Annotated in this window: 34 protein-coding genes and 9 pseudogenes (2 of these 43 cut by a window edge); 5 read left to right on the forward strand and 38 right to left on the reverse strand. The window is 32.4% G+C overall.

What is annotated here, in order from left to right:
- From PCY16_RS04825 to PCY16_RS04900, 16 genes and pseudogenes are all read right to left on the reverse strand, one after another.
- Nucleotides 1–444, reverse strand: partial view of a nucleotidyl transferase AbiEii/AbiGii toxin family protein gene (locus tag PCY16_RS04825; protein ID WP_301354178.1) — the 5' portion only. 402 nt of this gene lie to the left of the window's left edge; only the first 444 of its 846 coding nucleotides appear in the window; its start codon is at nucleotides 442–444; its stop codon lies beyond the left edge, outside the window.
- Nucleotides 441–1,031, reverse strand: coding sequence for a type IV toxin-antitoxin system AbiEi family antitoxin domain-containing protein (locus PCY16_RS04830; RefSeq protein WP_073951075.1), 591 nt, complete (start codon nucleotides 1,029–1,031; stop codon nucleotides 441–443). Before PCY16_RS04830 ends, PCY16_RS04825 begins: the two co-directional genes overlap by 4 nt.
- A gap of 303 nt (nucleotides 1,032–1,334) precedes the next feature.
- Complete coding sequence (gene xerS / locus PCY16_RS04835; RefSeq protein WP_073945549.1) at nucleotides 1,335–2,408, reverse strand: tyrosine recombinase XerS; 1,074 nt, start codon at nucleotides 2,406–2,408, stop codon at nucleotides 1,335–1,337.
- 188 nt (nucleotides 2,409–2,596) lie between these two features.
- A complete protein-coding gene (locus tag PCY16_RS04840; RefSeq protein ID WP_301354185.1) occupies nucleotides 2,597–4,903 on the reverse strand; it encodes a DUF2971 domain-containing protein in 2,307 nt (768 codons plus the stop codon).
- 262 nt (nucleotides 4,904–5,165) lie between these two features.
- Nucleotides 5,166–5,369, reverse strand: a complete 204-nt coding sequence (locus PCY16_RS04845; protein ID WP_301354188.1) for a hypothetical protein — start codon at nucleotides 5,367–5,369, stop codon at nucleotides 5,166–5,168.
- 29 nt (nucleotides 5,370–5,398) lie between these two features.
- A complete protein-coding gene (locus tag PCY16_RS04850; RefSeq protein ID WP_301354190.1) occupies nucleotides 5,399–6,274 on the reverse strand; it encodes a hypothetical protein in 876 nt (291 codons plus the stop codon).
- 100 nt (nucleotides 6,275–6,374) lie between these two features.
- Nucleotides 6,375–7,805, reverse strand: coding sequence for a hypothetical protein (locus PCY16_RS04855; protein ID WP_301354192.1), 1,431 nt, complete (start codon nucleotides 7,803–7,805; stop codon nucleotides 6,375–6,377).
- Between the two features lie 166 nt (nucleotides 7,806–7,971).
- Nucleotides 7,972–8,388, reverse strand: a pseudogene (locus PCY16_RS11240) (IS30 family transposase); the annotation flags it as partial.
- A 609-nt stretch (nucleotides 8,389–8,997) separates the two neighbouring features.
- Nucleotides 8,998–9,471: pseudogene (tnpA, locus tag PCY16_RS04865) on the reverse strand (IS200/IS605 family transposase).
- A 432-nt stretch (nucleotides 9,472–9,903) separates the two neighbouring features.
- Nucleotides 9,904–11,153, reverse strand: a pseudogene (locus PCY16_RS04870) (ISL3 family transposase).
- Between the two features lie 154 nt (nucleotides 11,154–11,307).
- Complete coding sequence (locus PCY16_RS04875) at nucleotides 11,308–11,964, reverse strand: 4'-phosphopantetheinyl transferase superfamily protein (protein ID WP_301354195.1); 657 nt, start codon at nucleotides 11,962–11,964, stop codon at nucleotides 11,308–11,310.
- A complete protein-coding gene (locus PCY16_RS04880) occupies nucleotides 11,964–13,646 on the reverse strand; it encodes an ABC transporter ATP-binding protein (RefSeq protein WP_301354197.1) in 1,683 nt (560 codons plus the stop codon). The genes PCY16_RS04875 and PCY16_RS04880 overlap by 1 nt, the downstream gene beginning before the upstream one ends.
- 12 nt (nucleotides 13,647–13,658) lie before the next feature.
- The gene (locus PCY16_RS04885) at nucleotides 13,659–14,387 is read right to left on the reverse strand and encodes an ABC transporter ATP-binding protein (RefSeq protein WP_024783517.1); all 729 of its coding nucleotides are present in this window, start codon (nucleotides 14,385–14,387) and stop codon (nucleotides 13,659–13,661) included.
- A complete protein-coding gene (locus tag PCY16_RS04890; RefSeq protein ID WP_301354223.1) occupies nucleotides 14,371–29,235 on the reverse strand; it encodes a non-ribosomal peptide synthetase in 14,865 nt (4,954 codons plus the stop codon). The genes PCY16_RS04885 and PCY16_RS04890 overlap by 17 nt, the downstream gene beginning before the upstream one ends.
- A gap of 34 nt (nucleotides 29,236–29,269) precedes the next feature.
- The gene (locus tag PCY16_RS04895) at nucleotides 29,270–30,010 is read right to left on the reverse strand and encodes an ABC transporter permease (RefSeq protein ID WP_301354225.1); all 741 of its coding nucleotides are present in this window, start codon (nucleotides 30,008–30,010) and stop codon (nucleotides 29,270–29,272) included.
- Nucleotides 30,011–30,313: 303 nt separating this feature from the next.
- Nucleotides 30,314–30,949 carry a TetR/AcrR family transcriptional regulator gene (locus PCY16_RS04900; protein ID WP_301354228.1) on the reverse strand — a complete coding sequence of 212 codons (636 nt, stop codon included), beginning with the start codon at nucleotides 30,947–30,949 and terminating at the stop codon, nucleotides 30,314–30,316.
- Nucleotides 30,950–31,513: 564 nt separating this feature from the next.
- Here PCY16_RS04900 and PCY16_RS04905 point away from each other — a divergent pair.
- Complete coding sequence (locus tag PCY16_RS04905) at nucleotides 31,514–32,767, forward strand: hypothetical protein (RefSeq protein WP_301354231.1); 1,254 nt, start codon at nucleotides 31,514–31,516, stop codon at nucleotides 32,765–32,767.
- A 43-nt stretch (nucleotides 32,768–32,810) separates the two neighbouring features.
- On the opposite strand, the pseudogene PCY16_RS04910 reads toward PCY16_RS04905, so the two are convergent.
- Nucleotides 32,811–32,957 (reverse strand): annotated as a pseudogene (locus tag PCY16_RS04910) (site-specific integrase); the annotation flags it as partial.
- Between the two features lie 46 nt (nucleotides 32,958–33,003).
- Nucleotides 33,004–33,236 (reverse strand): annotated as a pseudogene (locus tag PCY16_RS04915) (peptidylprolyl isomerase); the annotation flags it as partial.
- Nucleotides 33,237–33,360: 124 nt separating this feature from the next.
- On the opposite strand from PCY16_RS04915, the gene PCY16_RS04920 reads away from it, so the two are divergent.
- Nucleotides 33,361–34,602 (forward strand): hypothetical protein, encoded by a 1,242-nt coding sequence (locus PCY16_RS04920; protein WP_301354233.1) that lies wholly within the window; start codon nucleotides 33,361–33,363, stop codon nucleotides 34,600–34,602.
- A gap of 21 nt (nucleotides 34,603–34,623) precedes the next feature.
- Here PCY16_RS04920 and PCY16_RS04925 read toward each other — a convergent pair whose 3' ends face one another.
- The 3 genes from PCY16_RS04925 to PCY16_RS04935 are packed head-to-tail and all read right to left on the reverse strand — an operon-like array spanning nucleotide 34,624 to nucleotide 36,609.
- On the reverse strand, nucleotides 34,624–35,604 hold the full coding sequence (locus PCY16_RS04925) for a caspase family protein (RefSeq protein ID WP_301354235.1): 981 nt from the start codon (nucleotides 35,602–35,604) through the stop codon (nucleotides 34,624–34,626).
- 10 nt (nucleotides 35,605–35,614) lie between these two features.
- Nucleotides 35,615–35,992 (reverse strand): hypothetical protein, encoded by a 378-nt coding sequence (locus PCY16_RS04930; protein ID WP_301354237.1) that lies wholly within the window; start codon nucleotides 35,990–35,992, stop codon nucleotides 35,615–35,617.
- Nucleotides 35,993–36,045: 53 nt separating this feature from the next.
- Nucleotides 36,046–36,609 carry a hypothetical protein gene (locus PCY16_RS04935; protein WP_301354239.1) on the reverse strand — a complete coding sequence of 188 codons (564 nt, stop codon included), beginning with the start codon at nucleotides 36,607–36,609 and terminating at the stop codon, nucleotides 36,046–36,048.
- Nucleotides 36,610–36,700: 91 nt separating this feature from the next.
- Here PCY16_RS04935 and PCY16_RS04940 point away from each other — a divergent pair, with 91 nt between their 5' ends.
- Nucleotides 36,701–37,597 carry a tyrosine-type recombinase/integrase gene (locus PCY16_RS04940; protein WP_020903355.1) on the forward strand — a complete coding sequence of 299 codons (897 nt, stop codon included), beginning with the start codon at nucleotides 36,701–36,703 and terminating at the stop codon, nucleotides 37,595–37,597.
- A gap of 378 nt (nucleotides 37,598–37,975) precedes the next feature.
- Here PCY16_RS04940 and pezT read toward each other — a convergent pair whose 3' ends face one another.
- The 7 genes and pseudogenes from pezT to PCY16_RS04975 form a co-directional block, all read right to left on the reverse strand.
- Nucleotides 37,976–38,746: a type II toxin-antitoxin system toxin PezT gene (gene pezT, locus PCY16_RS04945; RefSeq protein WP_301354242.1), complete on the reverse strand. Its 771-nt coding sequence runs from the start codon at nucleotides 38,744–38,746 to the stop codon at nucleotides 37,976–37,978.
- Nucleotides 38,746–39,222: a type II toxin-antitoxin system antitoxin PezA gene (pezA, locus tag PCY16_RS04950; protein ID WP_070839266.1), complete on the reverse strand. Its 477-nt coding sequence runs from the start codon at nucleotides 39,220–39,222 to the stop codon at nucleotides 38,746–38,748. Before pezA ends, pezT begins: the two co-directional genes overlap by 1 nt.
- Nucleotides 39,223–39,291: 69 nt before the next feature.
- Nucleotides 39,292–39,564, reverse strand: coding sequence for a hypothetical protein (locus PCY16_RS04955; protein ID WP_301354245.1), 273 nt, complete (start codon nucleotides 39,562–39,564; stop codon nucleotides 39,292–39,294).
- Between the two features lie 110 nt (nucleotides 39,565–39,674).
- Nucleotides 39,675–39,995: pseudogene (locus PCY16_RS04960) on the reverse strand (hypothetical protein); the annotation flags it as partial.
- A pseudogene (locus PCY16_RS04965) lies at nucleotides 39,993–40,127 on the reverse strand (transcriptional regulator); the annotation flags it as partial. The pseudogenes PCY16_RS04960 and PCY16_RS04965, both read right to left, overlap by 3 nt.
- A 12-nt stretch (nucleotides 40,128–40,139) precedes the next feature.
- The gene (locus PCY16_RS04970) at nucleotides 40,140–40,520 is read right to left on the reverse strand and encodes a hypothetical protein (protein ID WP_301354247.1); all 381 of its coding nucleotides are present in this window, start codon (nucleotides 40,518–40,520) and stop codon (nucleotides 40,140–40,142) included.
- Nucleotides 40,513–40,800 (reverse strand): annotated as a pseudogene (locus PCY16_RS04975) (hypothetical protein); the annotation flags it as partial. The gene PCY16_RS04970 and the pseudogene PCY16_RS04975, both read right to left, overlap by 8 nt.
- A gap of 789 nt (nucleotides 40,801–41,589) precedes the next feature.
- Here PCY16_RS04975 and PCY16_RS04980 point away from each other — a divergent pair.
- A pseudogene (locus PCY16_RS04980) lies at nucleotides 41,590–42,590 on the forward strand (IS110 family transposase).
- Between the two features lie 237 nt (nucleotides 42,591–42,827).
- Here the strand turns inward: PCY16_RS04980 and PCY16_RS04985 are convergent.
- Nucleotides 42,828–43,532 (reverse strand): hypothetical protein, encoded by a 705-nt coding sequence (locus PCY16_RS04985; RefSeq protein WP_301354249.1) that lies wholly within the window; start codon nucleotides 43,530–43,532, stop codon nucleotides 42,828–42,830.
- 67 nt (nucleotides 43,533–43,599) lie between these two features.
- Nucleotides 43,600–43,788 carry a helix-turn-helix domain-containing protein gene (locus PCY16_RS04990; RefSeq protein ID WP_050989614.1) on the reverse strand — a complete coding sequence of 63 codons (189 nt, stop codon included), beginning with the start codon at nucleotides 43,786–43,788 and terminating at the stop codon, nucleotides 43,600–43,602.
- 351 nt (nucleotides 43,789–44,139) lie between these two features.
- Here PCY16_RS04990 and PCY16_RS04995 point away from each other — a divergent pair, with 351 nt between their 5' ends.
- Nucleotides 44,140–44,934 carry a LexA family transcriptional regulator gene (locus tag PCY16_RS04995; RefSeq protein ID WP_301354252.1) on the forward strand — a complete coding sequence of 265 codons (795 nt, stop codon included), beginning with the start codon at nucleotides 44,140–44,142 and terminating at the stop codon, nucleotides 44,932–44,934.
- Between the two features lie 1,644 nt (nucleotides 44,935–46,578).
- Here the strand turns inward: PCY16_RS04995 and PCY16_RS05000 are convergent.
- The 8 genes from PCY16_RS05000 to PCY16_RS05035 form a co-directional block, all read right to left on the reverse strand.
- On the reverse strand, nucleotides 46,579–47,679 hold the full coding sequence (locus PCY16_RS05000; RefSeq protein WP_301354254.1) for a hypothetical protein: 1,101 nt from the start codon (nucleotides 47,677–47,679) through the stop codon (nucleotides 46,579–46,581).
- Nucleotides 47,680–48,387 (reverse strand): AAA family ATPase, encoded by a 708-nt coding sequence (locus tag PCY16_RS05005; RefSeq protein ID WP_301354256.1) that lies wholly within the window; start codon nucleotides 48,385–48,387, stop codon nucleotides 47,680–47,682.
- The gene (locus tag PCY16_RS05010) at nucleotides 48,387–48,524 is read right to left on the reverse strand and encodes a hypothetical protein (protein WP_301354258.1); all 138 of its coding nucleotides are present in this window, start codon (nucleotides 48,522–48,524) and stop codon (nucleotides 48,387–48,389) included. The genes PCY16_RS05005 and PCY16_RS05010 overlap by 1 nt, the downstream gene beginning before the upstream one ends.
- 156 nt (nucleotides 48,525–48,680) lie before the next feature.
- The gene (locus tag PCY16_RS05015; RefSeq protein WP_301354260.1) at nucleotides 48,681–49,559 is read right to left on the reverse strand and encodes an Rgg/GadR/MutR family transcriptional regulator; all 879 of its coding nucleotides are present in this window, start codon (nucleotides 49,557–49,559) and stop codon (nucleotides 48,681–48,683) included.
- 208 nt (nucleotides 49,560–49,767) lie between these two features.
- Nucleotides 49,768–55,275: an SNF2-related protein gene (locus PCY16_RS05020; RefSeq protein ID WP_301354263.1), complete on the reverse strand. Its 5,508-nt coding sequence runs from the start codon at nucleotides 55,273–55,275 to the stop codon at nucleotides 49,768–49,770.
- A 58-nt stretch (nucleotides 55,276–55,333) separates the two neighbouring features.
- Nucleotides 55,334–56,029 (reverse strand): hypothetical protein, encoded by a 696-nt coding sequence (locus PCY16_RS05025; protein ID WP_021151476.1) that lies wholly within the window; start codon nucleotides 56,027–56,029, stop codon nucleotides 55,334–55,336.
- A gap of 10 nt (nucleotides 56,030–56,039) precedes the next feature.
- Nucleotides 56,040–56,387, reverse strand: a complete 348-nt coding sequence (locus tag PCY16_RS05030; RefSeq protein ID WP_141760023.1) for a hypothetical protein — start codon at nucleotides 56,385–56,387, stop codon at nucleotides 56,040–56,042.
- Between the two features lie 111 nt (nucleotides 56,388–56,498).
- Nucleotides 56,499–57,671: the 3' portion of a PcfJ domain-containing protein gene (locus PCY16_RS05035; protein WP_301354266.1), read on the reverse strand. It continues 375 nt past the right edge of the window; the window shows 1,173 of its 1,548 coding nt (coding positions 376–1,548); its start codon lies off the right edge, out of view; it ends in the stop codon at nucleotides 56,499–56,501.

Genomic DNA, 57,671 nt, shown 5'->3' on the forward strand with positions numbered 1-57,671 from the left:
ATAGGTTACAGGGTGAGGTGTGACACTATCACCGGTCGCAATATCTAAATGAATAATTTGTTTAATATTTTCCAGTTGACATAATATGGTTGCTCTATAACCGCCATAATTATCACTTTCTTTGATAGATGATATAGATTGAATAGAAAATTGAATATCATCTTTCGATTCGGTTAAAATTTCTTCTAGTTGCTGTTGAACATTTTCTTCAGATAAAGTCTGCTTATGAAATAAAAAGTCAATATCTACCGTACTACGAGACTCAACACCTATGACATTCGAAAGTAAAAACCCACCCTTAAAAATATAGTGATCTGCATAAGAACTTTGACTTAGTTTTTTCAAAATAATTTCGAGAAAATAATAGGTCATTACTGAATTAAAAGTTAACCCTGTTTGTTTTGAAATTTTATGACAGAGAGCTGTTAACTTTGCTTTGTTCATAGTAGCACCTCCAAGGTTCGTTTAACTTCATCCGATATATTTAATTTTTGAGCATATTCATAGAGATTTACAAGATTTTTTTTAGGGAAGCTACTATACGTTTGAAGTGTTTTAACAAAGAGCTCGGTATCAATCTTATCTCTATTACGGATAAAATCACACAAAACACGTTCAAAATCATAAATATTAACAGTATTTCCCATGGAAGTTTTTACTCTAGTGATACCAAGGTTGAAATTCTCTTTTGAAACACTGTGAATATTGATATTTAAGGGTGCATTCCTAAAACGGTATCCCTTGGGAACTGTTACTTCAAAATATTGTGGAATTTCATCTGTAAGTCCCTGTAAATAAAGGGAAGAGATGTATGAAAAGACAGTTCTAGGATAACGATATTGAAAGAAATAGTATTCATCATAGTCTCCATTAGCAGATAAATAGATCCCTTTTGCAATCCTAAAAATAACTCCCTCGTTCTCTAATCTTGATAGATATATGGTAGGAATACCAATTTTTTTACAATCCTTGTAGGTAATCATGCCATTGTTCCTATCTAGATAGTCAAGTAACAGTTCTTTTTTTGACATACCTGTCCCCCCTTTTGTTGCTTTTGTACTACAATTTTAGCAATTTAGAAGTACAAAAGCAACATTTTAAATGGTATCCAACATCATTTATTATTCTCTTACTATAAATAATGCCAAAAATCTAACATTTCATTTTCTGAATGGGAAAAGCTACCGTACTTTTTGTACGGTAGCTTCTATAACCATGATGCCGTTTCCCCATAAGAGAGTAATGCACATAGGCAATCAGACAAATAATGTACATATACCCCGCTATAATGTGTATCCGGTATCTTTAAAAATTGGTGTGATAATAGTCCTACATCACAAATCACTCAAGGCTTCCTTAGTTGTCTCTGCAGCTACGTGTGCATAAACTTCTACCATTGCAGTTCCTTTGTGTCCTAATTGTTGGGAGACTAAGAGACTGTCTTTTGTTTGCTCATATAGACGTGTCGCAAGTGTGTGTCGCAATTTGTGAGGAGTAGTAGGTTTACCATAAGCGGTAGATAACTTCTTCACCAATAGCTCGACAGAACGTGTTCCAAGCCTTGCAGGCACTTTATTTTGAGTCGTTAAGAAGAATGCTTTATCTGAATCGCTTGCTGCGTAGCGTCCCTTCCTAATTTCTAAATAACGCTCAATATAAGGGATACCAAATGGAGCGATATTTACAACGTCCTTTTTCCCACCTTTTCGGATAACTGTAATCGTCCTTGTGGCCAGATTGACATCTTGCATATCTAGGTTGACTAATTCAGATAAACGGACTCCAGTTGAGAGTAGAAGTGCTATAACCGCAAGATCACGCTCTTTATTTTTGACAAACGATACCTGGGCACGTTTTGAGATTTTCTTTTCATGCTCATTGTCAATATAATCTAGGAAAGACTGTGTATCGTTTAGAAAGAGTTTTTCTTTCATGTTATCTGCACGACTAGCCAAGGTATCTTTGGGCTTCTTGATCTTCACCTTAACCATGACATTTCGATAGAAATAAGGTTCACCCTCATCATCCTCAGTTTCTTGGGTAAGATACTTAAACAAACTAGAGAGGGCATCTTTAGTTCGAATAATGCTGACTTCAGAGATTGAACGACGCTCAGTATTTTCCCGAAGGTAAACAAAGTAGCCTTCGATAACAGACTTTGGTAAATGGGCCAGCTCATTAATATGAACATCAGCAATCGTATTATAGTCTGCATAACGTACAGTTTTACCTAATTCCTCATGATCACTAATCAACCATTCAAAAAATCGTCTATATTCCTTTAAGTACTCATACAGCGTCTTGTAGCTATATGGAATAACGAGCTTTGCTTGATAATATTCCTTAACATACCAAGGCATAATCTCGAGCAACTCGTTTATATTTTTCATAAGTGTTTCTTGTTTCATATTAGCCTCAAATCTAACAATTTTCTTGTTAGTAGTAGTTTATCATAACTAATATGTGTGTTCAACAAATACTTATTTTCCGAACACATATTTTGTTCCTTAAATTTTTTCCAAAGTGATAAAAAGGATAACATCTTCTAAAAAAATGTTATCCTTTTAGTGAAAATTAATTACTTTTGTGGCTCATTCTATTTAAATTTTCTATCAGATCGTTTAAAATTAATATCTTTATCAAGAAGTTGGAGCAATGGAGTCACATGCTCTGGATTGGAAAATTTAGGTCCGAAAATAACTTGTTTTAATTGAACGGGCATATCACGTTCTAAATAAAGCTTCGCAACAGGACCACTATTATCAATTTTTATCTCCTTATTATCTGGAGTTAAGTCAGCATATCTTAAAATACGTAGCTCGGATTCATAGCTGTAGTCTGATACTTTAAAAAGATAACGTATTTCCTCGAGGCATTCCTCTACAGCACTGTACAGTAGTGTATTTTCCTTTATATCTCTCACAAGGGACTTAATAATTTTTAGGCAATAATTTATAATTTTTATTTCTGCTCCATTTAACATCTTATTATTATCTTTTTTTACCGCTTTTAATCTACCGTTGTTTAATGATTTTTCATCAAGGTAACAAATTCGATAAAGTAAGTCTTTTTTTGTAGAATCTATATCATTTTTTAATTCTTGAATATCTTTTTTCTCTTTCATCCACTCTGCTTCAGCCATTGACTTAACAACTTTAAAACTATCTGGTTTAAACACCAGACAGACACCTTCCGCTCTAGCACCATATTGCGACCACATTGCTAAATCATCAATTGCTGTTGTTAAACTCATCAAAAACCAAGGGCTAGGTTTTAAAGAAACTTCAAAATTATTAGATCTTCTTAATTTTAAATATCTATCTAGGACACTTCCTTCTTCTGGATCATTCATATACTTAACATTACCTAAGCGTGTCCTCCCTTTAATAGAATAAAGTTTTTGATTATCCCTACTTTTTTCGTTATCACTACTTTCTTCGTTATCACTACTTTGTTTTAAAAGTATCTGTAAAACTTCTCCTGAAGTATAGTGTCCAAAGTCTTCTTTTGAAAGATCCTTCAAAGATAATTGAAACTTAATTGTTTGTACCATACAGTATGCCTTTATGAATGGTTCAATATCATAACCTTTTTCTTCTAGACTATTTATTAGATTCATCAGTACAGAATATTTAGTTTCTCCTAAAGATACTATGTCCCCAAATTTGCTAAGCAATTTGCTCATAATTTGGGATTTATTGTTTGTAAAAGAACTAAAATTATCAGAGGAAGAAAAGATTTGGTCTATAATTGTAACAATAAGATCTGTTTTAGGTTCCGTTTTAGAATCTGTTTTAGGTTTTATTTTAACATTGGATAGTTCACTGAGTAGAATATCAAACCTATCTTCAGTCTTGTCTTTTTCTTCTTCAAGTGAACTTATAAGAAAATAGTTTATGTATTCCGAAACAAAATATGAAGATGACTCTCTGATAGATATCATGTCGTAATCATAATCTTCAGACGACTCCTCGGTAGGTATCCTTTCACAAAAACTGCGAAAAATTTCCAACACTTTCTTAACAGTCCTCTGTAGCTCTTCTAGGTTATCTTGCTTTTTAGCCAATTGCAACATAGTAAATATATATTCACCCGCTATATGCTCGAAATTTGGAAAACATTCGTAAACTTCTTCAGCTTTAGTAATGGTTTCCTCTAATTCGTTAAGAACTTCTTGTTTTTTGGCTAGCTCTCGGAGGAAAATAATATAATTGAAAGCTATAATATCATCATCTGAAAAATCTTGATAAATACTATAGGCTTTATCTGTAATTTCCCGTAATTCATCAAGATTTTTTTGTTTCACAGTAAAGTCCCATATAATTCCCAAAAAACTAAAGGCTATTCCTTTTATTTTTGAAAACTGTTGGTAAACACTCTGAGCTTCAGCAACAATATTCTGTGATTCTTCATTCAATAATAGGTACACAGAGGATATGACCTTCAGAAAGTCAACATAACTTTCTGCGATTTTTTCCGAATTTGGGAACTGTTGGTAAACACTCTGAGCTTTGGCAATAATGTCATGTGTTATTCCAATATCCATCTGGAATAAAACTAAGTTCCCCATAATGGACAAATATCTATTAGCTATAGAATAAGATTTTGGAAACTGTTGGTAGATACTATAGACTTTGTCAGTAATATCTTGTAGTACCTTAGTACAATCCTGCTGTTTAACGAATGTAATGATTCCCAAATATCCAGATAGTTTCTCTAGAATTTGAACACATTGTTCTGCTAATTCTAAATTATGATACTCCTGATAAATATCATAAACTTTAGTAGTATAAGCAATAACTTTATTTTTATCACAAAAATTCACATTATTGATTTCATGTAAGAAAACATTTATATCCCTTGGTATCACATCGGTAAGGTTATTTGTCTGCTCGTCATTCATGTTTTTTCTCCAAACTTTTTTAACAAAAATATAAAACAGCGTAAAAATGTAGCTTCAAAAAGTCGAACCAACTTATTATATCAAATTATATATCTAATAATTACCAGATTTAATTATTCAATAAAGAAACTCATAAAATATTTAAACCATATCAACTAAGAAGTAAACTCATCTAATACTAGTTTTTTTACAACTACTTTATGTTCCAAAATCATTACACTCAAAAAAGCTGATTCCTCAGCTTTTCAATCAATCATGGAGCTTAGTTACTTTTGAATCGCATCGCTTCATCGCTCTGCACAAATTCTCGTTGAGCATCTGTTAATTCCTCAAGTTCATCACAACCAATAAGTCCAAAGACTTCCATACCATCTTTTGTACTTACGATGTATGCCTCAAGTTCCCTAGCTTTGTCAACGTCTGACACTAAGTAAATGTTTTTTTTAGTCATTACTTCATCGGCCATTTTTATCTCCTTCAACCCTTTATTAGTGTTTAATCTTCCCCCAATTTATCATGTTGGGCCCTGAAGGCGTATAATGGATCAAAATCTGAATCAAGTTTATTGTTGTTGTCAGCTTGTTCAGCCATCTTAGCATTTAAACTATTTTCCATCCTCCCAATACAATCCATTACCTTCCTTATCATTGTAAGGGTTTCAGAAGTAATTTTCAAGACCTCGCTTGCATTTTCATTGTCTTTAATTGTATCTGAGCTTTTCATTCTCTTCTTTAGACGTTCTTCAATTTCGTCTAAACGTAGCTCTTTCATGCTTTGTTGAGGTTCTGCAGTGGCTGATACTGGCTCTAAAGGTTTTATGCTTTCAACCGTCAAATCTTCAATTTTTGTGACGTTCATAATGACCTTAGCACGTGATTCTTCTTTTCTATTATGACCTGGTATATAGATATAGTTGTTGCTACCAAAAAATGCTTGTTGGGTAATATCATTCTTAGCTAAACTTTCAAATAAAGGATCGTGACCCTCTACTAAACTGTTCGCAAAATAAATATTTCTCGTATCTCGGAAAAGTTGGGTGTTGAAAATAAATGGCCTGTTCTTAGGGAAATTATTGACGTGAGGAGAATGGAAAAAATGCTCTGTTGATAGATAATGTACGTAAGGGACCTTGCTGAGTAGCTGAGACAAAGTGTTCGTATCCATTTGAGCCTGCTCATCAAAGAGGAAGATATCTGTAATATGGCTTGTTGGAGACGTTACTAACTCAATACCCTTTTTTAAATAGCCAGCTAACAGAACGGCATGTTTTTTCTCATCCTCTAGGTCTGCTTGATTGTGGGTAATAGTAATCTTAGCTTTATCTTCTAAATACGATAAAGCATTCCAAGATATATGTGACTTAAACCCCATAATAGCTACTCTATGATCTTTAGATTTTGCAAAGTTAGTCAGCTTGTGAAAAAAGGGAGAGGCTTCAAAAGGAGATAGGACGTAGGGATCAATATAGATATTAAGCATCAGTATCACCTTCTTCTTGATTTAACTCTTCTAGTTCGGCATCTTTGATTAGTGGACGCTCATTAAACGCTTCATTCATTCTAAAAGGCATGTATTTGGCCACACGACCACCATCAGTTGTATTTTGACTTCTGATAACAACAAGAGACTTATCAATCCCTTCTTCTGCAGCAAGTTCTAGGTTGAGGAAAATAATGTTATTGAGGTTCTTGTAGCCACCATTTTCAATAAGCATATACTTATCTTCAATTTCTTGAATGTCGTCAAAATTATCAACGATAATCAATAGATAACGTTTGTTGCCTTCTTCATCTAAACCATCCTCGAAACGTCCAAAGTGTTTAAAGACATTGAGCAATTTATCAAGATCACTGGTATCACCTACATTGGTTATATAAGGATACACATCAAAAAGATTTTTTGTACCGTCATCTTCCTTTTTATTGAGAGCTAACTGACCGATAAAGAGATATCTAGGAACATGGACTGTATACGTACGCTCTTTCTTCTTCGCCTTTTTAGCTTGTAATTCTGATTTTCGTTTCTCCATACCAGAAAGAGGACTTGTCCCCTCACTCTTTTCTTGTGTCTTTGTCACTGTATACGTGAACTTCTCCAGTTTTGACGTAGGAACAAAATAGGCATAGTTTTGATTAAATTTGAAGTTCTGATAGGCATCTACGACCTTCCAGTATCGAATAGGAGAGTAGTTATCTTCTTCCCGAAGAATATCTTTCCATTTATAAGTGAAGTTTCTGCTGATCTTATTTGCGAGTAAGAGCAGCATTGTTCCATGACTGTAAATAGAGTAACTTGTCGCAAGAGCCCCTGGAGTGTCTTCACGTTCGAACTCCCACTCTTGAATTAAGTAAAACTCTCTGAGTCGTTTGAGATGAGGTTTGATTTTAGGAATCGGTAAACCAAACTCCCTAGAAATTTGAAGTAGTTGAACATTTCGGAAAGTAGCTATAAATAGTAGGATATCCATATCTAACTGGTTTAGTTGCTTACTAATTAACTCATAGTCCGTTTCTTGACTATAGTTGATTTGAATGATGTAATCCTCTTGAAGTTGCAAATGGAAAGGAAAGTCATTGTTTGGGTATACTTGTTTTAGTAATGGTATCGAGGCATACTTATTATAATAGTCGTCCGAAAATCGAGAAACAGTATTCAATGTTGCTTTTCCATCGATTGTTCTTACCCCAAAACGACGTAGTCTTTCATTGAATTTTTTAACGAAGTCTTGATAGGCTTCCAGTGCTTCATCAGAAGGCTTTTCTCCTGTTTCAGATAATCGAACTGTCCCATCAGGCATGAGAGTGACTTCTTCCCCATTAAATTTTTTCTTCGGATAAAGTGGAAGATTGATTTTCTTAGCAATATTTTGTAACCATTTTTTATTACCTGGTGTTCTTGTCATTTGTCTAGTCCTTCTCTTCAATTTTTTGGAACCATTATACTAAACCTCATATACCTTTTTTAACCCAGTGACACCCACACACAAATTAGAACTCAAAACCAAGAGCCATATTGATATACTTCTCTAATAATGTATACTTGATAAATTGCAAGAATAAGTGCAACATTTACTCGAACTCTTCTATTAGGGCTTCACAAGCAGTTCTGTAAGGTAAACATTTTCGTGGTCGGTGATTGATATCATATAACGCCTTGTTCAAAGCCTCATCAGAGATAGTCGCTAAATCTGTTTTCTTTGGGAAATTGGCGTACCAAGCCTAAATCTTCCAAGTGTTTCTTTGGGTTGTCGAGTTTTTCCTTTATGGCGAAGGACGCTCAAATCCAGATCAATCAAACCAGCATAGAGCCAGTTATAAATAGTTTTAAAAGCTACCATTGGCTTTTGTTCAAGCTGATAGCGGACCACAAATCTGTTCAGGCGACCAAGAGAATTTTAAACCGTTCTCAATTTCCTTTTTCAACTTTGGTGTCAAACAAGAATTTTGACCTTTTTGCTTAGCCCTACGGTTGCACTGTTCCTCTGCTGGGACTACTCTGTTTCCATTCATAAAATGCAGAACACGTAATTCCGAGCAGATTGCACATTCAGCTAATGCTTCAACCTTATTTCTGTTAAAGCATTCAATCGCTAAGCATTTTGATTCGTGGCGCTGTTTACCTAACCTCGTCATCTAGTTTGTGATGATTCCTTTTGTCAATTAAACTTTCTTCGCCACCACTAATACATTTTTTACAAGTTCCATTTTAAATTCTTTTGAATAGGAACGATTTTTTGTTTTCTTTGTAAATCCTAAAATCCCATATTTTTTATAGATAGCAGCCCAATCTTGAATCGCCCTTGTGGAAATATGGAGACAGTTACGTATTTCAGATCTGGAACAATTACCATTAATATAATCGATACAAGCTTGTTCTTTCTCGAATGGAGTGAAATTTTCTCATCTAGACATAAAAATACCTCTTAAGTAGATTTTAGGTATTTACCATGTCTACTTAAGAGGTATCATATCAGAACGAGTGTTTTGCTCTTCGGCTGAAAGCCTCTGCTACCGGCCGAGGCCAAAAGGCCTACCGAATGTTTTCCCTTCAGCACCACCTTTACTAGCTGTCCCGACTAGCGGGTCTAATCAAGACTACTTTCTTTTATTCTTCTCACCTGTAAACGGATCATATTCCTCGAAAAGACTGAGCTGATCTGCTATCACGTCTTCTTGTAATTGATTACGAATATATTCTTCAAGTCACTTCTGATTTCGCCCAACCGTATCAACATAAAACCTGCGACACCAAAATTTGCGGTTCCCATATTTATAGTTTAGATTAGCGTGTCGATCGAATATCATTAAGCTATTTTTACCCTTTAAATATCCCATAAATGAGGAAATAATTTGTTTCGGTGGTATACTCACTAACATGTGAATATGATCTGAGCAAGCTTCTGCTTCATGAATTTCTACGCCTTTTCTTTCACATAATAACCGTAAGATTTGACCAATACTTGCTTTGTATTTCCCATAGATTATCTGACGTCTATATTTTGGGGCGAAAACAATATGATACTTACAATTCCATGTAGTATGTGCTAAACTATTATTATCCTGTCTCATCAGGGGTCCTCCTTTTGTATATTAGTTAGTGGTCGGGAAACCTTACCTAATATAACACTTTAGGGGGACTTTTTTGATAATCAAAAGAAATTAGGATTCTCGCATCCCAAATCATACGCAAAATGTTATGTATACGGAAAAGTCATTCATAAATTCGAAAAAAATAATTCTAATTGGATTGAACTTGTTGTTAAGGACAATTTTGACTTCATAGTCAAACTCCAATATAGTAAAAAAATGCGAGTATCAGATATAAATTATGATGTAGGTGACAATCTATTCATATATGCTTTAATTATTTCAAGCGAAAAAAAAATAAATAAAAGCGTTTATACTTCAATCTCATAGTAGAGGATATGATAAACAAAACCAGTCTAAAATAGAAAAACAAAGGCTCTTTGTCAACTGTAGTGGGTGACGAAAAGCTAACATCTAGAGAGGACCGGATAGGTCCTCTTTTTATGTATGTTCAGAGTGATGAAGACACGTTTCTTAAAGTTAATGAAGTTTCTAAAACCGAATCCCAAGCGTTTGATGTCTTTGATCAACTTGTTAGTTGCTTCAAGTTTTGCGTTTGAATAGTCCGTTTCTAGTGCGTTTTTGATGTATTGCTTGTGTCTAAGGAAAGTCCTAAAAACAGTTTGAAAATAGTGATTAACCTTGCTCCTATTTTCCTCTATCAGATCAAAGAACTCATCTACTCTCTTCTCCTGAAAATGAAAAAGTAAGAGCTGATAAAGTGTATAGTAGTCGGTAAGCTCTTCTGAAAAGACCAATGTCTTCTCAACGACTTCATGTGGACTTAAGGTTTGACGGAAAGTCTTTGAATAAAAAAAGTTGAGAGATAGTTTACGGCTGTCCTTTTGGAAGAGTCGCCAATGATTTTTCAAGGCTCGATAGGGTAGTGACTTCTTATCGAATTGGTTCATAATCATAATTCTTGTCTTTAAAAAGGCACGACCAAGGTGCTGGATAATGTGGAAACGATCAAGAACGATTTTTGCGTTTGGAAAAAGTCTGCGGGCTAGTGGGATATAGGCTCCAGACATATCCATCGTGATAAACTGCACCTTTTGGCGATCTTCCAATGGATACTTTAAAAAGTAGTTTCGTATAGTGATTTGGCGACGATTATCAAGGATGGTTATGAGTTCGTTTGTCTCATAATTCTGTGCCACAAAAGCCAATTCCCCTTTCTTGAACCCAAACTCATCCCAGGACATAACAGCTGGAAGTTTGTCATAATGTTCCTTGAAAGTGAACTGGTCAAGCTTATGATAGACAGTGGACGTCGACACACGAAGTCTTCTGGCAATATCAGTTAGTGACACCTTCTCAGTCAGGAGTTGTGCAACCTTTTGTCGGACCAGATTTGAGATTTGGCAGTTTTTCTCAACGATTGATGTCTCAGCTACCATGACTCGTCTACAACTTTTACACTGAAAACGACGTTTCTTCAGACGTAGTAGGGTTGGCGTTCCCGCTTGCTCGAGAAGAGGGATTTTAGAAGGCTTTTGAAAGTCGTACTTGATCATTTTTCCATGGCAATGAGGACATGATGGTGCAGGGTAATCGAGTTTTGCTTGAATCTCGATATGAGTGTCAGTTTCAAAAAGAAGTGAAATCTTGATATTTTGGTCTTTAATTCCGATTAATTCTGTGGTATTCTTAATAAGTCTCATAAGTTCTTCCTAATGATGGTTTGGTCGCTTTTCATTATAGTTCTTATGGGACTTTTTGTGTACACTCAAAAAGCTCTATAATCTCTACAGTGGTTTTACCCACTACAGAAATTATAGAGCCAACATTTTTAAATTTAATAGTATTTTTCTTTAGTTACAATAATATTTTTACTTCTACCATATTCTCAATCTCATCACTAATATTACAACAAACAGAAAGAGAATACTTTTCATAAAAAGGTAATTCATAGAACTTGAAATTTTTCTCCCCAGTAACACAAATATTCTTGCTCCATAGCTCAGTAGTGAAAGAATTCATAGATTTAGCTAACCCTATTCCCATTGCTTTAACGAAACTTTCCTTTAGTGTCCAAAATCTATAAAAAGTTTTACACTTTAATACATCTGGAAGTTGTAAGAAAAAAATTTTTTCTCTGTCTGATAAAACATAATCTATTACTTCATCAAAATCAAAACTCTCATTATATTCCAAATCTATTCCGACTTCAGTATTACTAATCGCAACTGCTACCCAATCACCCGAATGAGTAATATTAAAATAACAATTATCAATTCCTTTTAAATAGGGTTTCCCATGATTATTTTTTAAAATTTTAACTGGGGTAAACTCATATATCTTTTTATTAAATAAAAGATATTCATATAAAAGATAGTATGCAACTAGGGAGCGTCTATAATCTAAAGACTTTTTATATTTTCTCGCTTCTTTCAAAAAGTTAAATGGGATACGATTTTCTAAGTGAATTTCATTTAATTTAGGATTATTTATATTTGAAAAATATATTATCATTACACACTCAACTCAAACAACTTATAAAACTCACCTCTCCTATCCATCAAGTCACCAAAAGAACCATCTTCAACAATGACGCCACCTTTCATAAAGAGAATTCTATCGTATTTTTTCAAAATGGTCTCATTCAACTTGTGGGTTACTACAAGTGCCGTCAAATCTTGAATATCCAAGATTGAATTTTCAATTTCAGTAGTTACTTGATTATCCAAAGATGAGGTAGCCTCATCCAATAATAAGATTGGTGTTTTTCGAATTAAGGCACGCGCAATACTAAGTCTTTGTTTTTGTCCGCCAGATAGATTTGAGCCATTCTCTCCACATAAAGTTTGTAGACCAGATTCATTTTCTAAAACATAACTTTCTAAACCTGACTGCTGTACAGCTTGCTTTATTTCCTCATCAGTGAAGGATTGATTAAGAGTAATATTTGCTCTTAAAGTATCATCAAAGATATAAACGTTTTGTTGAACAATCGTCATTAAGTTATAAAGGCTCTCTGCTGAAATAGCTTGTATATCTTGATTATCAATTAAAATATGTCCACTTGTTACATCATAAAAACGAAGTAATAGATTGAGCAAAGTTGATTTCCCACTCCCTGACATTCCTACAATTGCAATTTTTTCCCCTTTTTGAATCTTCAAAGATAAATGATTAAAAATTTTTTCTTCAGTATTAGGGTAAGAAAAGTCTATATTTGAAAAAGAAATAACATCATCAAAATATTCTTTCGTTTCACCGGTCTGAAGTCCAGTTACATCTTTTACCTCAAATGCATTAAGTGTTGCTTGCCCCTCACGGAATTTACTTATTCCCATTCCAACTTCATTTAGTGGCATTACTACAAAATTGACCAGTTGAACAATAGCTGTTACACTCCCAATTGTGGTAGAGCCATTAAATACTAAATACATCCCTCCACCAAAAGCTACCAAAAAAACAATCATCCCTGAAAGCTGGGAAATAACATTTGCTAAAACATCAAATTTTCCTTTTATAAAATATATCTCATCCAATTTTTCACTTTCATGACTATAATCCTCAAAGATAGCATCTTTCACATTAAAACTTTTAATAACAAGAAATCCTGCTAAAATATCTTTAACCTTAGCTAAATACTTCTGATCTGCAATCATAGCACTATTTTGTAAAGAGGCTGATTTTTGTCCAATAAATCCTGAAATCATCATCGGAATAATGCTAGCAATGATTACTAATAAGGTCAAAAACCAATTACCTATAAACATAGCTAGGAGTGAAAAAATCATTAAGGAAAGGTTTTTTGAAATATTAAAATACTGGTGTAGATAATCTTGCTCGATTTTCTTCATATTTTCGGTTAATACAGAAATAAACTTCCCTGATTTTTCTTTAGAAAAGTCTCTATAATCCCTATCTAAAATAGATTGGAAAACCTTGTTTTTATAACTTGACATGATTTGCCTAACAAGGTTATTTCTCAATCGAAGAGAAATAAAGTTGAGGCCCGCATAGATAAAAATAACAGCTGCTCCCACTAGTACCGCTTGAGTTAAGGCTTCTCTATTTTGGGACATGCCACTATCAATAATACCTTTAATAGAATAAGCAAAAGCAATATTAGTTAAAGGGACCAGTATATTAAATATCATGAAAGCATAAAAAGTCTTCTGATAGTTCTCTATCAATTGTTTCATTCTTAATCTACCTCATAATTCTTGACTTTTATTTAGAAAATGTGACATAAAATATTCTTCTAGATCAATATTCTCTCTCATAAGTTCCTTCATAGAGACCTGCTCAATCATTTCTCCATTTTTGATAACACCAATCTTGTCTGCTATCTGTGAAATTTCCGACAAAATATGGCTTGAGATTAATATTGTAATTCCATATTCCTTAGAAAGCGACAACAAAAGATTTCGAACTTCTTGAATTCCTACAGGATCTAAACCATTGATTGGCTCATCTAAAATCAACAATCTAGGTTTCGTTAAGAAAGCTCGAGCTAAACCAAGCCTTTGTCTCATTCCTAACGAAAACTCTTTTACTTTTTTAGTCGTATTTTTTAATCCGACCATTCTTAAGACTCTTATTACATCTGATTCAGTAATATTTTTCCCCATATACTGAGCGTGAATTACCAAAATTTCTTTTGCAGTGCAATTATCATAAAAAATTGGTGTTTCAATAATACTACCAATCTGGCTTAGAATTTCCTCTCTATGTTCTTGTAAATCTTTTCCAAAAATTTCAACACTGCCTGATGAAATAGTTGATAAGGATAACATGCATTTCATTAACGTTGTTTTCCCAGCACCATTTGGTCCTAAAAAACCATAAATTTCTCCTTCAGCAATTTGAAGGTTGATACCACTCAAAATTTCTTCCTTATTAATTGTTTTAAAAAGATCTTTTATTTCAACAATATTTCCCATTTCTATTCTCTCTTTCAATATCAGCTTTCAATGTGAGAGCTTTTTCTTCAGAAGCATAAATTCCAACTTGTACAGTCTCTTCTTTTATAGAAATTATCAAAGAATTATTACTTGTCCCTTTTTTTAGTCGTTTCATTTTTATGTCTGAGAAAAAATTGTTTTCTTCTAAGAAGTCATAAATACCTAAAAAATTAACTACAGGTACATGATTATATTTAAACTCATCTTGTTCCTTGTAATCACTACTAGCAATGAAATTAATAAAATCCAATGTTGTACTATTTCTAGAATTTTTATACTCTTCAACCTGCAAACGTAAAGAATTATCAATTTCATTTAACTCCCCGTTTTTGACAATGACTGGAATTAGCTCTAGAAACATGCCAAGAGTATTAGAGAACTTTTCCAATTTCCCACATCTCCCTTTAAAAAGTATAAAAGCAGGCATTTTACTTAGCCATTTTTCATTAATACTAAACTGTTTTCCATAACCTAGTATGGTTCGCCCAATTACTCCCCATAGTTTATCTATAAGGAGTTCTTCTTTTCCAATCTTAGGTCTTACCGTAATTGAAGAAAATACATTTGAATTATTTTTTACATAACCAGTCTTGTATCGATTACTTACTTCCTCAAAACTTTTTATTGAGAAAATCTGTTGCTTCGCTTCCTCCGTAAAATTTATAAGCTTTGCATATTCTGAATATGAAGGTATATTTTCTGACTTAATGTCTGGAAAGTCTAAATATTTTTTAACACTTTCTTCAAATATTTCAGCTGAACAAGCATCCCAGAATATATGATGAATTCTCAAATAAATGCGATATTTAGTATTGTTTTCTTTAAAAAGTACTAATTCACAGGCATGGTCATTTTCTTTAAAAATCCCATTATCTTCGAATCGATTTTGCTCAATTTCATAGATTAATTTAATATCCTCTACGCACCTATCGCTCAGGTCAACAAATGGAATTTCCCAATCCTTATCAAAGAAATATTCCTTAATAATTAAAACATTGTTGATATAATCATAAGAACTTCTTAAAACACCGTTCTCTTTGACTACTTTTTTCAATGAATTAATTATATCTTTATAGTCATAATCTCCTTCAATATCAAAGATTGCTCCAGAAACGATCATAGGTTGTTTTTTAATCCATTGTTGCATTTTTGTAGCTTTATAAGTTGAATAATTATTTTCAGTTTTAAAATCCTGCTTATAAGTGACAAAGTACGGTTTTGATAAACTTCTTTTATTTTCTTCCGTTATCTTTTTTTCTATAGATTCCTCGGAAATTGATGCAACACTAGTCTGTAAATTTAAATCTCTGATAGATTTTCCACTGAGTATATCTTTTAAAGTAATCGTATATCCTACCTTGTTTAATTTTGCAATAATTCTCATCGCTGTAATTGAATCACTTATAATATTTGATAGAGACTGAAGAGGGTTAGACACAACAATCTTAAGAATGTCTTCTAATACATCACAAAATTCTCTTTCTTGAGAACTCATTTTCAAATCCTCTACCATTTTTTCTATTTTGGGGAACCCAAAGCTTTCTAAAGTCTTTCTATCAACTTTCCCATTAATAGTAGTTGGCAGTGAATCAATGTTGACAACTCTCTCTGGAATCATATAATATGGTAATTTTTTTTGTAAAAATAATTTAACTTCTGAAGATAAAATATCATTATCTGAAACTATATATGCAACAATATGTTTGTCGTTGTCATCATTGACAACACAACAAGCAGCTTGTTTAATACTGGTTATATTCAAAATTTGATTCTCAATTTCACCTAGTTCGATTCTAAAACCTCTTACTTTCACTTGACGATCAATACGTCCTAAGTATTCAATGTTACCATTAGATAATCTTCTCACTAAGTCTCCAGTTCTATATATTCTAGATGGAGAAATTAACTTGTCTTCAAAAAAAACTTTCTCATTTAATTCAGCTCTGTTTAGATAGCCTCGTGAAAGACTCAACCCCGATATACATAGTTCACCTGGCATATCATCCCCGACCAAAACACCATTATTCATGATATGTACATTAACATTTTGTATTGGTTTACCAATTGGACATCTTTTCAACTCGTCCTGAAGTTTATAAATTGTCCAATCTGTGGTCCAAATTGAAGCCTCACTTGGACCATAACCATTAATGTAACACATTTTTTGACTCCAAATTTTAGCTATTTCAGGACTTGCTTCATCTCCTGCATTCATAACATATTTTAATGTTTTTAGTTCCTCTGGCTTGAAGAAAGGCATCAATACAGGAGGTATCAAAGCAAAAGTCACATGCATTTCATTAATAAGATTCGTTATATCTTTGGGTGAATTGCGAATATTATCAGGAACTATAACTAATTGAGAATTATTTACTAAAGCACCAAATATTTCCAGAACAGATGCATCAAATGATAAACTAGCAAATTGTAAAATTCTAGCATTATCTTTTAATTGATATTTTTCACCAATATAATCAAATAAATTCATTAATCCTTGATATTCTATCAGTGATCCTTTAGGGGTTCCTGTCGAACCTGATGTATAAAGTACATAAGCAAGATTATTTTTATCCAGAGCAACTCTTGGTTTGTCTGAATTAATATTTATATTACATTGATCAGGCTGAATTATTTTGATATTCTGAAGACTACCAAAGTTCTCATCATCTGAAAGCAATATTTTAACTCCTGCATCTTCTATTTGAAAAGAAACCCTCTCAAAAGGTAAACTTTTATCCATAGTTACACAGCAAGCTCCCGCTTTCATAACTGCAAGCATACTAATTATTACCATTGGTGACTTCGATAAATAAATACCTACTCTGTCCTCAGTTTGAATACCATTTTGAAGTAAAATATTTGCTAAGGCGTTACTTTTAGATTCCAACTCCTTAAATGAAATTTTTTCATCTAAATAGAAAATAGCTGTCTTTTCTGGATTATGTATTGCATTTTGACTAATAGCTTCAGGAATATTATTAAGAGTTATTTCTCTTTGGTTAACTTCGTTTTTTAGATATAACTTTCTCAATTGTTCTTGATTTAGTACTTGAATATCCTTAACTTTATGTTCAGGATAAAAACAAATATACTCTAAAATATTTTCCATTGTTTGGAGGAGGTTTTCTATAGTATCGTCTGAAAATTTTTCAATATCAAATGATATCTGAAAAGCCATATAATCTCCCGTATCATGTATCATACAAGATATATCATAGCTAGCATTTTCAACGCCGTCACAAACTTGTAAGGTCACACCATCTGCAAATTCAAATAATTGATTCTCTGAAACAAAACTTGAATAGGAGTATACAGTCGAGAATAGTGGTGTCCTTCTATTTAACCATTTTTGGATTGCTGAAGGACTTACGCATTGATAATGTTGTCCCTGAAAAACCTGTTGTTTATTTTTCAAAATAAGCTCTTCAATAGTTTCATCGTTCTCTACAGAAATTCTTGTTGGTATAGTATTAATCAACATTCCAACAATTTCACCAATATTCTCTATTTCTAGATTCCTACCAGAAACGACCTTTCCAAAAACAGCATCACTAGTATAGTTAAACCTTTGAATTAACAAACCCCAGACAACTTCTAGAATAGTATTTCTTGTCACTGATAGTTTACTACTCAATAGCTTAAGTTTATCGTAGACATGATTGGGAACTTTGTGACGCAAATTACCGCTTAATGATCTAGTATGTTCATTTGTCTCCAAAATTTTAAAATCAGATTCACCATCATAGTCCCCAAGCAAGTTTAGCCAATATTCTTTCCCGCTCTCAGATTCTATTCCTCCAATAAATTTTAGATATTTTTGATAATTATCTCTTTTAGATAAATATTTATCTAATTTTAAATATTCATTACCAACATAGTATTTATACGTAACCGACAGTGTCTTCAATAAATTGGATAAAGACCAGCCATCAAAAACTATATGATGGAAACTCAGTAATAAGTATGTTTCTTTACCGCTAGTTTTAATAATTGCTGCTCTGAATAAATTACCTTCCTCTAAATAGAAACCTTTCTCCATTTCTATAGACTTAACCTTCATAATAATTTTCTCTAACTCGATTTGATTATTAGAATAATCAAATTCCATCACGGATATATCCTTGACTTTATCAACTTTCTGTGAGTATGTTTCTGAACCAGTCTCAACGACTCTCAGGGATAATGCTGGATGTTTAGTTGAAAGCTTACTAAGTGCTAGTTTTAGACACTCAAGATTCAAATTGTCTCCCAATATTTTAAATAAAGTTTGAGTGGAATAGAGATTAGCATTATCATTGGTTAACTTTTGAAATAGTATCCCTTCTTGAGAAGGAGTTAATGGTAAATGTTCCCCACTATCTTTATCATTGGTAAATAATAGTATTGCGTCTTTAAATTTCTGACACAATTCTTCAACATCTGATTTCTTAAATTTATTTGAATCAAAGTCAATTGTGAACCTCAAACAATTATTTTGAATAACACCATTGAAGTTAAGAGGCGACCAAAGAGTATTATTTTCATCCATTGAATTTCCGAAATCATAATTTGAAACTACCAAAGCATCAGAATTATTGTCCATATTCCCCATAAAGTTAAATGAACATTCTGACATTTCATTTGAATTCAATAATCTCTTACAATATTTAAGAATTCCAAAATTAAATCCCTTTTTAGGTATTTTTCTGATTTCAGCCTTGGTTTTATTCAATAAATCCCAAATATCTTTATTATAGCAATCTAGAATTAGTGGATAATTTGTCGTAAACCAACCTATTGTTCTATCTACTTTCGAAATATCGTTAATAGACTCTCTCCCATGTCCTTCTAAATTTAATGATAGTAACTTTTGATTAGTTATGCTGTTTACCGCAAAGCATAGAGCAGTTAATAATAAATCATTTATCTGTATGTCATCTCTTGGATTACAAAGTTTTTGAAACGTCTTAGTCTCATCCTCTGATATTGACATTTTTATCTTCCTGAACGCATTGCCCTCTGATTGCTTCTCTCTGGGCTCTTCTAACTGAATCTTTCCTTTTGGTATTTTAGAAATCATTTCATTCCAATAAGGAAGTTCTCCTCTTGCTTCTTCTGAATCACCTTGTTTTTGTAATTCAGCTAGCCAGCTTTTATAATCCATTGTTCTATATGGTAGAGTCAATTCTTTATTATTCTTTAACTGACTTTGTAAATATATAAAATCATCTAATAATATTCTCCAGGAAACACCATCAATAACTAAATGGTGTGCACAAATAAATAATAAAACTCGTTTTTCAGTTTTAAAATACACTAAATTCAGCAGGGGAGTTGAAGATATATCAAATTTGTTTTGAGCATCATTACAATATGTCTTACAATTTTTTATAAATTCATCATCAGTACATTCTATAAAATCGATTTTATAGGATGGACGATTTACTTCTATAAACCTGTTCTTACTTAACTTAGAATCACTAAAGTTTTCTTTAAATATTGAATGTTCTTCAGTTAATCTATCAAATATTTCAATTATATCTTCATATTTATCTTCAAATTTTAGTTCTAAAAGTATTGCTTGATTGAAGAAATTTGGATTCTTTAAATTTTGAGAGAAAAATTCTTCAATAATAGGTGAAATGAGAATTCTATCATTTGAATTATTTTCAATGATTTCTATCTCATTTTCTGTGTGAAATAACTTTTTTAAAGAAATTGATTGAAGTATCTCCTCTGGTTCAACTTTAGCTCCAATTTCTTTAAATTTAGATGCTATCCGTATAGCTTTTATTGAATCTCCTCCTTGAGACAGAAAATCTTTTTCTAAATCTAAATCTTTATTATTTAATTCACTTTTTAAAATATTAATTAAATTACTACTACCTTTAGAGTTTTCTATTGATTGAGAATTCGGTAATAATTCATATAAATTATTACATCCTAAAATTTTATCAGAATCTATAATAATTGATTTTTCGGCTAATTTTGAGGAAATCCTAATTGCCTTAATAGAATCTCCCCCTTGCTCCAAGAAGCTCTCTGAAAAGTTGACTTTTTTATTTAATACACTCTCTATAACTGACTTTATCTCTTCTGATTTGTCAAATTTAATAATAGGTGAGTTTATACATTCCATTAACAGCTTTGAATATTCATTAGATAACCTTTCTATAGTCTCTTTCCTGAAAATAGCTTTTTTGAATTCCCATCTAATTGTTAAGATATTATCTGTTTCTAAGATATCTATTGTGATATCAAATGGTGATTTTTTTGATTTTATAGGAATTTGTTCCAAAAAACCATCTTCCAGTGTTTTTACCTTATTAAATGCTAAAAATACGTCAAATAAAGGATTTCTTGTATAATCAGTATTACTATTATGAAGTTTTATGATTCTATCTAGGGGGTATAGTTGGTTTTCAAACAGCTCCAATACTAATTTTTTTATTTTTTGTACAATAGTAAGAAAATCATCATCTTGATCAATGTCTCCCCTTAAAGGTAGCGTGTTAGTATACATACCAAATGTGCTTTCTGATTTTTCAAATAGCCTTGAATTTATTGGGGTTCCAATAATAATATCTCTTTGACCAGTAAGTATACTTAAATAGTACATTGTTACTGCAACAAAGAACATATATAGAGTTATATTATTTCTAGAACAAAAAACGTCAATATCTTTTTTTAGATTCTTATCGATTTCTATTAAAATGTCATCGCCACTTTCATTACATCTAGCAACTCTTGGAAAGTCTAACGGTAAATCTAACAAAGTAGGCTTCTGACTAAAAGCCGCTTTCCAATATTTGTCTGAAGAGTCCAAATTTTCATTATTCAATAAATCATTCAGTTCTGCAGAAGTCATTAATACTGGAAGCGTTTCTTCTCCTCTATACTTCTTTATAAGTTCTGATGTGAATAATGATGTAGAATATCCGTCATTTATTGAATGATGAATATCAACAAATACATAATCGTTTTTATTTGTTCTCAGAATATTCATTCTTATCAATGATTCATTTTCCAAATCAAATGGTTTTACTAAACTACTAAGTACACTTTCGATTTCTTGTTCTTCACATGAAATCATTTTTATTTCACTAGAAAAATTATTATTAACTTCTAGCATTAATTTATCCTCATGAAAATGGAAATTAGATTTTAAAACTTCAAATTTATCTAAAATATGTTTATAAATATTATTCAGTTTATTCAAATCAAGTCTTTCATTACTTTTTAATAGTAACGGCATGTTATAACTGGTTGATCTTCTATTTACCATTTGTAAAGCATATATTCTTTTTTGTGTCTCAGTAGCTTGAAAGACATTATTGTTATTTGAAATAGTAGATATTACAGAATCATTTTGAACAATTTCAAGATTCTCTGCTTTATCAAGATTTATTGTTTTTTTAGCTTTTTTTTGATTATTTGACTGCTCAATTTGACTTAAAACAAATGAAATCGTAGGAGAATCAAAGAATTGTTCTAAACTAATCTGTAAAGAAAAATTGCTATTTAAACGATTTACTAGTCTTGCAGCCTTTATTGAATGCCCTCCTATGGTAAAGAAATCATCAGAAATTTTCACGTTATTTATCCCTAAAATTTCAGAAAAGATTGCTTGTACTTCTTTAAAAATCGATGAATCATGTTGCTCATTAATTAATTTAGGTTGTTCATTATTTTCCGTTTCAGCTTCGACGTCGACGTCAGTCAAACTTAATAATTTTGCAGAATCAACCTTTCCATTCGCGGTCAAAGGTATTTTTTTGATATTAATAAACTTTGAAGGAATCATATAAGACGGAATTACGGATGTAAGTCTCTTCCTTAAAGTCATGGTGTCAGAATAATCTGATGTAATAAGGTAAGCAATTAATTCTTTATCTGCCCCCTCTCCCTTGGCGAGTACTACACAATCTATAATAGATGCTATGTTTTTGATATTATCTTCTATTTCAGATAGTTCTACACGATTTCCTCTAATTTTAATCTGTTTATCCATTCTGCCTAGAAATTCAATATTTCCGTCATCATGCCACCTTGCATAATCCCCAGTCCTATAGAATCTTTCACCTTCAAACATAAAGAATTTCTCTTTAGTTAAAGTTTCATTATTAAGATATCCAATAGCAACTCCAGGTCCAGAGATGCATAATTCACCTACCATACCAAGACCACAAATTCTTTCCTTCTGAAGTATCAGACATCTAACATTTGGCGCTGGTCTTCCAATCGGAACTTTCTTATGTACCTTTTCACGATTTTCAAACCAAGTTGTTGACCAAACAGTTGCTTCCGTCGGGCCATAACCGTTAGCATAAGATAGGTGGTGCTTCCAATTATCTACTAATTCCCATGTTGATTCTTCCCCTGCTGTCTTAAGTGATTTTAAAGTACTTAGCTTTTGAGGATTTAATTCATTTACAAAAACTGGAGGTAAGACCGCCCAGGTTACTTTAAATGTATTCATTATTTGAGTAACTGCATCAGGACTCAATCTCTTGTCTTCAGGAACAATAACCAGTGTATGTCCATTCAATAGTGCGGTTAGTATCTCCAATATTGAAGCATCAAAAGCTAAACTAGCATATTGTAGCAATACTTCAGAGGAATTCTTAAATTCAAACTCTAAGTTCATTCCCAATGCCATGTTAACAGCTCCATTATGAGAAATTAGAGTTCCTTTTGGTTTTCCTGTTGTACCTGATGTATATATTATATATGCTAGATTTTCGTAAGAATAATCATATTCAATATATTCAAATTGACTTTCTATTAACAAATTCTTATCAACAGAAATTATATTAATTGACTTATCTTCTACAATTCTTCTGTGTTCATCGTTTAATGTACTATTTATTAGTATATGTTGTGCTTTTGAATCATCAAGAATGTAAGTTAATCTATCTTGAGGAATACTAATGTCTAATGGTACATATACAGCATTAATTTTTAATATGGCTAAAAGTGAAATGATTGGTTCCATACCTTTTTCTTGTAGAGAAAGTACATAATCTCCTTGATTGATGCCACTTTTTCTCAACTGTATAGCCAATTCCGTCGACTTGTTATCTAATTCCTCATAAGTCATTGTTTCACCAGAAATATTTAAAGCAACTTTATTCATAAATTGTTTTGCAATATCTTTAAACTGTGAAACGATATTTTTTTCTACTTTAATTGAAGGCTGTATATTTTGTGAGTACTTCTCTATTATCTTTTCTTCTTCTTTCCAAACAAGCTTAATATCTCTTAAATGTTGATTTTCATTTTCCACAAATTGTTCAAGCACAAACTTAAATCTCTTAAGCATATCAATAATAGTAGAATCATAATATTTATTAGAATCATACATCAATTTTATATAAAGCTTTTCTTCCTGAATAATTGACAAGTTTAATGCGTAGTCAGTCTGCTCATATGTTTTTTCATGTTTCATCCATTCGGGATGACTATCATTAAATACGTCAAAACTAAACAAAGAACTTATTTTTTGATCCATTAGATTATTAATTTCTGAAAATGCAATCAATTCATTTCCTTTTACCGAATAATTTTTCCTTTGTTGATATTTTAGCAATTGAGATACGCTTAGGTTTGGATTCGTTTTTATTCTGATTGGAATAGTATTGATAAATAGTCCTACCATATTATCAATCCCTGGAAGTTGAACATCTCTACCAGAGATAATTTTCCCAAATACAATGTCAGTGGAAGCTGAATAAGCCTGTAACACAATTCCCCAGGCAGACTCTAATATAGTACCTACTCCTACTTTTATCTTTCTACCAAGATTTTGTATTAACTCTGTTAATTCTGAAGTTAGCCTAATTCCAACTTCTTCCAAATCGTTTTCCTTAGATTTTTCATACGAATTTTCTTTCTCTGGAAGTAATAATGGAAGTCCTTCAAAATTATCAAGATAATTTTCCCAAAAATATTTTGTTTTAATTTCATTGTTATTATTGAGTACTTCAACAAACTCACTATACTCTGATATTTCTTGATTTTCCTTGCAATCTATTTCTTCATATAATTGAATAAATAAATTATTAATAAGATCTAAACACCACCCGTCCATTATGATATGGTGAAAAGACCAAATAAGTTTTGATTGTTTCTCTCCAACCTTTATAACATAGACTCTAAATAGTGGATCGTTCTCAAAGTCCCAAGAACTATTCTTCTCTTCGGCAATATATTTTTTAATTCGTTTATCAATCGTTTGAGCATCAAATCCATCAAAATCTTCAAAAGTAACAGGGATATTTCGTTCAATAAACTGAACATTTCTAGCAACACTTTGTTTTTTATAAAAAATTGCAGTTCTTAAAATTTCGAAACGACTTGCTATCTTTTCCATAACAGAGGAAATTTTTTCTTCCTTCAATTCTTTATAAACATTCATTACTACTTGAACAATGTATTTATCCTGTTTATCTAGCATTTTATTAAAAAGGAAATTTTCTTGCATATATGATAAAGGGTATATTTTTTCTATTTCTAACCCGTTATTTTTTATTGTTTCAATTGCAGATTTTAACTCTTTCTTACTCCAAGAATGATTCCCATATTCTGGAATACAGTCATGACTATTCAAATGTTCAATAATTGTATGTAAGTTATTCTTGAATTTCTCAGCAATTTTTTCTATTTCAGAAATGGAAAAATAACTTTGTTCAAATTTAAACTCAAAAACCAGACTCTCATCAACTTTTTGTCCTGTTATAGTTAATGGGAACCATAAATGATTTGATTTTGAATTCCTATCCCCCATATCTAAATGAACTAATTTTATGTATTCTAAATTTTCCTGAAAATCACCTAAATAATTAAAAATTATCAATGGTTCGAAAACCTTCTCATAGTTAGAGATTTTCTGATCTTTATAAGCTAAATAATTTAAACCTCTATTCGGAATCATCTTAGTACTACTAGAAACACTTGCTATTAAGTCATCTAAATCTTTATTATTCTCAAAAATCACAGGATAAATACTTGTAAACCAACCTATCATGGAATCATTTTCAATATTTTGTTCTATAGTTTCTCTACCATGACTCTCTAACATAATTGCCAAAGTGTCACTATTAACTGCTTTTACAAGTGCTGCTAAAAAAATATCATTTATTCTATATGTATGCTTATTACTTCCTGTAAGAAATAGACTATCATTCCTGTCAATAGTAATTTTTTTAGAATGTACACTATTAATTGACATCTTAGATTTTGAAGAATTTATTTTTTCTAATTTATTATTAACTTTATCCCAGTAAAATTTCTCCTCTTTTAGTTTCTTACTTTGATACTCATCTAATTCTCTAACCCACTCAAAAAAACTATTATTCTCTCTAGGGAGCTCAATCTTCCTATTCTCCATTCTTTTTGTGAATATAATATTGAGTTCATCATTTAATATTCTCCAGGAAACACCATCAATTATTAGATGATGGATAGTTATAAAAATATAACTCCCTTTAGAAGACTTAAACAGTACAATGTTAATAAGTGGGCTATTCCCCAATTCAAATTTATTTTGGTTTTTTTGGCAAATTAATTTAAATTCTTTATTAAATTCTTCGGAATTTAAATCTTTAAGATCGTGGGATTCGAACAAAAATAATTCTCTTCCCTTATTTATAAATGGTTGATTGTTTTTATCAAAATTGACCTTAAAGAGTATGTGATTTTCAGTCAACTCTTGAAATATATCCTTAATTTCTAAATCATTTAACGAATTATTTATATATAATGTTTCACATTGATTAAAATGTTCCTTTACAAAAAAATCCTTTCGGAAAAATTCTTTTTGAATAGGGCTTAATATTGTTTCATTTTCAAATGACTGACTTGTTAATTTCGTTTCATTATCATTTCCTAATTTTGCTATTATTTCATCAATACTATTAGAATCAACTATGTCATTAGTTCTAAGTTTATAGCCACGATTCTTCAGCTTCGAAACAATTCTAATTGCTTTAATTGAATCCCCTCCTAAAGAATAAAAATCAATATTTTCATCTTCAATTGTAACTTTTAGTATCTCCTCGAAAACTTCAATGATATCTTTTTTTACAGAATTATCAATCGTCTTCAATAAACTTACTTTTTTTTCTCTTACAATACTAGGTAAGGATTTCTTATCAACCTTTCCATTCAAAGTCATAGGTAATTTGGCTATTTCAACAACATGATGAGGTTGCATATAACTTGGTAATTGATCCTTAATCTTTTTACAAAATGTCTTTTTATCTGTGGGATTTTGCAAAACTACATACACAACAATTTCTTTTTCCGAACCCCCAGAATTGAGATTTGTTATACATGAATAAACTTCTTTTACTTCTTTTTGTTTTAAGATTATTGAATTTAATTCAGACAAATCTATACGGTGACCTCTTACTTTGACCTGATTATCCTTTCTCCCACAAAATACTAACTCTTTATCTGAATTCCAATAGACTATATCACCTGTTCTATACATTCTTTCCTTGGTCTTAGGATGCACCAAAAAACTTTCTTTATTTTTCAAATCATTGTTAATATATCCTAAACTTAAGCTATCTCCCGAAATACACAGTTCTCCAGGAATGTCAATTCCACATTCTTGCATTCCCTGAAAAACATGACAACTTACATTCTGTATAGGACGACCTATGGGAACAGCCAAGTTTGTATCAAAGTTTCTATATTTCCATGTAGAAGTCCAAACTGTAGCTTCTGTCGGTCCATAAGCATTAAAATATTTTACTTTGTCTTTCCACGGTAATATAAAATTCCAATTAGCCTCCTCTCCAGCAGTCATTAAATATTTTAATGTAGTCTCTCGCTCTGTATCAAGATTTTGCATGTATACCGGTGGAATAATCGCGAATGTTACTTTTTCAGTATCCCACAAATCTTGAAGTAAACTAGGATTTTGTTTTTCCTCGTGATTAACCATTACTAGAGTACAGCCATTTAAAAGTCCACCAAATATTTCTAGTATAGAAGCATCAAATGAATGACTTGCAAATTGTTGGATTATATCATTTTCGTCAATTCCTATATCATTTATAAATGCCTCACACATATTTATTACCGAACTATGTTTTATCATCACACCTTTCGGTACTCCTGTAGAACCTGAAGTATAAATAATATATGCCAGATTATCTGAATCTATGTGAGGAAAAGAATTAAGATTAACATTATTTTCTACAAACGAGTCATCATATAGAATAGTATTAATTTTAAGAGACTTTGATAACTCTTCATTACCAGTGAGTAGTAATTTGCAAAAACTATCGCTTAAGATATATTCTATTCTCTCATGAGGATTATCTTTATCTACGGGTAAATACACTCCGCCAACTTTAAGAATTGCAAAAATTGCTATAATTGCATCAATCCCGACTAGAGTGGTTGCGACAACTTGTCCAGAACTTACTCCTTTATCAATCAAAAAAGTAGCTAATTCAGAAGATTTTTTATCTAATTCCTCAAATGTTATACCTCCCCTTTGGTATCTAACAGCTATCTTATTAGGAAACTTCTCTACTTGTTTTTTGAATAGAGAAATTATTGTTTCACTCTTATTAAAGTCATGAATACGTTTTTCAAAATAAACTTCTTCTTGTTTTTTAAGTAATGAAACTGAACCCAAGTGTTCATCAAGATTGTCAATAAACTGCTCTAAAATATACATAATAAACGAATGTAAGCTTAGAAGCTCCGGTAATTTTATTAAACACTTTTGATACTCGTATAAAATAAACGGCTTTTCATTCGCATAATTAATCATAATTGTTAATGGATTCGTCCTACTACCACTACCAATCACTTTAAATTTAAATCCTAACTTTATATATTTGAATTTTAAATCATAATTCATCTCCATGCACGATATATCAGTTAATGCTTCAAAAGATTCAATTCCATTATTTTCTATCATTTCTGATATTGTATAATCACTAAAACTTTTTATATCAGTAATTTTTGTAGACACATCTAAAATATATTTTTTTATTGAAGTCCCTAACTCTATCTGAGGAATAATAGGTAATAAACTAGTATTTGAATCCCAACCAGAATTCTGCGTTACTGCCAGCCCAACACTAGCTTTAGATGTAAAAGTCTTAACTTTTTTTGCAAAAATTACTCCAGCTAAAATGAAGTCAAAAAGAGTAGTATCCCTTGAGATTGTAGATTTTTCAAATTTACGCACCAATTCTGGAGGAATAATCTTCTTTATTTCCTCAGTTTCTAAATGTTTCGAATTTTCCTTATAAAGAGCTTCCCCTTCAAAACTTTTCAACTCTTTTGTCCAAAAATCTATTGTAGATTCTTGATTGTCAGTAGTCTTTGGATAATATCTTCCTGACAGCTCTTCAATATTTATATCGTCTAATAGTAACCCTACAAAAGTATTTGAAAATTTAGTGATAAATTCAATATCAGAAATTAAATGATGAAATTTTATTAATACCTGTTTTTTCACACCATTTATTTCTGCTACAAGAAATTCATAAAGGGGTTTCTTAAAATCAAATATGGAGTCCTTTTTCCATACTTCAATAAAGCTGTTTAAGTCACTTTCACGTTCAAATCTTTTAAGTTGTATATTATCTAATTTTTTATAACTTCTGATGTATTGATTTTTATTTGACAGTACCTCAATTCTTAAATGATCAATTTTTCTCAACATATTATTTAGAGAGGATAATATCTCGTTAGTTGTAAAATTCCCTGGAATTTCCAATACTGCACAGATATTATTAATTTCTTTAACTTCTCTTAATGTCTCAATATTTAATAGATTTTCTTGTATTTTTGTTAATTTATAATTTATGTTTGCCATTACAATCCGTTACCTTCCATTAAATTCATCTATGCTAATTGATATTAATATCTCTTCTTGAAACATTATAAATTGAAAATGAAACAATAATTAAACTTATGAAACTAGCAAATATTAAAAAAAATAAGTTATCAACAAAACTATTAGTTAAACTTCCTGGCATCACATTAGAAAGTAGAGCCGCTAAACCAAGCCCTGAGATAATTGTTATAACTGTTGAATGCTTAATCATCCCTAATACAAAAGGTAGTACCCCGATTAATACTGTCCCGAACGTAATTCCGGCTAAGTTAATTAATTGATTAGCTACTGAAAGATAATTTGATTCAGTTAAAACTGCTACTAATTTAATTAATAATTGAATAACTAAATGTGCTGTAAAATGTGCAATAAATGATAATAGAACTACTGATAGAACTTTTCCCCATAATAACTTTATTTTTGAAATTGGGTAAGAAAACAACTGAAAAATTGTTCTTCGTTTAAATTCATCAATAATAATTGTAGACAACAAATAAGATTCGAAGATCAAAAACGCTGCTTTTGTAAATAAAGATGAAAACAATGAAGCTGCAATTGCCCAACCTCCCCATTTACCAGTAATTCTAAAATCATTGTTGCTTTGTGCAACAAATTCTCCCAATTTATTATCTGTAGCTAGCCCCATGATTATGATTCCTGTAATAATTAATACTATAAATATAGTAACCAACCAGGCTAAAAATAATTTAGATTTCGAAACTTTATTTATTTCAATTTTTATAAGCGACAACATAGATTTATTCCTCCAAAATGTAAATATAGTTTATATTATTCAAACTAGTTTCAACAAATATTAAAAATAAATTTTTCAAACTAACAATATTATCAAACATACCTAGAGTATGTTTGATATCAAAAAAACAACATACTCTAGGTATGTAAAATAGAATTTTTAATAACATATCTATAATATGTTATTTTTAAAATCTCAAATACGTAAAATATATTTAGAATAACCAAAATATGAACAAAGATTAAGTTAATCAATAATATATCAATAAAAAGAATATTACTTACAAGCATGTCATAAGAATATTTATTTATCTCCTTTTAAGTAATCAAATAATTTGAAAATCATCTCCATCATCTCATCAGAAATCAACTGCACCCCTAGTCCTTCAAAAGTAAGTTTAATGAAATTCATTTTTCGCTTTAATTCCTCTACTGAAAAAACGGAAATCTGGAATCCTATCCAAATATTTAAAGTTAAAACAATTAAATCAGCTAACTCTTCTGGATATTCTGTTTTAATTGATTCATCTTTAACACCCTCGTAAACTCTTTCTCTAATTTCTGGTAAAAAATCAGAAAACAGACTTAGATACTGCTCTCCTAACAAACGTGGACTTCTTAGCATAATTGATACTGAATATACTAGCCTTTGTTGTTTAAAATTAGAGAAAGAATCCATCAAAGAATTTTGTATTTTTTCTAGTCCAGTATTTCCTCTCCAATTATAATTTAAAATTTCTTGATTATTTTCGCTAATAATTGATTCCAATATTTCATATTTCGACTCAAAATGATGATAAATAACCCCCTTCGTTAATCCGCCTAACCCATCGATTATATCTTGTATTGAGGTATTGTCAAATCCTTTTTCTAAAAATAAGTCTTTAGAAACTTCTAGTATTTTATTTCTAGTTTCATGTGAGTTTCTATTCCTTGCCATTATAGCCCCTTTCTATCATACTATCGGTATGTAACCTTATTATAATGAACAAAACTAATAATGTCAAATTACCTATTGTTTTCTCTAATTTTTAATAGTCTATTCTTAATGTCAATTTAAGTTGTGACACAAAAACTATCTTTCGAAGACATATACTGTAATCTTTCATTCTCCTTTTTATATCATACTAGAGATAGTAGATAAACTGAGAAAAGGAAGGATGAAAAGATTAAAGAATAAAAAAAGAACTTCAACCCAAAAGTTAGATTTATTCTGTCAAACTTTTAGGGTTTTATTTCATTTCTTAATTTCTTTTTTAATTTAGAAAAAGAAATTACCTTTGCCTACAAGGAGGTGAATTTTTCCAAATATTTTTGGAAAAAGAGGATGCAATCCTAGCCATCTGCAAGACCACAATAATAATGACTCTGTCATTATGTATATTGTGTTATAAGCAGTGTCAGACTCTGCTGACTGTCTCCATCATCTTCTAAAAAATTCATCATAATCTGTTTTTTAATTTTCAACTTATCAGACATAATTAATAAATGAAAGGAGAAAGTTATGGACAATGCATATACTATTTCAGCTCACTTTGGAAAAAAGATGAGTCGTGATCATAATATTCGTAATCGCAACATAACCAACTCGGAGGATCATATAGACCCCGAAGGTTATTTTAAAATCATAGAAGACCGACCTATAAAACAGGCTTATTATAAAATTTTCGGACAGGCCATGCTTGAATATAATGCAAAACAAACTCGGTCTGATAGACAAATTATAGACTATCATACGAAAGTACTTTCAGCTTATAAACGTGATCCCAATCGCAATCCTGCTACCAGCCACGAAGCGATTTTTACAATAGGAAATGTTAACCATCATCCCACAATCGCTAAATCAGAAAAAATTCTCACAGATTTTTTAGAACAATTCAAAAATAATAATCCTAACTCCATCGTTTTCGGTGCCTATTTTCACGCAGATGAACCTGGTTCTGCCCCTCATCTTCATGTTGATTTCATATTGATCAAACGACAAAATAAAAGAGGTTTAAGCATTCAAGTCGGTCAAGAAGGTGCCCTTAAAGAAATGGGCTACTACACAACAGGTTCTAAAAAAAATAAGGATTTAGTAACAGCACAGACGAGATGGCAAGCAGCTCAACGCGAACTACTTCGAACAACGGCTAGAAATCATGGAGTTCAAGTTCAAGAAAGTGGCAAATCTAAAACAATAGCTAACCATCTGGATACTGAGATTTACAAACGAACTACAAAACTTAAAAACTTAGATCAAAAAATTGAGGAGAAAAAGATGTGGGCTGAAAATGCTAAATCTGAAGCAGAGAAAAATAAAAAGGAGCTGTCAGAAATCTTGAGAACTAAACAAGAGTTAGACATTGAAATTCAGATGAAAAAAGCAAATCTTGAAGAGATTACTAAAATTAAAAAGAAAAATAAAGAATTAAGAGAGAAAAATACTTTTTTAAAGAAATCAATTAATATTCTGCAAGAGAGTATCGATCTAGCCGAAAGTTGCATCAAAACATATTTACTAAAAAATAAAGAGAACCTATGGAATATATTTAAACAAAAACTGTCTGAAACATTTGGTTCTAAAAAATACGAACGTTATAATATTATTCGTCATGATACAGAATTAAATGAAAAGCTTGCACAACACGAACGAGATTACTTAGAGGGCGAAAGACGTGATCCACCCCCTACTTCGCTATTTGGATATGATGCTAAAACAGATAATGAATCAGATTTTCATTGTGAAGAATTGACTATTGAAAATAAAAATTTATAAAAAGGTTAATTCTCGTATTTTTTCTACGACTAATATCAAACATAGCATGCCTTTTTATTATCCTAGAGATTGTAGACTTACACAAGGGCTCCCCAAAACGTGATATTACATAATCTTTATCATCATTCTTGATTTGAACTTCTCGCCATTTTTTAAGTATTGTAATTGTAAAATCATCTAATATTATACGCAAAAGCTATTTTGTACATTTTATCTATACTCTACTTTGGATTTACTATTTTGGTGAAAGATTGAGTAAGAGATTCTTTAACAAACTCATCTGATAAAACTGTCGCTCTTTCTTTTTGTTTTTAATTTGTCAAAAGTTTATTTGCTTCTTCTCGTATTTGGTTCTCGGTTTGTTTTGAAATAGATTGTGAACCAATCTTATAGCCAATCATAACAATAAAACTTATTACGATTAAACCTCTACTCCAACCAGAAATCGAGCCTTCACTTTGTTAAACATGACACACTTCTTTATTAGTGAAAGCCACATCATATCAAGATTAGTTTGGAGATTTTATCATATGATTAACTACAAATTATGGTATACTAACGATAATAAATTGTTATCGGTAGGAGTGGGAAAAATGGATGATAAAACATGCTTTGTAGTTATGGGTTACGGAGTAAAGAAAATCCCTGGGACGTTGGTGAAGCTAAACTTAGATGATATATATTTTAAGTTTATAAAGCCAGTTTTATCACAGAATAATTTGAACTCCATTTACTCCACAAATGCATATCGAGGTGATGAAGTTCCTACTTCTGTAGCTATTAATAAAAATTTCATTACATCTATTTTTTTAGCTGATATAGTAATTGCTGATATAAGTACTCTGAATCAAAATGCGATCTATGAGTTAGGACTTCGTCATGCAATGAAACCTAAGTCTACAATTATTCTTTGTGAGGAAATTACGATTCGCAAATATCCATTTTTTGATATCTCAATGAGTCCACAGATAAGATATCATAGAAAGAAAATATTATCGGATGAAAACTATAGAAAATCCGTTCAGGAGCAATTGGAAAAAACTTTAATAGCTTGTTTAAATTCTAATCCAGAATACATTGATAGTCCTGTATTTGATTATAATTTATATAGAATTGAACCATTAATTCAATTGTCAAAAAACGAAGATACAGAAGGCGACTCGATAAGGATTATGATTCAAGAAGCTGAAAATTTGAAGGAAAATATGCAGTTTGAAGAAGCCGAGAAAAAGTATCTTCAGATTTTAAACTTATCTTTTGATGAGGACATATTGTCTCAATACATTTTATGTCGCTATAAAAAAGATATAACCATAGAAAATCTACTTTCGACCTTATCATACATTGATAAAAAAATAGACTTAACCACCTCTACAAATGAAAACTTGCTAGGTATTGTTGCAGCGATAAATAAGCAAATTTTTGCACTTAATAGAGAATGTAAGTTCTTAGAACAAGCTAGAAGATATTACAAAAATGGTTCAAATTTTGAGAGTGGGAATCTATATTGTGCTAGAAATTACTGTGCCCTTTTATTAAAACAATATCGTATATCTAAGGACATCGAATCAGTAAAAGAATACTATTACTCTGCTGTTCATTTTGCTAAAACTTGCTTAACAGAATTACAATTTCTCAAACGAGAGGAAACTGAGCTCGATGATATTTGGTTTAATGAAAATGTTAAAGATTTGACTTTAATTGCATTTGGTACTGACGAATCAATTATTAAATTTAAGCCTATTACAAAAAGGCAAGAAGAGACTGTTACCTCAGGTCGTAAAGAGCTAAAGGAAGATTATTACGAAACTCTAAAAATAATAAAAGGGAAGTGAGTCAATTTACTCACTTCCCTTTTAAAATCTCTTATCTCTTGATAATTTCCAATAATGTAAACCTAGTGGTGTCAAACGACAAGACTTGCTGTTCATAGCAGCAAAATACATGTGTTCCTCCCCAACAGGTTCGATCAAACCAACACTTTCATATAGTTGCAATTCTTTAAATTTGTCTACATTTGTTTGCTGAGCAAACGGCTCTTTATATTCATGAGTAATATCAGGTGTATTGGTAAATTCAAATGATGGGTCTAATTGAAATTCAGAAGTTGGTTCCACAAAGTAATGATGAAGTTTTCGTAATACCTTTTTGGACACTTTAGCTTCAACAGTTCTGATAGGTAAAAATCCTGTAATATTTGTTTTAAATAGTGGTCTTTGTTCCCACACTCCAAGTGACTGATCTACAAAAGAATATAAACTAGCAGGAGTGATATTTCCGCTAACATCTGCTGCTCCACCTTTTAGAGCCTGAATAAGTAATTCAGTAAATACACCATGACCAGTTATTCCGTCTTCAATGGCAACCTCATCTCGATTGCTTGCTGTTAAAATCGTAACGCCTTTTCCAATAATAGCATCCGGGGAATCTATAGCACTAAAATCTCCTAACTTCCCAGAATAACAACAATCTAAAATGATAATTTTATTCCGACTTTTAGAGATATTCGCTAGTCGAAGTATTTCATTCATAGAAATACCCATATCATAGCCATTAAAATCTGGCGTTACAATTTGACCAGCCATCTCATCTGTTCCATGACCTGAGAAATAAAAAAGTGCAATATCAGATTCTCCCTCTTTAAATAAAGAATGAAGGTCCTCCAATAACTCTGCTTTTGTTTGTACATTACGTTTTAGCTTAACACTGAAATTAGGAGAACCATCCTCGTTTGTCTCTAATAATTTCGCTATCTCCTCTGCATCATTTACACATCCTCTTAATGGAGCCTGAGAATATGCATCAATACCAACAATTAATGCCTTATTTTTTAGCATAAATTGTACCTCACAATTGTTTTATCCATGCGCTAATCTTTTCCCAATTCCAATCTACTACAGGAATATAGCCACATTCATTTGGAATCGTTACATCACTATGATTTTTATTACCATAAATTGCAAATAGTGGTATCCCCTCATCAGTAGCACAATTCATTTCCCAAATTTGCCCATTGGCTTGCTTGGTATTCCGAGTGATGATAGAAATCATACCATCACAGCCTCTAATCCTTGCTCTACATCTAGTTTTCCATTGTGAATCCCACGGTTGCTTAACAGACATATCCACAAATTCAAATGGGGAGTTCGTATTTCGTGATTGTCCTTTTAGTAAATCTCGAAGATTTTCATCCTCAATTGCAAAGCTTATAAAGATTCTTTTCATCTAAATTCTCCTAAAAATGTACTCTGTCTCATTATACCACTTTAGAAAACGCTTTATACTATTTTCCCTTCAATTTTATTAAATTTTTGTTCCAATGTCTTTTTCCAAAAGTGTATTTCTTTTTCCAAAGTATTTTCAAAGAAGTAATCGATTTGCTTAGTATTTTCTAAAGTGAAGTCTGATATGGAAACAATTTTTTTATCATCCTTTAAAATACCATCAATACGTAAATTCTTTTGCTTAATGATTAGAATAGGAATATTATTTGAAATTGCCATAGCACCTTCAATTTGACAAAATGAGCTAGTAATCCATTTCCCATCTAATGATTGTTCTTCAGCCTCAAAAAACTTTTCATCCTGAACTGCTCCTTTTTTTAAAATTCCAGATTGAATATACGTATGTCCAAAAGCTAAAATAACCATTCCATAACATCTTTTTATCATTTCATTAAGAACAGTTAGAGATTCATATGGTGAATAGTCTTTCGCTTGCAATGTTATGCTTTCTATATTGTACTTATCTAGGGTACTTTTTAGTTTGTCTATAAAATACTGTTGTTCTTTAGTAAATGGATTAGGTCTACTGAAAAATACTCTTATTTTTTTGTTATTCACGCCATTTCTCCTACCGATAACAATTTATTATCACTATACGAAGCACTCAAATAGGTTTATAATAGCATGATTATTGATAAAGGAGATTTTTATGGATTATAAACTTATTTCTACTTACTTAGATTATTGCAAAACTCATAAGCGTTTGAGTTCACACACGATTCGCGCTTATAAGAATGATCTTATGCAATTTTATAACTCAGACTATGATAATGTCGAATCCTATATAGAACAGTTGACACGATCTAACATAAAAACGAATACATTAAGAAGAAAAATTGCTTGTATGAAGGTGTTTTATAACTATCTAAAATACCAGAACATAATTGAAGAGAATCCCTTCAATCAATTGCGCTTTCAATTTAGAACTGAAAAAGTATTGCCTAAAACGATTCCATATGACATTCTGAAAAGCATTTTTATATATTTAGAACGGAAAGTAATTGTATCTAAAACTGACTATCAAAAACAACACGCTGAAAGAAATCTACTAATTATTTCACTTTTACTTTCAACAGGCATCAGAATTTCTGAACTTTGCCACATTCATCTCAAAGACATTAATCTGTCCAACAAGACACTCCATATTATAGGAAAGGGTAAGAAAGAACGTATCCTATTTTTAGGAGATCAAAAAACATTCAATTTATTAGAAACATATATAAATAAAACAAGAAATGAATCCAATGATTTCTTGTTTCCAGGGAAACATTCACTTAAACCATTGTCAGAGCAAAGTGTACGTTTAGTAATAAAGAGAATCGTTGAACAAAATAACTTTTCTAGAACTATTACACCGCATATGTTTAGACATAGCTTTGCGACAATGCTTCTAGATAGTGATGTAGATATTCGATATATTCAACAAATTCTTGGACATAGTTCTATATCAATCACACAAATCTATACTCACGTATCTCATTCAAAACAAAAAGAAATACTTAGTTCTTTTAATCCCGTATCAGTAATTCATTCTGAAATCGAGTAAGAGACATTTCCAAAGTCTACAGTTCACTTCATCTTAAATTAATTTTTTTAGTTCGACTTTAGTTAATAGATTTTATACTCAACAAAAGCAAAAAACATATAAAACTTCACTTTGAATCAGCATTTATACTATATTCCGTATTAAGGACTCCATAATTGTTTTTCTAAAATACATCTTTCAAATATCCTTAAATATAATAAAAAGAGATGGGCAAAATCTCAATTCCTGAAGAAAATGGAGTAAATCTTCCCACAAGAAAACGCATAATTTCAAGTTTTTCAACACCTGATACTATGCGTTTTTTGGTTCTAAAAAATTTTCGCCCACCTTAAACAACTAACAAAAGTCATAAGTAGACTATATTTTAAAATTTTTGTTCTAACAACCATTTCGATTAGTTAAATCTTTAAATCTTTCTTCTCCAGATTTAAGCATATCCTTTTCTACCTGACTCCACTCTCCAAACAATAATTCATGAAGAACAGCTGCTGCTGATATTTCATCATCTCTCGAATCGTAAACACAGGTCCTATCTCGTTGATAGATTTGGATTTGTTCAAAGATACCTAATTGCTCCAGCTGGTGGGTATTCTCAACTAGATTGTTCACTATCAGATCATGATGTTCTTTTGGAGTTGCGCGTGCTTGATTTGGATTGATAGCGTACAGTTCTTCGTATCGGATAAGGGTGCTCAGATAGGACAGCTTAGGCTTTGTCGCAATCAAGGCTAATTGTACTTCATATCCCTTACTTTTCAAGAGTTGTGCTGTTTCCTTTGGAACGTCAATCGTTCGTAAAGTTCCCTCTATCAAAAGATTGTATCCCAAATGACTCAATTCTGTTACTAAAGACTCTACCATTTTGCCTGCAAAATCTTTGGTGTATTCAACACTGTCTTTGCCATATTCTTGCTGCAGTTCTAAATAGTGTGGATGCTGAGAACGAAAACTATCGCCATCTATGATAACAATATTTCCTTGAAATTCTTTCTGTTTAATACGATGAATTGTAGTCTTACCGGCACCACTTTGCCCTCCAAGCAAAATCGCTATAGGTTGCTTACTGGACTTTTTTCCTCTTGTCAGAGAACGAAGATTCCTTGCTAAAGCATGTTTGAATTCGCTACCAGTATAATCTTGGATTTCCATTAGGCTACCATCCGTTTTTCAGATATCTCTAACATACGTTCAATTCCATCCAAATAGCCGCTATATCTCTCTATTTCATCAAAAGTTTCTACTAAATAGATATTCGTATGAATCAAGTCAGATAGATCATTACTCATTAAAATCCAAGGATTAGATTCATCATCAATGCTAATTCCCTGACTATCTTGATAACGATAGAGTCGAGATAGTAGATTAGCACCTCTTTCTTTCACAATTTCAATTTTTAAAGTCAATTCATAATCTTCAACAGGATTGAGCATTTTATCTTCTCCTACAATATCGACATAAGATACATTAAACTTCTGACAAATGATGTCTATTAGTTCTGTAGATACTGAACTGGTTCCATTTTCATAACGGCTCAAGCTATTTCGAGAAATTCCTATAATTCGGGCAAATTCGGGTTGTGTTAAGCCATATGTTTTACGTAAGGATTTTATGTTTTTTCCAATCATAGCAAACTCCTTTTATTTGATACCACCATTATAACATTTAGAAAAAGCAAATGCACCATTTTTGGTGCGTTATTGACTATTTTTCCTAAATCTCTCTAAATTCTTCTCTAATTGTTCCTTATGAAGTTGATTCTTAGCTTCCTTTAATGTGTCGTCCAAAGTTTCTTCTCTATAAGTTGATTCTCTTTTAAGTTGTTCGGTTTCTTGATTTGGAGTGAAAATGATATCTATCAGTAGGTCTATTTTTTCAGGATCTGGGACGGACATATCAGATAGTCGATGAATTAGCTTCTTAAATATATCACCATTGTCTTGGTTTTTCTTAAAAAATGTTGTAAACATCTATAATCTCTAAAAAAAGCAGCCTATCAGGACTGCTTAGTATAATTCGGAAATCGCATCATAAATGGACTGCAATTTCTTAGATTCTCTTTTGCGGCCTTGACTTCTTTATCAATCATTAGGTCATTTGAGCCGGCCACTTGTTGGATAGTGTCTAAAGCTTGTTTGAGTTCTTCTTCATCCTGACCAAAGACACCAATCAAGAAGACTGTTTGAAACAGTTTATCTCCTGTCTCTGTCATGGTTTTTAATAGCTCCTCAGCTTCATCGATATTGCTTTCTAATACATGACCTACTTTTTCCAAATAGATACCTGTACGAGCTAGTTTTTGTTGTTCCCCAACCTTTTGGGATTCCATCAAGGTCTTCTTTGTTCGTAGTTTCTTCATGGCATCTGCTTTGGTCGAACTTTGTGCATGGAGACTCACAATCTTTTGATACAAACGATTCAATTCACTTGGATAGTGAAACTCTCCCGCAAACATTTTTCTGGTTAACTCAATCCAGCTGATATTTCTTTCAGTCAAAATAATGGACAAGTTCTCCCAAAATCGTTCAGCCATATTGCTTCTCCTTTAGCTAGATAAATAATGTGTTTGTGCCATGTAAATCAATTGTTTCGTATCTCTTGGCAATAGAGCTCTAGCCTCTTCCAAATTCAGATTTGAATAAACTCGCTTATTTGAAACCGCAAGAGGAAGTCTGATGGTTAGTTCAGGATTTTTTAAAATCATCTCAACGAAATCCGTTAATCTTAGATTGTCACGGTTCTTAAATCGTAATAAATTGGGAGATAAATACTCAAAACAATCTGAAGAATAGCTCATCATTTCAATTAATCTGTCCTTTGTCATTTCAGAAATAGAATGAGGAGTGACCTCTATGCCATACTTTTGAAAGAAATCCAAAAGAAGTTGATTTCTTTGGCTATTTTTACTTAGATAGAGATCAATCATGAGAGACCTCCCAAAGATTCGGTTCCCTTTGATATTCTGAGACGATTAAGGAATCTAATAAATTTGCGAAGTTAATCGGTTTATTGTCTTCATCATAAGATTTTACAGTTACTTGGGTTGTAAGTATTCCCTCTTTTCCCTCGGCTCGATAGCCTTGTCCATATAAAACAAAAACAAGATTTTGATGATCATCTACAAAGGCATCAGCTCCGTTCTTTATATCCTGACTTTCAAGGAATTCCATAATGTTTTGAAGATAGGATTCATAAAATAGTGGATAAATGAACAAAATAGTTTTGGAGGTATTGATCAATTTATCATAATTGATTCAATTTCTGAATCGCAAAGTGAACTATCTGAGCACTTTTTTGATAATCAAAAGAAATTAGGATTCTCACATCCCAAATCATATGCAAAATGTTATGTATACGGAAAAGTCATTCATATAGTCGAAAAAATAATTCTAATTGGATTGAACTTATTGTTAAGGACAATTTTGACTTTACAGTCAAACTCCAATATAGTAAAAAAAGCGTTCATATTTCAATCTCATAGTAGATGATATGATAAACAAAACCAGTCTAAAATAGAAAAACCAAAAAAACTGCCAAAAATAAATTTGGCAGTTTTTTTGGTAGGGAACCTATTAATTCAAACAGTTTCTCATAATCGCTTATCGCAATAAAAAACCGATATAGTAGGATTCCGCAATTAAATAGCTATATGACTATTATTTAAGACTAATTATATCTCCCGCATTTACTAATAACAGTAAAGTGCTTCTTCAGAAAAACTTATATTAAATTCGTATTAAGCATATAGTAAACATACTAAGATTAGTAGTGAAGAAATCTCCGACAGGAGAGAGTACTCACTACTTTTTCTTTGTATTGAAGTAGTGGTGTCTTGTTAAGTCGTGACTTCTTTTGGCGCTAGACGTTGCTTGATAAACTGGCAAGACACCTTGTTTTAGGTGGAATTTGATCAAAGTATGTGGGACGCTAAACGTCGCGTATTGAGAATAAAATCACTAAAACATGGAATTATTCAAGACAAAAGAGATAATGTCATGCGTGCAGTATTTGGAATTGATATAAGTAAAACAAGTTCTGAGGTAGCAATTTTAGTCAACGGTGAGAAGGTTCATGGCTACACCATACTCAATGATACCATTGGATTCAATCGCCTGTTGAGCGACTTGAAAACTGTTCATAGCCCTGAGATTATATTTGAGGCTACAGGCGTCTATTCTCGACGTCTTCAAGCCTTCCTTGAGGAATATAGTTACGCTTACACATAGCTAAATCCACTGGAAGCTAAGAAGCAATTGAACAGTTTGTGAGTTCGTAAAACAGATAAAATTGACGCTGAAAAGTTGGCTAATTCTCAGCTTGTGGACAATCGTAAACCAACTTACGTGCAGGAAGAAGTTTATCAACACCTGCGTGATTTAAGCCGTTTCTATCAAAATATGACAGAGGATCTTGTTCGAACTAAAAACCGTCTGTACAAGGTCCTACAAGTCACCTTTCCTGAATTGGAAAATCTATTATCCACACCTACTGGAGAGCAATATTGGAACTTAGTGATGGCTTTTCTATGCAAAGAGTTTGTATTAAGCCTATCTCAAAGTAACTTGTGTAAGATTATCCATCAATCTACCTCCAAACGCATCTCTGAAAAGCGTATTGCTTACCTAACTGATAAACTCGTCGAACTGGCTAATAGGTCTTATTGTGCGGTCAAGAAAACCTCTCCCATGATGGAAGAGGTCCGTTACTATGCTCAAGAATTGCTTCGTCTTTCTGAACGCAGACAAGTTGTCTTAAACAACATGGTAGCTCTAGTTCAGCCTTTACCAGAGTATGACATCTTACGGTCAATTCCTGGCATCGCAGAAACCACAGTAACATCTATCATTGGCGAATTGGGAGATATGCGTTGCTTTCAGTCTATCAATCCCTGCCATATCGCTGACTTTTATGAGAAACGAAAAAGACAGTACCTTCAACAGATTCTCATGCAGTTCCTTCAATACATCGTCTCATTCAGACAATGTTTTACCTCTAGTACTGACCTTTATCATCCCTGCTAAAAAAACTGTCAAGTTTGACTATCCATTTAATTGTATCTCCTTATAAATAAGGTCTCGTTTTTTGAGTGATTAATTTCCAAGTTACTATGAAGAATATAGCATTGGCTTTAAACACCCCTTCACAGAATATTTTGTGTCTAAAAATTATTGATTTATTTTAGGCCTGAAAGGTACTTAAAATTATATCCTTTCCCCTTTATTCATTCTAAATACTATTTAAATACTACACTTTCTGAGTTGAATAATAGTTTACCACTAGAGAAACGAAGTTGAGAACTCCTTAAAAATCTTTTTTCAATCACTTCATCTACTGCAGCATCGTCAAAATGGATAACTTCTCCGACTTTTTTCAAGCATCCAGCTTCACTTGAATCAAGCAAGCTGAAGATTTTCGCTAGATCTGGAACTTCACCGACACCAGCATATTTAAACAATTCGGCTAGAGGAATGTAATTGGTGAGTGTCTTAAGTGGTAAATTCTGAATGTATTCCCTGCACCCTTTCATGAAGGCTAATTTTTTTACTTCATTTTGTTGACGACTATTTGTCAAACTAGAAATCCTTACTTGGACTTCTTTTGAAGCTAGGTTATTTTGTCCCGCAAGCAACATATCAAATAACATATATTGATAGTACGTTGATATTACATCTTTAGCTATGGATTTAGCTTCAGTCTCTGGTTTTCCCTCTTCGATTAGCTTTCTCCAGAGTTTATCAGAAATATCTCTGGTTGCCTGATAAAACCATGGTGATCCAAACTTCTTATATCGAGTAATTGCAAATGGCCCTTCCGAGTCAATCATATACTCAATAATGGTTCGGCATAGGTCATCATTAAATTCATAAATAAATGATTCTAACTTTTCTTCTAGGTCTTCTAAAGTAATTATCTTTGGATTATTGGCTGCTGTTGTCATTGTCCTACTCTTATTTTCAATCAAAAAAATTGGTATTTACTTCGTTACATTTGATTCGTAATTAATATTATCTTGTTCCTAAAATATCGTCAGTAGATACACCAAAATACTCGGCTATAGCTATAACGTTTTCCATACGTATATTAGCTCCATTTTCCCACTTGTCAATAGTCCCTGCATCGACATTTAGGTCATGAGCTAATGTTTTCTTTGACAATTTCCGTCGTTGTCTCAAGTCCGAAATAATATTTCCCATGTATATATATAACCTGCCTAATCAATATAGTCCTGAAATGATTTTACTATTTTTATGGCAAACAAGCAAGAAAATTTCATAATAAAATTATACCTAACTCATATTTCTTTAACTAAAAAGCTATGGTTTTCTACTAAAACAGGGGTTTGTTTTAATTATAACTTAGCGTTAAATTAGTAATTATTTCATTTTCATTCAGTGTGACACAGTCTTATATAGCTATTTTATATAGTCTATAAAGTCTTTTGAATACGGTTATTTCTACATTTGTTTATTGTTTCTAAAACTGCTATAATAATTTCGATTATAAAAAATTATAATTTTTTTAGGAAGATGTTATAGGGATAATACATGAAAGAGTGTAAGGATAGTAATAATTTAATGGGGGAAATGTTTACTGACCGATTAATTAAACTCCGACAAGCTAGAGGTTGGACTAAAAAGGAATTTAGTGCCAAGATAGGGAAAACACAACAAACCGTTGGAAAGTGGGAAAACGGAAGTAATGCTCCTACATTTAAAGATCTTGTGAAGTTAGTTGGATTATTTGGGGTGACGTCAGACTACTTGCTAGGATTATCGGACTCACCAAGCAAGTACGCTTACCCACCAATTAACGACAATAAGCAAGAGCAAGTAGAGGAAATGTTTAAGGAACTTGATGAAGGAAACCAAGACGCGACTGTTGATTTCATAGAAAATCGATTAGATAATCAGCATATTTCTAAAGAAATCAAAGAAAACGACCTTAAAAAACAAATAGGCATTAACGAGGAACGACCAACCAAAAGAATCAGTATTTATGCTAGAGTCGATGCACAAGGCTTTGAATTATCAGAAGTCCCAGTTGACTGTCTTGACTACCCTGTGCCTATTCCAGTACATGATATAGCACTTAAGATTGTCGGTAATTCCTTGGAACCTATTTTTTTCGATGATGAAGTGATATTTGTTATGAAGAACTCTATCCTCCGAACAGGTGATATCGCTATTGTACGGTTAGATAGTCGGTACTGCGTAATGAAGGTATGTAAAAATAGTGAAAATGGTGACATTATTCTTAACTCGCTAAATACTGATGAGTCCGCTATCACTCTTACCAAGGAGAATAGCTGCACTATCTTTGGTAAAGTTGTCCTAATGTAAGTTTGGTCTTTAAATAGTAAAGAAGTATAAGTAAAACCTTATAAACCAATAATAGTGAATACAAGATAAAACGGCAACCCAACGGAGTTGCCGTTTACTGCAGTACATAACTTACAGAAATAAAAGAAAGTAACTTAATTATACTTTCTTTCTACTAAAATCTCAATAGTTTCAAAATACTTCTTAACTTAACCTTCAACTATTTTTTAAGCAATATGAATCTCAAAATAATAAGGAGAAACGTAAATTGACTTAAATCAGTTATTTTGGTAAAATTTTTTTCGAAAAAAGGAAGCTGTGCAGTCACTCAACTTCCATGTAAATACTTCCATGTAAATCCGTTTAAAAGACGGTGGCTAGTTTTAAACGAAAATAATCCGTCTTACTTCGCCAAAAGTGGGGACGGATTATTTTTTTGTCATCGTTTTTAAAGTGTTTGTAGCATAATCCAATTAGAACGATGGTAAAACTATCAAACTATCGAAGTCTAGAGTGGTTTGCATAACCTCAAACACTGTAAAAACGGCTCTCCTTTCTAATAGATTTTGAACGCTTACCCATAGCAATCACTTGTAGTATTGACTTCCTTTATTTGAGTGTAAAATGATTTCTTCTTTCCGTAACTCTACTTGAGTGTTTACACAAAATTATTGACAGTATCTTGCAGAGTTATAGTAAACGTGAATTCAATATATATATCAAACTTTAGAAAAATTAAGGATGCAATATATCAGTCTGTCCCTAAATCAACATTTGACAAAAGAGTGGGAACTAACTCTATTCAAAAATTTGAACAGTTGGAGAATATTTTATAAAATCAAAGCCTTGATTTGCTTCTATGTTTTTGTTATGATTTACAATATCGAATAGGGGTGTAGCACTGCGGTCTATGCTCAAAAGGGTGGATGCTTCCACCCTTTTATTTGACTTTTTTCTAACATGTGCCAAATTTATAAATGAGTCAAGACAGTGGCTAATTTGAGACTGCAACCTTATTTTCAAAACTTATTGATCCATAAAAGAGTATACGAACATAACACTCCATCTGGTATGTTTTGAAATTAAAATATATCAAATCCATATAATAAAAGCTATCTATAAAAGTCTGGCTCCTTCCATTGCGATAGGAGCTGTTTTTCATAAGTGTTTTTAGTGAACATACTACAAGTATCAATAACTATAAAAGATTATTATAGTCATTATAAAACATATAAACAGACTCTATTTAGGGGAATGTGGATCATTGAAAAATATTGCAAATTTTAAATCACCTTGATATAATCACAATTGTAGGCTTACATACCATACAACAAATAATTCAATCTTCCCTTAGTCTCTAATTAACTTCTATACATAGAGGCTTTATACTCACATTATTCGTCACATAAAAACTTTATGTGAGTGCCTACTACTAACTAGGGTATTTCCCTAGTTTTTTTAGTTTTACTTTCTCAACAAACTTTTTATAAATCTTATCCATATGGATTAATCAATCTACCCCTAAAGTAACAATTGGAAACTGCTAACCCAAATTTTATTGAAAGCTATGAGAAGGTAAGTTGGACTTAGTTACAGATGACTTTAAAAAATATAAAGATGTTCCTGTGTTGTTCAACAGTAGAATCTATGGATCAGACGTATTTCTCAAACTATTAAGTACATTGTTACCCAACCAATAAAGAAAATTATACCTGGTACGATATATTTTCTTGGATGCTTCCATAATTCTCTTTTCAGATTCCAATTCTGTAATGGAAAATAGATCTCAACCATAAGGTACATAATAGCCTCTATTATAGCCAACCCAATGGCCAATAATAAGAAGTCTATTCTCAAACTCTTCAATACAAAAAGTTTTAATGTGAAGGCTACTAATAAATTAGTGATTAGGTAATACGAAAGTAATACTCTAAAATACATTAAGAAAAATAAAGTACTTTGAGGTAGCGACTTTACATGAACGATCAAATCTTTGTCTGCTGAGAATAAAGTTGTTAATGGAGTATTTACAGAAACAATAGTAAGTAAAGTTATTGTTTTTAGTTGTTCCGGGTAATCCTGAAAAATAATTAATAAAATAAATAATAGGGTAAAAATTGAATTTATAAAAAAATATTTTTCTTGCATCAAGGAAATCATAAAATAATTATGACGTCTCTTATTAAAAACTGGAGAACTTTCATTTTTTACGATATAAATAAGTTTTTTATTTCTCAGTATTAAATACCCTACAATGATAGAACTTACTAACATATAGAATATATTATTTAGTAATAATATAGAACTATCTATTCCTAACATACCAATAATCAAAAGCAAACTTAGTACATTTAATTTTGTGTTCAACTTGATAAACACATAGAATACACTAAGTATCACTAGCAATGAAAAGAGTATTAATTTTATAAATTGAAAGTAGCCAATAGTTACATTTAAAAATAAAATTAGAAACAGAATTCTTTCAAAAAAATTCAGAATAAACGTAACAAATATAAAATTAATTTTAAAGTAGTTTATGGATATAGGTAGTTGAAAATAGCCTTCCATTCTATCAGTTAAAAAATATGAGTAGAGTAACTGAAAGGTTGATAGTGCTGTTACGATAAATGTACTCAACATCAGAATTCTAAAATCTGTAGAGAACTCAACTCTCACATATTTATAATACAGTAATATGCTAAGAGAAAACAGAAACAAGTACAATCTATTTTTTGAAAAGATATCTCTAAAAATAGCTAAAAGCATCTATTCCCTCCTTTGACTACTGACCTCATTTAACCAATCATCTAAATCTGATTGTAACAATTTTAAATGTCCATCCTCAAGAAAATAGGCTTTATCACAAACTCTAGCAATGCTTTCTGCTATATGAGAAGTCATTAATATTGAGCCATAGCTTTTATATTGGACGAGAACTTCATATAAAAATTCAGTAGAGTCAAAATCTAATCCATCAAAAGGTTCATCCAAGATTAATAACGGGCGTTTTAAATAGAAACCTGTTATCAAAAAGACTTTTTTCTTATTTCCAGTCGACAAATTACCTATGCTAGTCTGTAAATATTTTCCAAAATTAAAGCCCTTGACTAAATAATCATATAAGTCATCATCTCTTTTAACATGAAATAATCGACAGACAAAATTAAAATACTGACTGAAGTTCCAATTTAAAAAACTGTTATTTTCGGTGAAAACAGTATAGGTATTCAGCTTATAAACATTACTGTTCAATGGTAGACTTTCACCATTTAGGCTGATTGAAGTCACTTGATAGTTCCTCCTATCAAACACACTACTCAGAGATTTTATCAGGGTTGTTTTTCCTGAACCATTTTTTCCTACCAGACCAATAATAGTATTGTTCGGAATAACAAGATCAAGGTTACTAATAATAGGTCTATCCTTCTTAAACCAAACGTTGAGTCCTTTTACCTCTAAAACCAAATGAACCATTAGTTCACTCCTTTATATATATAAAATCCTCCGACTAAAAGAAATGCTAACGCATATAACAGCTCTTTTTGAGCCATAAATACCAACGCACCAATTAAAAAGCAAATCCCAATCAAAATTCTAAATCTTAATTTCATTTTTTAGCCTTCTTTCTATAAACTGTATCAAAACATTAATAGTTGATAATATAACTATACCCGATGAAAACTCTTTTTATTTTAGTTTGGAAAAGAATATGCCTATAATTGATAACATATCAATATAAATATAACATTATATCTCTAACATATAATTTATTCCCGTTTTTGCAACTGTCTATTTTTTAAAATTCTATCCAGATGCAAACTATAATGACTAGCAATATTAACACTTCCCACTGCCTTCATAAACTCTATACACCTTTTCATTTCAATAATGGCTTGGTCACTGCCAAACTTTTTATATAGATAGTAATTATGGGCATAATTATATACTACTCTTTCATACATTTCAGATTCTTCAAAGAAGAAAGATTCAAGTTGTTTTCCAAAGTACGCTGCATCTGTTAAATAACCTCGATCGATGCAAATAATATAAGCGTTCAGTGTCATATGATTGATTAGACTTCTATTCGCCTTAATTTCTTTATAATAGTCGGAACGTCGAATCATTTCTCTCGACAAAGTTACAAAAAACTTATGATCTAGAATATCAATTGAATTAAGAAATAATCTTAATTCATAGACTCCCCAATATTCGACACTAAACAAATAATCAATTAACTTTTCTAAATCTCCCTCAAGAACTTCTTTTTCTTCCGATAGGACTTGTAGGCGGATTTTTATCAAAATAGTATTTAGTTCATGAAATTTATCACTATCTTTATCTGCTTTACTATAATCAAACAATAAGTTTTTTAAGCCTTTAATATCATTTTTGATAGTGCAGGTCCTAATAATATCTAGAAGTTCCGTGAGTTCATCATTATGAAAGTCATTCACGGCATACATAAATTCATTAATAGAAACGTTTATAGCATTCAGTGCCATAATGAACTTATTTAATGTAAGATCATTTTGTCCATTCTCAAACCTTGATAACTGAGATTTTGAAAGATTGTCATTTGCTACATCTTTTAAAGATAACCCCCTAGATTCTCGGAAGCGTTTAAAAATTTCACCACTATTTTTCATTCTTTCTCCTTGGTTGCATATTCGGGAACTAAAATTTCAATCAAAAAAAGTATATCATAATTTATAGAAGGAAGTTTAAACAAGAAGAAACTTTTTAACCAAATATAGAACAGACAACTTTTCCAAATATCTGAAACATTTCTATTTATGACAATCAATAAGAGAAAAGGATAACATCTCCTCAAGAAGATATTATCCTTTTTTATGATTAAACAAAGTCAAATAGTGAAATTTCTTCGTAGACTTCTACTACCTCATTAACAGAGGTTTCAGAAACTACTTCTGTAGAAACACTATCATTATGTTCTTCAGTCTTACCAAAGAGTTCAGAAATGCTTTCTAGGAAGTCATCAGCCATATCAAGAACTTCTTGTGAAACGACAACATGGGTCCTTTCTTCAATGATTTCTTGAGCAACTACTACTTCTTCCTCAAAGTCATTTTCTGCTTCATCTACTGACTCATCAATAACTTCAACAAGTTCGCTTTCTTCATCAGGATCATAGCTAGCACTATATTCGTCGGTGATTGAGCTAACTTTTACATCAGAGTCTTCATCCATTTCTGGATGGTCTGCCTTGTACTGCAATTCAAAAGCATTGATTGCTTCTTCAATTTGCTCTACGGTAGGCTTCTTAGACTCGTCCTCGACTTCGATAAGAGGATTAACAATGGCACGTTTAGCTGATACATAGTCAAGACGAGCTTGGTCTGCAAAAACATCTGCAGCTTCTCCTCGCTTAATAGTATCTGCACAACGGTCAATGTTTTCCTGCAAGAGTTTGGCTTGTTTATCCATACCATCAATAACATTGTTGATACGTTGGATAGTCCCAATACCACTCGCAAAATCTAAACGAACGGCATAGCTATTTTGACCAATAATATGCAAGTCAAGCATGCGTTCTGGTTGCCAAGGTGATTTTTGTTCCAACGCACGAAGGACAAAACCACGATAATGAGCAAGGGTTGTCATTTTCATATGGAGTGGATCAGAGGCAACATTCATCTGCATAGCATAGTTCAGTTGATTACCTGCAACATCTTTCTTAGTTGCTTCGTATCCATCTGGTTCAAATGTCATAACAAATGGGTTATGCTCAACCTCATATTTCTTACCATCTTCTTTTTCAACCACTTCTTTCCAAGGTCTTGTTTTTTCTGCAAGCTCTTTATCCTGGACTAATAGAGAAAGTTTCTTCTCGTAAATTTCCTTATCTTTAAGGGCTTGCTTAATACGTTTTTGAGACAAAGCAATATCACGTTTCCAAGCCTTACGACGATTAGACAACAACTCAAATTCGTTATCAAGTTCCATCTTAAGTTTAAGATATGGATTGCCTGTTGCAATAGCTTTAAATTCAGAGGCTGAGAGTGTTTGCTCGTCAATATCCTCTGAAGCTCGCATCGGTGTACGACTGGTCATGATTTGCGTAATATAGCGGAGCTTTGTTTCTTGAATCTGCCAAAGGTAGTTATCAAAGCTTCCTTTAGTGATATAGTGGAAAATATTTACCTTACGATAGATATTTCCTTGACGAACCAAGCGTCCATTACGTTGGATAATATCAGACGGTTTCCAAGGCACATCGAGATGATGAACAGCTTTCATACGACGTTGGACGTTAAGACCAGTTCCCCCTTTTTCCGTTGAAGCCATGAGAATACGAATCTCACCAGCATTCATTTGACGTTGAAGTTGGAGTTTAGCCTTTTTGTTAGCAGCATCGTGAATAAAAGCAATCTCTTCTTCTGGAATCCCACGTTCAACAAGCAAATCTTTCAACTCTTGATAAACAGAGAAACCTTTGCCATTAGGAGTTCCAAGGTCAGAGAAAATCATTTGTGTCCCTTTATGCTTAGCCTCCATGTGATAAATCTTATCCACTCGCTCAACCACTTGCATGAGTTTATCTGCATCAGCTCTTACATAGAACTCCGCATCCAGCAAACGCATGTCTAAAGCCAACTTTCTGGCTTCACTAGTGATTTTGAGCATGTTATCTTCACTAGGATCTACACTCCCATTTTTAACTCGGTCTGAGCGTTCTACAAGCTCATCCAAATAAACCTTTTGGTTATCAGTCAACTGACTTTCAACCGCTACCTTTTCTACCATAGGAACTGGAAGATTAAGGTCTTCAGTCATTTGGATATCTGCGGTCTGACGATAAATCGCCATCAGCTCAGGGAGATTCATAAATTTAGCAAAGCGTTTACGTGAAATATACTTGTCTCCAGTAGGGTTAAGTTCAAGACTATTCTCAACAATCCCAAATGCACCAACCCAAGCATCAAAGAAACTTACACCGAAATGTTCCATGACATCTGGTTGAAGATAATTCATCATCGTATACATTTCGCTAATAGAGTTGGAAACTGGTGTTCCAGTCGCAAAGACAACGTGACGTGTATCATGCTCTTCTTGAAGCACGCGCACCTTCATTTCCATATCCATATTCTTTTTTGAGGTACGGTTGGTAATACCAGCAACGTTCCCCAAACGTGTCATAGGACGGACATTCTTGTACCCGTGGGCTTCATCAACAAAGAGCATATCAATACCAAGGCTTTCAAAGTTGATAAACTCATCAATACCAGTCTTGTTTTCAAGCAACGTTTCTAAGTTTGCCTCAAGACTTCTACGCATCGATTGTGCTTGCTTGAAAGTAATTTTGTCGTCATTAGCTTTTGCGTAACCAATGATCTCATCAAGCTCATCAATCTTTTCAGAAATAAAGGCTTGTTCACTTTCTTGTGAGACACGAACTTTCTCAAATTGAGAATGCCCAATCACAATACCATCATAGTCGCTCGTTAGAATACGAGAAACGAACAAGCGACGACGTGACTTTTCAAAGTCCTGCTCAGTCGTAACAAACACTTTCTTAGTCGGATAGAAACGCATAATTTCTTGACCAAATTGTGCTGTTAGACTAGACGGAACCACAAACAATGGTTTATGAATAAGCCCAAGCTCTTTCATCTTGAAAGCTGCTGAAATCATAGTTAGTGTCTTACCAGTACCTACTTCGTGAGCGAGGAGTGCACGTCTCTCTTCAAGAATACGTTGGACGGCATTTTTTTGGTGTGGGCGAAGCTCTACACCTTTAGCCAACCCATCAAATTCCAAGAGACTTCCGTCATATTGACGTGTCACATAGCGATTTAAGACTTCATTGTAGGTATCCTCAATCACTTCTTGGACTGTTGGGTTTTCATGAATAAAGTTTTTAAAACTCTCTTGTAGAACACGTTCACACTCACGTAGGTTTGCTGTAGCCACTTCATCAACCTTACGTATCGGGTTTTCAGTCGTACCAAAGTTACGCATGATTGTTGGTTGATTACTTGTAAGCAAGTGAGCTACAATATCTGTTGCGTGTGAGTAGCTTTTATTATACTCATCACGTAGACCTAAACGAAGGTTAGATTGACGACTCATATAGCGGTTTAACAAGCGTTCGTTGAAACCTCGGCCGATTCTTGATTTCACTAATAGTGATTTAGCTTCTTCAGAATGGAGACCAACCTTTTCATCCAACAATTCATTAAACACCCATTGAGAAACGACGTTACTAGGAATCCAGCTAGAACCAATGCTGAAATCAATATCAGATAAGACAACTGGTTCTGGTACAACAGATAAAATCAATTCCAAATAACGTTCCCAATCCGCTTGTGTATCTCCGTCTTCAATGAGAGAGTTAATGCAATCACGTTTAACAAGGACATCACCTGAAAGGAATTTATCCTTAGTAACATAGTGTACAGTCTTATCATCAATATAGCGTTCCACATCAATCATCACTGTCTCACCTAGTTCTGAAATCATCATATCTTCTGAGACATCTGGATAGACAGAACTCATAAGGTTCAAATCAACGCCACGACCTTCCGAAAGCGACACATTCAAGGCTTCTACTGCTGACATCACTTGATGGAGATGTTTTTTAGGACGAATAGTTGGCTTTTTAAAAGCATCTGACTTCACAAAGACTACCTTTGAGCTGTCATTCTCGTCCAACTCCTCTAATTCAAGACTTGCGATAAGAGGATAACGGTCATCTCGGTCAAAGAGGCGAGCATTCACCGCTTGATTGAGATAACCATACTTCTTCTTGAAAGTATCGTAGGCTTGATTAAGTGTTGCAAGCAGTTGTTTGAATTTTCCTTCATCATAGTCTGTCGTCATTTGAATATCAATAATGGCTTGATACGCATTTTTGATAGCAACCATGCCACGGATACGCTTGTTTTCTGTATCCGTAAGGGGTGTTTCATAGAAATAAATACCTTTGTAAAGCCCTTTACTTTTAGCTGCTTTAGAAGGTGTTTGACTTACCCATGTATTTGTAACAATATTAGGGTCTGCTTCTACTACTGCTTCAAAGTCTAAAATGGCTTCTTCTTTGTATTTATCATCGTATTTTACGAACTGTCCTTGTTCGTCTTGATAAAAAATCATTTCAGCTGCGCGTGAGCTAGGACGGATAGACGTGTTATCACGATAGTAGACACGACCATTTTTATCACAAGCATACTCGTTCAATCGAATGTCAAGTGAAGTAAGTAGGTCTTGATCAAGATGATTCACTTCGTCTTTAAGAATAATATCACGAGGTTCTAGTCTCTCTACTTCGAAAGGCACTGTTACTTTTGATAGTGCTTCTTGAAGCTCTGAAGCTAAGTCAAAAGAGCTATCTACCACAAGATCCAGTGTTCCACCATTGAAATGACGTACCTGATAATCACCTAGGACACAAGGATTTTTACAAACAGCATCCTGGAAGAAATAGGGATTGAGTGAGACACGTTTATCAAAGGGGAGTTTATTTCTATCTGAAGACCAGAAGTCGTTATTAATATCGGGAACAGGGATAAATGCTCCTTTTTGGAAAAAGAGGATATCTGCTACCACTCGTGTTCCAGCATCTTTAAAAGCAGTATTTGGTAAGCGGACACCACCTAAAAACTGAGTTCCGCTACGACGGAGTTCTGGCAGTATTGAACCAGCACTCTTATCTGCAGTACCAGTTGAAGTGATAGCAGCAACCATCCCATGATAGGGTACCAAATCGATAGCTTTCTTAAAGAAGTAATCATGAATACGATAAGGTTTATTATCATAAGCCTTATCGACAATACGAACATCCGCAAATGGAACATTCGTAATGACCAAGTCAAATGGTGTCCCTTCAAAGTTTACTGTTTCAAATCCTTGGACTAAAACAGTAGCGTCTTGATGAAGGTGTTTAGCAATAGCACCAGTAATGGTATCAAGTTCAATTCCATAAAGAGTAGAATTCTTCTTGATATCCTCTGGCATTGTTTCAAAGAAGATACCAGTACCCATTGATGGATCAAGAATATTACCTCCTTTAAAACCACTTTCTACAATCTTATCCCACATTGCAGTAGCAATCTCTGGACTTGTGTAGTAAGCCGTCAAGGAGCTCATTTCCATCGCACGGTATTCTTCTTTAGTGACAAGACTTTTTAGCTCATCACGTTCTTTTGCAAAACGATTAATCTTACTATCAAAGAAATCGTTAGCAAGTCCTCCCCATCCAACATAGTTAGAGAGAGTTTCTTGTTCGGCACTATCAGCTAGACGGTTATCTGCTTCGAGTGCTTTCACAAGTTTAACGGCAGAAAGGTTAGCTTGAACCTTTTCTGCTTTAGTCATTGTTTTATTTTGTTTTTGTTCTTCCATTGTTGTTCTTTCTCCTTAAAACTAAAAAAAGACTTGGTATAATACCAAGTCTTTCTTTTTAGTTGTAGTATTTGTTTATACGACTCAAAAATATGTGAGCCTCTCGTGTTTTCCTGTTTTTGAGGAACTCAATAAAACTATCTTGAATGTCAAAAGAGAATGCTCCAGCCAGTTCACATTGCTTATCAAAGCTTTTGCTGACTGTCATAGCTTTACTCTTACGAATAGCTACATGCGTGGGCATTGTTCTCGGAAAGGTAACTCCTAGAGAGTAACCAAAATCAAACAAAGTTAATAGATATGGCGGTTCATCTTTAGAAAAGATAATCCCAAAGTTATTCCAGTGTCTATCAACATTTAAGGTTAAACGATCAATCTCAAAGAGTCTGGCAAATATCGAATCAAGCTCAGCTTCTGAAAAACCAATCTCAGCCAACTCTTTTTTCAAAAAGTTATACTGCTCTTGAGGTTGCTTCTTGGCTATTTGTTCGATATCTGATTCCGTATACCCCCTTTGTTGCAGCAAACGAAACATCGTAACGAAGCTTCCACCTTCTGGTATGAAATTTTGTGAACGACAAAGATCACTACCTACTTTTTCGTAAGGTACATAATCTTCAATCCCACAACTTTTCAAAAACTCAGATACTAGAAACTCAGCTTCAGCCTCCCCACCAAAAAAGTCTCTCTTATAGAAATAGTCATCTTTCAACCATTTCTCTTGAGTTCCTTTGCTAGAGGTAAATACAGTCATAGTATCTCTCCTATTTTCTACTTAAATTAGGATGATGATCTTCTAAAACAAATGGCTCATCATTGAGTTCTGGTATTGATACCCAATAAAAATCATCGGTATCAAAACCGTGTGTCATAGCAATTTCGTGCCAGACATCGGGAGCTGTATAGGTATAACCTAAAAGTTCCTTTCGGTTTTTTCGTCCAAAATCAATTTGGCGCCCTTTTAGAAAATCTACCATACGTTCATAGGTGAATTCTGTGTTCAACAAAAAATCATCTTTCCTTTCAAACGTATCTAAGGTTTTACTGATTGTATCAACCAGGTATTTTCCAATCATCTTTTTATTATTATAAAGAACAATAGTCAACTTCATGACGTTTCTCCCTGAATTATACATGAAATCACGTATAGTGTTATCTCTAGTATAACATGAAAACGCAGTTGACTCATAATGAGTTCTCGGTTTCATTTTTTCTCCTCTTATCTAAAACTCAATTTTAAGCTTTCCACAATGGGCTAAAAATTGTTCCGCTTCTTTCTTAGCCTCTTCATCTGCAGCTTTGTTCCGTTCTCCTCTCAGTTGAATAATCCTATCATTTTTCAATTCTAGGGTATAAAGAGGAGTTTCTCTGTCAGTTTTATCACGTACAAAGACAATAATAGAGGAACCGTAGACAAAGTGTTCCTTTGCATACCTTCCAACACAGTGATGTAGGTGTTTCCCCTCTCTGACAATTTCACTTTCATTTTTAGGAAAGATAAATGCATACTTGTCAAATGTTGTCTGAGCCTTCATCATGTTTGCCAAGCGTTCAGCTGTTACAATTCTCAACTTCGCCTCTTTCTTTTCTTCCTCACGTCGTCTTTTCTCCGCTCTCAAATTACTTACGGCATTAGTTACACGTAAATGAGTCCCACGTTCTAGTTGATTCTCGAGAAGAATCGAATAATTTTCGACAATCTCTGTATGTTTGTTTTCCCAATTTTTAGGTATAACTACATAATCTCCATCAAATGGAATTCCCAGAGCTTCTACCATTTCTCGATAGTCCTCATAATCACGAAGACAGACCTCATTCTTCATCATCCAGTTAATGAAACGAATTGGTTTCACCGTGGATGGTAAGATACCATTTAAACGCTTAATTAGTGGCGTCCTGTTAGGAACCATAGCATTTATAAGCAACTCGTATAAACCCTCGAACGTTCGACCATATTGTCTACGCATATCTTCCTCAAAAAATGCTTTTTCGATATTCATATTCGTATTTTTTAGATACTGTTTATTCCTTTTTAGGAAATTCATGGTAACCTTACCCATATTTGCATGCTTATGTCCAAGACTACATGAGTAATAAGACCTATAAAACGTAGTACCTACCAATTCTTTGACGACTCCTCGCGCCTTTATTTTTTGAGCGAATTCAATACGTTCTCGATATTTATAGATATGAGGTAGCACTGAGCTTATCTCAAAATTATCTTTAATCACGTGTCCAAAATCTAAGTATCTCAACTCAGATTTTGATTGTAACTTTTCAATAAGATTTTCCATACCACCATAAAGCATATAGACACTAAATGCACCAGAGCCAAAAAAGAGAGCATTTCTCTGATTTTGGAATCCAGTACTATAGACTTCTTTACCTTCTTTAGC

This window comes from Streptococcus sp. SS4 (genome assembly GCF_030440125.1).
Classification (GTDB): domain Bacteria; phylum Bacillota; class Bacilli; order Lactobacillales; family Streptococcaceae; genus Streptococcus.

What these genes read in the sequence shown, in the direction of transcription:
- PCY16_RS04845 (WP_301354188.1), bottom strand. Translation starts at nt 5,369, where the DNA reads ATGGCCGATGAAGTAATGACTAAAAAAAACATTTACTTAGTGTCAGAC.
- PCY16_RS04970 (WP_301354247.1), bottom strand. Translation starts at nt 40,520, where the DNA reads ATGATTGATCTCTATCTAAGTAAAAATAGCCAAAGAAATCAACTTCTT.
- PCY16_RS05015 (WP_301354260.1), bottom strand. Translation starts at nt 49,559, where the DNA reads ATGAAAAATAGTGGTGAAATTTTTAAACGCTTCCGAGAATCTAGGGGG.
- PCY16_RS04840 (WP_301354185.1), bottom strand. Translation starts at nt 4,903, where the DNA reads ATGAATGACGAGCAGACAAATAACCTTACCGATGTGATACCAAGGGAT.
- PCY16_RS05000 (WP_301354254.1), bottom strand. Translation starts at nt 47,679, where the DNA reads ATGCTTTTAGCTATTTTTAGAGATATCTTTTCAAAAAATAGATTGTAC.
- PCY16_RS04885 (WP_024783517.1), bottom strand. Translation starts at nt 14,387, where the DNA reads ATGGGAAATATTGTTGAAATAAAAGATCTTTTTAAAACAATTAATAAG.
- pezA (WP_070839266.1), bottom strand. Translation starts at nt 39,222, where the DNA reads ATGATTGGAAAAAACATAAAATCCTTACGTAAAACATATGGCTTAACA.
- PCY16_RS04880 (WP_301354197.1), bottom strand. Translation starts at nt 13,646, where the DNA reads ATGAAACAATTGATAGAGAACTATCAGAAGACTTTTTATGCTTTCATG.
- PCY16_RS04995 (WP_301354252.1), top strand. Translation starts at nt 44,140, where the DNA reads ATGAAAGAGTGTAAGGATAGTAATAATTTAATGGGGGAAATGTTTACT.
- PCY16_RS04900 (WP_301354228.1), bottom strand. Translation starts at nt 30,949, where the DNA reads ATGGCAAGGAATAGAAACTCACATGAAACTAGAAATAAAATACTAGAA.
- PCY16_RS04850 (WP_301354190.1), bottom strand. Translation starts at nt 6,274, where the DNA reads ATGGGGTTTAAGTCACATATATCTTGGAATGCTTTATCGTATTTAGAA.
- PCY16_RS04830 (WP_073951075.1), bottom strand. Translation starts at nt 1,031, where the DNA reads ATGTCAAAAAAAGAACTGTTACTTGACTATCTAGATAGGAACAATGGC.
- PCY16_RS05005 (WP_301354256.1), bottom strand. Translation starts at nt 48,387, where the DNA reads ATGGTTCATTTGGTTTTAGAGGTAAAAGGACTCAACGTTTGGTTTAAG.
- PCY16_RS04890 (WP_301354223.1), bottom strand. Translation starts at nt 29,235, where the DNA reads ATGGCAAACATAAATTATAAATTAACAAAAATACAAGAAAATCTATTA.
- PCY16_RS05025 (WP_021151476.1), bottom strand. Translation starts at nt 56,029, where the DNA reads ATGACTGTATTTACCTCTAGCAAAGGAACTCAAGAGAAATGGTTGAAA.
- PCY16_RS05030 (WP_141760023.1), bottom strand. Translation starts at nt 56,387, where the DNA reads ATGAAGTTGACTATTGTTCTTTATAATAATAAAAAGATGATTGGAAAA.
- PCY16_RS04955 (WP_301354245.1), bottom strand. Translation starts at nt 39,564, where the DNA reads ATGTTTACAACATTTTTTAAGAAAAACCAAGACAATGGTGATATATTT.
- PCY16_RS04875 (WP_301354195.1), bottom strand. Translation starts at nt 11,964, where the DNA reads ATGATAATATATTTTTCAAATATAAATAATCCTAAATTAAATGAAATT.
- PCY16_RS04855 (WP_301354192.1), bottom strand. Translation starts at nt 7,805, where the DNA reads ATGACAAGAACACCAGGTAATAAAAAATGGTTACAAAATATTGCTAAG.
- PCY16_RS05020 (WP_301354263.1), bottom strand. Translation starts at nt 55,275, where the DNA reads ATGGAAGAACAAAAACAAAATAAAACAATGACTAAAGCAGAAAAGGTT.
- PCY16_RS05010 (WP_301354258.1), bottom strand. Translation starts at nt 48,524, where the DNA reads ATGAAATTAAGATTTAGAATTTTGATTGGGATTTGCTTTTTAATTGGT.
- PCY16_RS04895 (WP_301354225.1), bottom strand. Translation starts at nt 30,010, where the DNA reads ATGTTGTCGCTTATAAAAATTGAAATAAATAAAGTTTCGAAATCTAAA.
- PCY16_RS04925 (WP_301354235.1), bottom strand. Translation starts at nt 35,604, where the DNA reads ATGCTAAAAAATAAGGCATTAATTGTTGGTATTGATGCATATTCTCAG.
- PCY16_RS04920 (WP_301354233.1), top strand. Translation starts at nt 33,361, where the DNA reads ATGGATGATAAAACATGCTTTGTAGTTATGGGTTACGGAGTAAAGAAA.
- xerS (WP_073945549.1), bottom strand. Translation starts at nt 2,408, where the DNA reads ATGAAACAAGAAACACTTATGAAAAATATAAACGAGTTGCTCGAGATT.
- PCY16_RS04990 (WP_050989614.1), bottom strand. Translation starts at nt 43,788, where the DNA reads ATGGGAAATATTATTTCGGACTTGAGACAACGACGGAAATTGTCAAAG.
- PCY16_RS04930 (WP_301354237.1), bottom strand. Translation starts at nt 35,992, where the DNA reads ATGAAAAGAATCTTTATAAGCTTTGCAATTGAGGATGAAAATCTTCGA.
- pezT (WP_301354242.1), bottom strand. Translation starts at nt 38,746, where the DNA reads ATGGAAATCCAAGATTATACTGGTAGCGAATTCAAACATGCTTTAGCA.
- PCY16_RS04940 (WP_020903355.1), top strand. Translation starts at nt 36,701, where the DNA reads ATGGATTATAAACTTATTTCTACTTACTTAGATTATTGCAAAACTCAT.
- PCY16_RS04905 (WP_301354231.1), top strand. Translation starts at nt 31,514, where the DNA reads ATGGACAATGCATATACTATTTCAGCTCACTTTGGAAAAAAGATGAGT.
- PCY16_RS04985 (WP_301354249.1), bottom strand. Translation starts at nt 43,532, where the DNA reads ATGACAACAGCAGCCAATAATCCAAAGATAATTACTTTAGAAGACCTA.